This window comes from Hydrogenophaga luteola (assembly GCF_042648585.1).
Taxonomy (GTDB): domain Bacteria; phylum Pseudomonadota; class Gammaproteobacteria; order Burkholderiales; family Burkholderiaceae_C; genus Hydrogenophaga; species Hydrogenophaga luteola.
This window is the reverse complement of sequence record NZ_JBHRXX010000005.1, coordinates 56,301-111,991: the sequence shown is the minus strand read 5'-3', so window position 1 is coordinate 111,991 and position 55,691 is coordinate 56,301. Positions and strand designations below refer to the sequence as shown.

Here is a 55,691-nt window from a genome sequence, read left to right as displayed (position 1 = left end):
CGCACCGGCCGGTGCAGGGGCACGCCGGGCGCCTGCAGCCAGACCACCTCGCCGCGCACGCCTCGCACCGGCAGGTCGGGCCGTGCGCCCGTGCCGCGCACGTCGATGGCGAGGTCGAAGCGCTGTTCGCTGCCATCGTCCAGCACGATGCGGCCCGGGGCGACCGATGCCACCGTGTGCTGCCAGCGCCAGCGCACGCGCGGCGCGGCTGCGCACAGCGCGGGCAGCACCTGCAGCGGCAGGATCTGTCCCTCGCCCGGCAGCAGCCAGGCGTGCAGGCGCGGGTCGATAGCGGGCTCCAGCGCGGCCAGTGCGGCGCGGTCCAGCCGCTGCGGGGTCTGTACCACGCCGGCCAGGTCGGGCGCCTGGGCCAGCCGGGCCAGCACGCGCTGGGCTGCGCCCAGGTCGCTGCCGTGCGCCACCAGCAGGCTGCCCAGGGTGCGGAACGTGTCTGGTTGGGACAGTTCATCGGTGATCTCGCGCCACAGCACCATCGAGCGCCAGCCCAGTGCTGCGATGGCGGGGCCGCTGTTGTCCAGCTCGGCCAGCGGGCTGAGCATGCCCGCCGCGGTGAAAGCCGCCGGCCCCCGGCCGTCGCTGCGGGCCTGCGGGCCATTGGCCGGATCGAACACCGTCACCTCGTGCGTGCCCGCCAGCTGCCAGGCGAGCAGCCGGCCCAGCAGGCCAGCGCCCGCGATACCGATGCGCGCCATGGCTCAGGCCTTGTTTTTCAAGGAGTCGACGGGCACGTAGAACTCGCCGCCCACTGCCTTGAACTCTTCGCTCTTGCGTGCCATGCCGTCGGCCAGGGCCTGCTCTTCGCTCAGGCCTTTCGCCGCGGCGTAGTCGCGCACGTCCTGCGTGATCTTCATGCTGCAGAACTTCGGCCCGCACATGGAGCAGAAATGCGCCTCCTTGCTGGAGTCCTTGGGCAGGGTTTCGTCGTGGTAGGCCTCGGCGGTCTGCGGGTCCAGGCCCAGGGCGAACTGGTCGCGCCAGCGGAACTCGAAACGCGCCTTGCTCATGGCGTCGTCGCGCGCGCGCTGGCCCGGGTGGCCCTTGGCCACGTCGGCCGCGTGGGCGGCGATCTTGTAGGCAATGATCCCCTGCTTCACGTCGTCGCGGTCGGGCAGGCCCAGGTGTTCCTTGGGCGTCACGTAGCACAGCATGGCGGTGCCCATCCAGCCGATCATGGCGGCGCCGATGGCGCTGGCAATGTGGTCGTAGCCCGGCGCGATGTCGATGGTCAGCGGTCCGAGCGTGTAGAACGGCGCTTCCTGGCAGTGCTTGATCTGCTCGTCCATGTTGGCCTGAATCATGTGCATGGGCACATGGCCGGGACCTTCGATCATGGTCTGCACATCGTGCTTCCAGGCGATCTGCGTCAGCTCGCCCAGCGTGCGCAGTTCGGCAAACTGAGCTTCATCGTTCGCGTCGGCGCCCGAGCCCGGGCGAAGGCCATCGCCCAGCGAGAAGGTCACGTCGTAGGCCTTCATGATTTCGCAGATCTCTTCGAAGTGCGTGTACAGGAAGTTCTCTTTGTGGTGGGTGATGCACCACTTGGCCAGGATGGAGCCGCCGCGCGAGACGATGCCGGTGCGGCGCTTCGTGGTGAGGTGGATGAAGGGCAGGCGCACGCCGGCGTGGATGGTGAAGTAGTCGATGCCCTGCTCGGCCTGCTCGATCAGCGTGTCGCGGAAGATGTCCCAGGTCAGGTCTTCGGCCACGCCGCCCACCTTCTCCAGCGCCTGGTAGATCGGCACCGTGCCAATGGGCACGGGCGAGTTGCGCACGATCCAGTCGCGCGTGGTGTGGATGTTCTTGCCGGTGGACAGGTCCATCACCGTGTCGCCGCCCCAGCGGATGGACCACACGAGCTTTTCAACCTCTTCCTCGATCGACGAGGTCACGGCCGAGTTGCCGATGTTGGCGTTGATCTTCACCAGGAAGTTGCGGCCGATGATCATCGGCTCGACCTCGGGGTGGTTGATGTTGGCGGGAATCACCGCGCGGCCGCGTGCCACCTCGTCGCGCACGAACTCCGGCGTGATCACGTCGGGAATGCGCGCACCCATGGGGTTGCCGCGCAGGCGCGCCTCGCGCTCGGCGTCGCCCAGGTATTCGCGCATCCACTCGCGCTTGCCGTTCTCGCGGATGGCGATGTACTCCATTTCGGGGGTGACGATGCCCTGGCGTGCGTAGTGCATCTGCGTCACATTGGCGCCAGCCTTGGCGCGCAGCGGCTGGCGCTGCAGGCCGGCGGCTTCGGCGCGCAGGGCCTCGATGCGTGCATCCGCAGTCTCACCGTGCTTGCCACCATCGTCCAGTGCCACGCGGGTGCGGCCCTCATAGGCCTCGGTATCGCCGCGCGCGGCCACCCATTCGCTGCGCACGGGCGCCAGACCACGGCGGATGTTGATGTCGGCGGCAGGGTCGGTGTAAGGGCCGGACGTGTCGTAGACCGTGACGGTCTCGCCGTTGGTCAGTGCGATCTCGCGCATGGGCACCTGCACGCCGGGCTGAGCGCCGGGCACATAGACCTTGCGCGACTGGGGGAAGGGCTCGCGCGTGAGCGTGAGCAGCTGCTGGAGCTTGTCGGGGGCGTTCATCGGGCGGTCTCCTGAGTGAAAAAGCTGTTGCGGAAACGAACAGCTCCGGAGGACCGCCTGGAGGGACCATGGGTGTGGACGGATGCATCCCGTCCATGGGTCCTTCAAGGCAACGCTCTTCTTTCGCCGGTACTAGCCGGATCAAGTTCACGGGTTCGGTGTGTCACACCATCTCAGCGCCGGGCCTTGTCAGGCCCGTGCACCCCGGAGCAGGCGCGCAGTGTAGCGTGGTTCTTTGCGGGGCGCCAAATGCCCCTCGCCGGTCAGGCCTGGTTGCGCCGTCTGCGCCGTACCTGCTTGATGGTCTCGAACCAGAGCACGCTCAGCAGGCCGAGCCCGCAGGCCGCCGCGAGTTCGTGCCAGGGCAGCGGCGCGAAGCGCAGCACCTCCACGGCCCAGGGCACGTACAGCGCCGCCAGCAGCAATGCCAGGGTCAGCACCACCACCAACCAGAGCGCACGGTTGGGCGTGCCCAGCGTGGCCCAGAATGGCTCGGTGGCAGACCGGTTGGACAGGATCAGCGCCAGGTTGCCGACCACCAGGGTGGCGAAGGCGAAAGCGCGGGCCTCTTGCTCAGGCAGACGGGGAGCCGCCCAGGCAAAGGCTCCCAGCACGGCCGTCAGCACACCCAGGCCCTGCAGCAACGCCAGCCACAGGGTCACACCCCCGAACAGCGGCGCGCTGGCGTCGCGCGGCGGACGCTGCATCAGGTCGCCTTCGGCGGGTTCGTTTTCAAACGCGACCGAGCAGGCGGGGTCGATGATGAGTTCGAGCAGCGCGATGTGCATCGGGAACAGCAGCGCCGGCCAGCCGAACAGCACCGGCAGCAGCGCCGTGCCGGCGATGGGCACGTGCACCGCCAGGATGTAGGACATGGCCTTGCGAAGGTTGTCGAAGATGCGCCGCCCCAGCCGCACCGCGCGCACGATGGCCGCGAAGTCGTCGTCCACCAGCACCAGCGAGGCCGCCTCGCGCGCCACGTCGGTGCCGCGCAGCCCCATGGCCACACCCACGTGCGCGGCGCGCAGCGCGGGCGCGTCGTTCACGCCGTCGCCGGTCATGGCCACGATGTCGCCGCGCGCCTTGAGCGCCTGCACGATGCGCAGCTTCTGCTCGGGCGCGATGCGGGCGCAGACGCTCACGTTGGCCATGCGCGCGCTCAGCGCGGCGTCGCTGAGCGTGGTCATTTCGTCGCCGGACAGCACCTCGGCCTGCGGACCTGCCAGGCCGGCCTGCTGTGCGATGGCCCGCGCCGTGGCCGGGTAGTCGCCGGTGATCATCACCACGCGGATGCCGGCGGCGCGGCACTCAGCGATGGCTGCCGGCACCTGCGGGCGCACCGGGTCGGCCAGGCCCAGCAGCCCGACGAAGCTGAAGTCGAAGTCGTGTTCGCCTGCCGGCCAGTCCTGGCCCTCGAACGTGCCGCTCGCCACACCGAGCACCCGCAACCCCTCGGCGGCCAGCCTGTCCACCACGCCCGCGATGTGGGCCCTCTGCGCATCGTCCAGGTGGCACAGGTCCATCACGGCCTCGGGCGCGCCCTTGGCCGCGACTGTCTGTGCCCCGCCGTCCGATGCCGCCCACACATGCGACATCGCGCGCAGCGCCGGGCTCAGCGCATAGGTCTGCACCAGCCGCCAGTCGCGGTGCAGGTGCTCGGTGTCGGTGAGGAAGCGCTCGCCCAGTTGGTGGAACGCCTTTTCCATCGGATCGAACGGGTCCACCACGCTGGCCAGGATCGAGAACTCGACCAGCGTGTGGAAGGCCTCGGGCAGGGGGGCACCGGCCAGGGCATCCAGCGCCAGCCGGTCCGGCAGGTCGACCCCGCCCGCGGCCAGGTGCGTCACCGTCATGCGGTTGCCGGTGAGGGTGCCGGTCTTGTCGCTGCAGAGCACCGTGGTCGCGCCCAGGGTCTCGATCGCATTGATGCGCCGGGTGAGCACGCCTTCCCTGGACAGGCGGCGGGCGCCCAGCGCCGGGAACACGGTCATCACCACCGGGTACTCCTCCGGCAGCATCGCCATGGCCAGGGCGATGCCGGCCAGCACCGCCTGCAGCCAGTCGCCGCGCACCAGGCCATGCACCACCATCAGCGCCATGCTCAGCACCAGCGCCAGCAGGGCGAGGTTGCGCACCAGGCGGGTGGTCTGCTTCTGCAGCGGAGAGGTCTCGTTGTCGACCTGGCCCAGTGCGGTGCCGATGCGGCCGATCTCGCTGCGCGCGCCGGTGGCGGTGGCGCGCGCCAGGGCATGGCCTTGCACGATCAGGGTGCCCGCGTAGACCATGGGCAGGTCTTCGCCACCGGGGCGCGGGCTGCCCGGGCCCTCGGCGGTGGCCGGTGCTGCCGACAGTTCGTCCGGCAAGGCAGGGCGCTTGCTCACCGGCACCGCTTCACCGGTCAGCAGCGATTCGTCGGCATGCAACCCATCGGCCGAGACCAGCAAGGCGTCGGCCGGCACCCGGTCGCCTTCGCTGAGCTGGAGCAGGTCACCGCGCACCACCTCGCTGCCCGCGATGCGCTGCGGCGTGCCGTCCCGCACCACCAGGGCGCGCGGGCTCGTCAGGTCGCGCAAGGCTTCGATGGCGCGCTCGGTCTTGCCCTCCTGGTACAGCGTGAGGCCCAGCGTGATCACCACGAAGGCCATCAGGGTGAGGCCTTCCCGCAGGTCGCCAAACACCATGTAGAGCGAGGCCGCCGCCAGCAGGAGCAGGAACATGGGCTCGCGCGCCGTGTCCAGCGCGATGGACAGCAGGCTGCGGCGCTGACCGCCGGGCAAAACATTGGGCCCGTCGGTCGCGAGTCGCTGCGCTGCTTCTGCAGTGGTCAGCCCGGTGTCGGTGCCGTGTGCGTTGTTGTCGCTGTTCAAGGGGGGCTCGCGAGGTTCCTGGCCGGCGGCAGCGCCAGCGCAGGGAATCTTGCGCCAGTGTGCACCCGGGTCCGTGCGCTGTCGAACATACGCAGGCGCTGCTTCCGCCTATCGTCGTTGTTCCGCAGCACCGAGAACCAGGACACCACCATGTACGGCTTTTCCACCACGATCCAGGGCACTTCGTTCGGCGAAGCGCTCGCCCACACCATTGAACTGCTCAAGGAAGAGGGCTTTGGCGTGCTCAGCGACATCGACATGCAGGCCACGATGAAGGCCAAGCTGGGCGTGGACATGTTGCGCTACCGCATCCTCGGCGCCTGCAACCCGCAGCTGGCGCACAAGGCCCTGCAGGCCGAGCCCGACATCGGCCTGCTGTTGCCCTGCAATGTGATCGTGCGCGAGATCGCAGACCACGAAGTGGTGGTCGGGTTTCTCGACCCCCAGGTCATGGTCGGCCTGGTGGGGGGTGCGGGGGTGAAGGCAGTGGCTGACGAGGCCGAACAGCGGCTGCGCCGCGTCTGCACCAACCTCAGCGGTCACACGGTGTCTGTCTGACGCCTCTTGCCGGGGTGCTGTTGCGTCCCGGCCTGGTGTTCCTGGGCTTGGATCTGCGGATGGCGCTGACGGGCTCAGTGCCCCGGCGCGGGCAGCACCGCTTCGCCCCGCACCGCCCGCGCCATCAGCGGCCACACGCTCTGGTGCGACTGGCGGAACCAGTCCAGGTGGCCGAGGTGGCGCAGGCCGTGGTCGCGTGGTCGCAGGCAGTGGGCCTGCCGCGGCGCGGCCGGCAGGGTGCGCAGCAGGTCGGCCACGGTGGCGACGTTGGCGATGTCATCGTCCTCGGCGTGCAGCACGGTCACCGGTGTGCGGACCTGGGCGTGGAAGTCCCGCTCGGGGTGGTGGCGCACGGCGTTGGTGGCGTAGCCGCCACGGGCACACCAGCGCGACCACTGCAGCGCCACGCCGGCCGGCAGGTTCTCGCCCAGGCCCAGCACCGCGGTGGTGCCGTAGCCGGTCAGGCGGGTGCCCAGCGGCAACACCAGCCGCATGCCGAAGTTGGCCTTCAGGCGGAAGCCGGGGCGCATGGCCTTGAACCAGCCGGTGGAGGCCGAGATGCCCACCAGCCGGGCGACGCGGTGGTGGTTGGGCAGCAGGCCGATCATCTGCCCGCCCGCGCTGTGGCCGACGATGACGGCTTGCGCCGCCCCGGTGCGCGCGAGCAGCCAGTCCAGCGCCGCAACCTGGTCCTGCTGGCCCCAGTCGGCCAGGGTGGCGCGGCAGTCCTTCAGCCGGCCGTGCAGCGACAGGCCGATGCCCCGGTAGTCGAACACCAGCACGTCGTGGCCCTGCGCCGCCAGCCAGCGCGCAAAGCGCAGGTAGAAGTGCTGGCGCACGCCGGTGGCTGGCGAGATGAGCACCGGCAGGCCGCCATCCGGGCCGCCGCTGCGGGCCATGAAGTGGCCGTGCAGACGCTGGCCGTCGGCGCAGGTGATGTGCACGGTTTCGTCGGGGGTCGGGTGCGGGGTGTTCATGGGGCGTCGGGCTCCTGGGTGTTCTGTTGCACGTGCTGCAGCCAGCGGGCCACGGTGGCCAGTTCGTCGGGGGTGAAACCGGCGGTCAGCCGGCGGTTGATGCGCTGAATGGCCGAGCGCAACAGCGGCAGCTGATCGCGCCCGGCCGGCAGCAGCCACACGCGCTGCGTGCGTGCGTCCTGCGGGCAGGCAGCGCGCTGTACCCAGCCCAGCGCCTCGGTGCGTTGCACCAGGCCGGTGGCGGCCGAGGGCGCGAGGTCCAGCGCCTGCGCGATCTCGCCCATGGTGCGGCCGTCGCTGTCCTGCAGCACGAACAGCAGACCGCCCTGCGCGGGCGACGGGGCATGGTCCTGTTCATGGGCCAGGCGCAGCTGTTCGGCGGCCACGAGCTGCTGCAGGCGGCGCTGCGCGGCGTTGAGCAGAAAGATGAGGCGGGGCGGTCGAGCGGGTGGCATGTGGTGTTCGATTTATTTCGCATGCGAAATATATCGGCATATCGAAACCGGCGCCAGACCGCCCTGTCGCCGGAGGGCTCGTTCAGTGCTTCGGGGGGGGCGCCAGCAGCGCCTGCTTGTCCTGCCAGACTTTGCGCACAAAGGGGTCGGCGATGGTGTAGACGCCGTGGCTGGGCCGGATGATGAGCTGGGCGCCGACCATCTTGTCGACGACCTTCTGCACCTGCGAGGCGTCCACCGCGCTGCCGATGCGCTCGCTGTAGAACGCCAGCGACTCGGCGCCGAACAGGCCCGAGATGCCCTGTTCGCCACCCGAGGCGATGCGCTCAAACACCGCCTTGCCCAGTTCGCCCAGGTCGTCGAAGGCCTTGAGGTCGGCGTCGGCCGCGGCGCCGGCCAGTGTGGCGCAGATGATGTGCCAGGCGGTGTCGGGGTCGGTGCCGCCCACCTGCTGCAGCTGGCGCAGGGCCTTGAGCAGTTCCTCCGGCCGGTGGCCCAGGGTCTGGAAGCCTTCCCAGGCGGCGTCCAGGCTGGGCAGGGTGAGGCCGGGCGCCGACGCGAGGCGGTCCAGCTGCCATTGCACGAAGTCCTTGCCGAGCACCTGGTAGGACGCCGAGAGCGCGCCCGCGAAGGGCTGCGCGCGCCGGCTCGTCATCTCGGCCAGCAGCGACTTGTGCGAGCCGGTGCCGATGAACAGGAAGCGACCGGGCGTGCCGGGTTTGGCGTTGACGGCGTCGCGCGCGGCCTTGAGCGCGTGCAGCAGGGCCTGGCCCTCGTCGGTGCCCAGGGTCTGTTGCACCTCGTCGATGATCAGCACCACGTTGGTCTTGGTCTTCGCGACCAGGGCTTCGAAGGCCTGGGCCAGCGTGCTGCCGCCAGGCTCGCCGATGCGGTCCAGCTCGATGTCCAGGCTGAGCCCGGCCGCGCCCAGGCGCAGGCCCCGCAGCCGCTTGAGCAGGGCCGAGCCCGGCGTCTGCAGCTGCAGCAGCGTCTGGCGCACCGCCTCGTTCACCAGGGCCGAAGGGCTCTTGGCCGGGTCGGCCCAGAGGTCCACGTAGATCACCAGCGCGCCGCGGGCCTCCAGCGCGGGAATCAGGTCCTGGCGCAGGAAGGTGGTCTTGCCCACCCGGCGGATGCCCGAGAGGAACACGCCCGAGCGCGTGCTTTCGTCCAGCGGGCCTGGGTTGAGCAGCTGCTCGGCCATTTGGCCGGCGTAGAGGTCGCGGTGGAAGAGACTGTCGGTGCTCATTGCCGGATATTAGCTGATTCAGATAATTATCTGAAGCGGATAAAACAAGATGAAAGATGGCCAATTGGGCGCAAACACTCTGTAACAATCCACGCCGCCCGACATGGGCACTTTCAAATGAATTAAAGGGGGGAGTGATGAAGAAGCTGTTGTGGCTGGCGGGTTTGCTCGGGCTGTTCTACGGCCATGCGTGGTGGACCCTGTCCGAGCAGCGTGCGCAGCGCTGGATCGAACAGCACGAACTGGCGGTGCTGGAGCAGAAGGAAGGTGTCTGCAAGGACTTCACCTTCGACACGGAGGTGAGCGTGCGCGCCGTGCATGCCAAGGGCGAATGGCAGCTCGATGGTGGGCGGGACCATGTGTGCGGCTACATCAGGAGCTCCAACGCGTTTGTGCGCGTGCTCAAGCCGCAGCTCAGCACACAGACCGAGGTGCTCAGCTTCGAGCGCGCAGGCTTTCCGTGGATGTCCGCCACGGCCAAGGTGCAGCAGACCACCACCTTCACCCTGGTCAATGGCCTGACCATGTCCGAGCAGGGCGAGGCCACCTACGTGCTGCGGCGGGGGCTCAGCGGCCTGCAGATCGCCGGTCTCACGCTGCGCAGCGAGGGCAACTTTCCGCGCTGACGCGGACCGCCGGTGGCGGGCGTCGGCCACAATGCAGCGCCTTCCAGGGAGGAGGGTGGGGAAATCAAGATGAGAAAACTGATGTGGGCCGGCGTGCTGGCGGCCGCTTTCTACGGGCACGGCTGGTATGTGTTTTCCGAACCGGCGGTGATGGGGTGGCTGCAGACGCAGCAGCGCAAGGAGCTGAACGCCGAAGACGGCTTCTGTGACAGCTACGCGTCCAACCTGCGTGTGTCCACGAGGAGCGAGTCGCCACGCGGGGCGGAGACACTCGAAGGCGGCAAGGCGGAGATGTGCGAGTACGTCAAGGACGCCGCGGCCGTCCTGCGCGCCACCCAGAGCTCGGTCAACATCGACACCGATCTGGTGAGCGTCGAGCGCTCGGGCTTCCCTTGGCTGGGCGCCACCGTCACCGTGCGGCAGACCTCGACGATGCGCATGCCGCGCATGCCCGCGATCACCGAGGTGGGGGAGTACACCTATGAGCTGACGCGCACGCTCAACGGGCGCCAGATCGTCTCCATCGACGGCTCCAGCACCATGGGCATGGCGCAGTGACCGCATGAAGATCGCTGTGGTCGGCGCGGGCGTCGGTGGGCTGGCACTGGCCTGCCTGGCGGCGCGCCAGGGACACGAGGTGTGCCTCTGGGAACGGTTTGAACAACCGCGCCCCGTGGGCTCGGGGCTGGTGATCCAGCCGGTCGGGCTGGCGGTGCTGGACCACATCGGGGTGGGGGCGCAGGCGCGTTCGCTGGGCGCCGCCATCACGCGCATGCAGGGGCACCTGGCCTCAGGCCGGGCCGTGCTGGATGTGTCGTACCGGTCGGGTTCGCCCGGGCTGGCGATGCACCGGGCCGCGCTGTTCGGTGTGCTGTGGCAAGCGGCGCAGGCCGCGGGCGCGCAGGTCCGCACCGGTTGCGAGGTGCACGAGGCACCGCTGGCACCGTCGGGGCGGCGGCGCCTGTGTCTGGCCGGAGGCGAGGTGGCGGACGAGGCCGATCTGGTGGTGGACGCCAGCGGCGCGGGTTCGCGGCTGACGCCGCTGAAGGCCCGTGCGCTGGCCTACGGCGCCATCTGGGGCACCGTGGCCTGGCCGGACGGCTCGGCACTGCCCACCCACGAACTGCGCCAGCGCTACCAGGCGGCCAGCCGCATGGTGGGCGTGCTGCCGATCGGGCGCATGCACGAGGGCGATGTACCTCGGGCGGCGGTGTTCTGGTCGATGCCGACGGCCGATCTGGACGGTTGGACCCGGACCCCGATCGAGGCCTGGCGCGAGCAGGCGCAGCAGCTCTGGCCCGAGATGGCGCCGTTCCTGGCCCAGATCAGCGCCACCGACCAGATGACCCCCGCGCGGTACGCCCACGGCACCCTGGGCCGGCCCCATGCGCCGGGGCTGGCCTTCATCGGTGACTCGGCCCACCGCGCCAGCCCGCAGCTGGGGCAGGGCGCGAACATGGCATTGCTCGACGCCTGGGCCCTGGCCACGGCCCTGCAGGAACTTCCGCTGGTGCAGGCACTGCCGCGCTATGCGGCGCTGCGCCGCTGGCATGTGCGGCTGTACCAGGGCATGAGTGCGGCGTTCACGCCCATGTACCAGTCGGGCAGCCGGGTGCTGCCGGTGCTGCGCGACCACGTGCTGGCGCCCGCCAGCCGCTGGCCGGGCGTCCCTTGGCTGTTGAGCGCACTGGTGTCGGGGAACCTGCTGCCGCCGCTGGCTCAGCGCGGCGGTGGGCTGAACGGGCCGAGCCAGGCCCGCAGGTAGGGCAGCAGCCGGTCCCTCATCGGCTGGTGCTGGTGCAGGGCACAGAAGTGCAGCGCCAGGGTCTGCAGCACCAGGGCCTGCACGCCCTCGACCAGCAGCTCGACCGGCACGTCCTTGCGGAATTCGCCGGTCGCCAGCCAGGGACCCCAGACCTGGCCCATGCGCTCGAAGGTGGTGGCGATGGGGCCGATCTCTTCCATCGCCGCGGCGCCCGAGCGGCGCAGGATCACGTCGAACACATAGCGTTCCGACGCCATCAGTTCCAGCAGTGGCAACAGATACTGGGCGAGTTCGTCGGCGTTCTGGGGTGGCGCGGCGGCGGCCTGGCGGTCGAGCTCGGCGTTGATGCGATCGCCGATGAGCAGGTCCATCAGCTCGTCCTTGTCGGCGAAATGCGCGAAGAAGGTGCCTTTGGCGACTCCCGCGCGCAGCACGACCTCCTCGATCCTCAGCGCCCCAAATCCCTTTTCGGTGATCAGGGCCTGGGCCACGTCGGTCAGGCGGGCCCGGGTTTCCAGGGTTCTTTGCTGCACGGCTTTTCGCATGCCGGCACTGTGCCGGACGTTTTGACCACAGTCAACTTTTAATTGACTATGGTCAATTTGTATGTTTGAATTTGACCGTGGTCATTTTCAAAGGAGTCATGCCATGTCCCGCATCCTGGTTCTCGACGGTCACCCGGCCGCGTCATCCCTGTGCCGCTCGCTCGCCCAGCGCTACGCCGACGCGGCACGCGAGGCCGGCCACGAGCTGCGCCTCGTCCATCTGCACGACCTGGATTTCGACCCCGATTTCGGACTGGCGGGCTACGAATCCACCAAGCCCCTGGAGCCGGCGCTGAAGGCGTTTTTGGACGACCTGGCGTGGTGCAGCCATTTCGTGCTGGTGACGCCGATGTGGTGGGGCGGCCTGCCGGCCAAGCTCAAGGGCCTCTTCGACCGCTCGCTGCTGCCCGGACAGGCCTTCGACACGCGCAACCCGAGCTGGACCGGCATGCCTCGGCCGCTGCTGACGGGGCGCAGCGCGCGGGTGGTGGTGACCTCCGACACGCCGTCGCTGTTCCTGCGCCTGCTCTACCGCAACGCGCTAATCTGGCAGCTGCGCGGGCAGATCCTGAACTTCGTCGGTTTCCGGCCCGCGCGCTTCACCCTGTTCGCGCCGGCCAGCCATCCGAAGCCTGGCCGGGTGCAGCGCTGGCTGGCGGCGGTGGGCCAGCTGGGCGCGCGCGCCGTCTGACCCGGGGTGTTGGTCTGTGCTCAGCGCTTGCGGACATTCTGGGTCGGCCCACCACCCGCCGCCCACTGAGCCGCGCTGCCCAGCAGGTGCTCACGGAACACCTGCGCAATCGGTGACAACTGCTTGGCGCGCGGGTGCACCAGGTGCCACTGCGAGCGGATGGGAAAGCCGCTGACCGGCAGCAGCACGAGGTCGCGGCCAATCTCCTCGGCCTTGAGCGCGTGGCGCGAGACGATGCCCACGCCCAGGTGGCCGGCTACGGCCTCCTTCAGCGCTTCGTTGCTGCCCAGTTCCAGCGTGAGCGCTGGTGCGAAGCCCGCAGCGGCCAGGTGGCGGTCGGTCGCCAGCCGGGTGCCCGAGCCGCGTTCGCGCAGGATGAAGCGCTCACCCGCCAACGCTGGCAGCGCCAGACGCTGGCGCTGCGCGAGCGGGTGGCTGGCGGAGGCGATCAGGTGCAGCGGGTTGTCCAGGAAGACCTGGTCCTGCAGGTCCATGTCGGCCGGCGGCTGGGACATGACGTAGAGGTCGTCGCGGTTCTCGCGCAGGCGCTGCACCACGCCGTCGCGGTTGAGCACCTCCAGCGCAATGTCGATGCTGGGGTGCTGCTCGCAGAAGCCGCCCAGCAGCCGCGGCACGAAGTACTTGGCGGTGCTGACCACAGCCACGCTCAGGCGCCCGCGGGTCAGGCCCTTCATGGCGCTCACCTGCTGACCGAAGCGCTCCCATTCGCCGGCGATGGCGCGTGCGGTCTGGGCCAGCTCGCGGCCGGCCTCGGTGAGAAAAACCTTGCGGCCGATCACCTCGTACAGCGGCAGGCCGACGGACTCGGTGACTTCGCGCAGCTGCATGGACGCGGTCGGCTGCGTCACGTGCAGCGCGCGCGCGGCGGCGCTGACGCTGCCGGTGTCGGCCAGCGCCAGGAACAGGCGCATCTGGCGGAAGGTGATATTCATAGATATTTATCTATGTTGTGGCGCACAAAAATCGATTTTACTTAATGCATGGGCGTCGCCACAATCCGCGGCCAACGGAGGAACTCCCCATGAACCTGCACAACCTGGTCGATCCGGCCATCCTGTTTTTTGTGGTCGGCGTGCTGGCCGGCCTGGTCCGTTCGAACCTGGAAATCCCGCCGGCCATTTCCCGCTTTCTCTCGATGTACCTGCTCATGGCGCTCGGCCTCAAGGGCGGGTTCGCGCTCGCGGCCTCGGGCCTGAACGCGCAGGTGGTGGCGGGGCTGGGCATCGCCGTGGTGCTGGCGGTGGTGGTGCCGCTGATCGGCTACACGCTGCTGCGGCGCTGGGTCTCGGGCTTCGACGCCGCCGCGCTGGCCGCGACCTACGGCTCGGTCAGCGCGGTGACCTTCATCACCGCCACCGGCCACCTGGACAAGATCGGCCTGCCCTACGGCGGGCACATGGCGGCGGCCATGGCGCTGATGGAGTCGCCCGCCATCGTGCTGGCGGTGCTGATGGCCAACCGCCTGCGCCAGCAGCAGACGGCGACCGCGGGGGGCGTGCTGGGCGGCGGCGCAGCGGTGCTGGCGGGGCCCCCGGCCGGCCCGTCCACCGACTGGCGCAAGCTGCTGCACGAGTCGTTCACCGACGGCTCGCAGCTGCTGCTGATCGGTGCCATGGTGGTGGGACTGATGACCGGCGAGGCCGGGCGCGAGGCCATGCAGCCCTTCTCGGGCGACCTGTTCAAGGGCATGCTGGCCTTCTTCCTGCTCGACATGGGCCTGATGGCCGCGCGCAACCTGCCGGGTCTGCGCGGGCGTTCGCCGGTGCTGCTGGCCTACGGCGTGCTGGCGCCGCTGCTGCACGCGTCGCTGGCCTGGGCGCTGGCGCGCACCGCCGGCCTGCCCGCGGGCGACACCGCGCTGCTGATGACGCTGGCGGCCAGTGCCTCCTACATCGCGGTGCCGGCGGTGGTGCGCTATGCGATACCGGAAGCCAACCCCTCGCTGTACTTCGGCCTCTCGCTGGGCCTGACCTTCCCGCTCAACCTGCTGCTGGGCATTCCGCTGTACACGCACCTGGCGATGACGCTGCCCTGATCAAAGGGGTGTGACGGTGCGGTGCCGTGGGGCCGGGCATGGCGTGTTGTCCTACACGCGCATGCGGCGGATTCTGATGGGGCTGGAAGGGGCCAAAAACCAGAATGGCTTCACTCGGCAGGGAAGAGGACCGACCCGCCAGAGTCCTTCCAACCACGCTCCACTGGAGCTTCGAGAAAAGGAACCACCCATGAACAAGCGCAACCTCCCCCGCATGCTGCTGTTGGCCGCCACGGTCAGCCTGGCATCTGCCGCCGGTGCCCAGACTGTCGACAACTGGACCAATGGCGACGGCTCGCTCGCCTGGCGCAATGGAACGAACGAGCTGTGCTGGCGCAACAGCAACTGGACGCCGGCCACCGCCCACCCGGACTGCGACGGTGCCATCAAGCCGCCGCCCCCGCCCGCCCCGGTGGCCCAGGCGCCTGCGCCGGCACCGGTGCCCATGCCAGCACCTGCGCCCGCGCCCGCTCCTGCGCCAGCCCCGGTGCAGGCAATGACGCTGCAAGCCGAGACCCTGTTCGATTTCGACAAGGCGGTGCTCAAGCCGGCCGGCAAGGCTGCGCTGGACGGCCTGGTGGCCGATCTGTCGAAGGTGAACGTCGAGACCATCATTGCCGTGGGGCACACCGACGCCACTGGCACCGAGGCCTACAACCAGTCGCTCTCGGTGCGCCGCGTCGGCGCGGTCAAGGCCTACCTGGTCAGCAAGGGCGTGCCCAGCGAGCAGATCAAGACCGAAGGCCGCGGCGAGTCGCAGCCGGTGGCGTCCAACCAGACCCGCGAGGGCCGCGCCCAGAACCGCCGTGTGGAGATCGAGGTGGTGGGCACGCAGAAGCCCTGAGGACGTTGGCCGGGGCCTGACCGTGTGGTCAGGCCTCGGCCCGCAGGGTGAAGCAGAAGCGCGCGCCCTGGCCGGGCGCCGCCTGCACCTTGATGCGGCCGCCGTGCCGGTCCACGATGCGGCGCACCGTGGCCAGGCCCACCCCGGTGCCCTGGAACTCGCTGGGGTGGTGCAGGCGCTGGAAGGGCTCGAACAGGTGGCCGGCCTTGGCCATGTCGAAGCCGGCGCCGTTGTCGCACACACAGAAGCCGGTCAGGCCATCGACCGTGTCCCGACAGAAGCGGATGCGCGCCTGGGGCGCTTTGGCGCTGTACTTCCAGGCGTTGTCCAGCAGGTTGACCAGCAGGGCTTCGGCCAGAGCCGCGTCGCAGTCGGCCTCCAGGCCGGCTTCCACCTCCACCACCACCTGGCGCGCCGGTTCGGCCGCGGCCAGCTCGGCCAGGCGCCGCGAGGCGATGGCCGACAGGTCGACGCGGGTGCGGTCCAGCGGCTGGTTGGTGTGTTGCGAGAGGGCCAGCAGACCCTCGATGAGTTCGCCCATGCGGCGCGTGCCGTCCTGGATGCGCTGCAGGTGCCGGCGTCCCTCGTCGCCCAGCAGACCGGCAAACTCGTCCAGCAGGATCTGCACGAAGCCGTTGACGGTGCGCAGGGGCGCACGCAGGTCGTGGGTGACGGCGGCGGTGAAGGCGTCGAGTTCCCGGTTGGCCGCGCTGAGCTCGGCCGTGCGTTCGATGACGCGCTGCTCCAGCTCGGTGTTGAGGCGGCGGATTTCCTGCGCCGCACGCTCGCGCTCGGTCAGGTCCTGCACATAGGACACGCGGCGCACGGGCCGCCCGTCGGCGTCGCGCAGCACCGTGAGGTCGATCAGCACCGGGAAAATGCGGCCGTCGCGCGTGATGTGCTCGGTTTCGAAGACGATGTGGTCGTCCACATACGCCCGGTCCAGGGCGACCTTGAGGCCGGGCATCGCGCGCTCGGGGTACAGGCTTGCGACCGGCAGGCCGGTCAGCTCCCGGGCGGTGTAGCCCCGCTGCTGCGCGAAGGCCGGATTGGCCGAAATGAGGGTCTCGGTCTGCACATCGGAGATCAGCAGCCCGACTTCGCTGTGTTCAAAGGCCTCGGCCCACAGGCGCAGACCGGCCTCGGCCTTGCGGCGTTCGGTCAGGTCCTGGAACGACACGAGCATGCCGTCGGGCAGGGCAATGCCGCCCGCCTCGACGATGCGGGAGCTGCCGTCAAAGCAGCGCAGCGCGTACTCGGAGGTCGGCAGCGCCATGGGCGTCTTGCCAATGTGTGGCAACGCGTTCTCCCAGCGTTCGCGGGCCGCCTCCCGGGCGGCTCCCTCCGGGAAGGCCTGCACGAACCACTGGTCCACATGGGGCACATGGCGGATGTCGTAACCCAGCAGCTGTGTGAAACGGGTGTTGAGCAGCAGCACCTCGCCGTCCGAAGCCACAAAGGCCATGGCCACCGGTGCGTGGTCGAACAGCATCTGGAAGCGTTCGCGGCTCTCGCCCAGTGCGTTCACCAGGCGGGCCATGGAACGGGCGAACACGGCGACCTCACCGCTGCCCGCCACCTCCGGCAGGCTCACCAGCGGGCGGTTCACGTCCAGGTCGGCCACCGCCTGGCTCAGTCGCTCCATGGGGCGCAGCTTGCGGCCCATGGCCCACCAGATGACCCAGGAAAACAGCAGGGCTGACAGCAGGCCCACGGCCAGCGCGCGCAGGCCCAGGCGCCGTGCGTCGGCGAAGGCGGTCGCTTCGTCCAGCCGCACAAGCACCGTCCAGCCCAGGCCGGGGTAGGGGTGGGTGCCCAGGGCCGGCGCGGCGGCGGTGAGGTAGCGCCGCCCATCGGGCCAGGTCTCGATGGCGGTGCCCACACGGCCTGCCTTCGAACCCTTGAACACCGCGAGCGACGACAGGTTGGTCGCGGAACGGGCGGGCAGGGTGGGGCTGCCCACGATGACTTCGCCGTCCCGGTTGACCAGCAGCATCTCCAGCTCCGGTACATCCAGCTGGTCCAGCAGCTGGTGGCGCAGCTGGTAGGCCCAGTCCAGGCTGAGGTGGGTGGCGAGCACGCCGATGAAATGGCCCTCCCGGTCGAGCAGGGGCATGGAAATGTCCATCAGCCGCAGCGGCAGCTCGTCCAGCACGGGTGGGGGCAGCAGCTTGCCCAGCAGCACCGCGTCGTGGATGTCTTCCTGGTGCAGCCGCTGCCGTCCGCCGAGGAACCACGAGCGCTGCGACACATCCGCGCCGTTGATGCGCGGTTCGGTGCTGGCCATGATGCGGCCCTGCGGGTCGGTGATGCCGATCCAGGCGTAGAAGGGGTAGATGGCCTTCTTGGTCAGCAGCAGCGCCTGCTTGTCCTGCGCGGCACGTTGCGGGTCGCGCAGTCGGTCCAGGCTGGCAATGAAACGCAGTTCGGTGGTGCGCGCGTGCATGTCCTGGTCGAGTTGCGAGGCCATGCGGGTGGCCAGGATGCGCTGCAGCCGGAACTGGTCGGCTTCGATCTGCTGCTGCACCAGGCGCATGGTCAGCAGCACATAGCCCGCCGCGCTGGCCACGGCCAGTCCGCCGATGAGCAGCACCAGCTGCAGCCGAACACTGTTGCGCAAACCAGAGGACACGATGAGGCGGTGGGGGCGGGGGAACCGCCGCTGTGATCGATGGAATTTGTAACTCGGGAGGGGCCGTTGTACAAGATCCTGCCCGGACCGCCCCGCATGCCCTTGTCAGAGTTGACGTTTTCTGACGAGCGTGGTCAGCGGGGCGTGGCCGCTTCCACCAGTTTCACCACCGCCCACAACACGCGGTTGGCGGGCGTGGGCACACCCAGCGCCTCGCCGCGCCGCACGACGTATCCGTTGAGGTGGTCGATCTCGCTGGGCTTGCCGCGCATCAGGTCCTGCGCGGTGGACGAGTACTGCGAGGGCATGGTCTCGGCGATGCGGCGCACGGCCAAGTCCACGTCGCCAGGCAGGGTCACGCCGTCGGCCGCGGCCACCGCGCGGCACTCGGCCACCACGTCGCGCATGGTGTCCTTCACCCCGGGCTGCTGCACCAGTTCGCCATAGGCGATGCGGCCCACGGCCGAGAGGGCGTTGTAGGCACAGTTGAGGATGAGCTTGACCCAGAGCGCGCCGCGCACGTTGTCGCTGATTTCGGTGGACACGCCTGCGGTGGCCAGCGCCTGTGCCACCCGTTCGCTGGCGGGTGAAGGTTCGATGACCAGTTCGCCGCGGCCGTGGTGCCGCAGGTGGCCGGGGCCGGCCATCTCGGTGGCCACATAGACCACGGCCGCCGCCACCTGCACGCCCGGCAGCACGGCGCGCAGGCGTTCGGCGTTGTCCACACCGTTCTGCAGGCACAGCACCAGGGCGCCGGGTTTCAGGTGCTCGCGCATCTGCGCCCCCGCGGTTTCCGTGTCGGGCGACTTGACCGCGAACAGCACCAGGTCGGCACCGGCCACGGCCGAGGCCTCGGTGCTGGCTTGTACCTTCACCGTTTCGTCAAAGGTGAGGGTCTGCATGCGCAGGCCCTTCGCTTCGAACACCTGCACGTGTTGTGGCCGGCCGATGAGGGTGACGCAGTGGCCGGCGCGCGCCAGCATGCCGCCGTAGTAGCAGCCGACGGCACCCGCACCGAGCACGGCGACCTGGAGCGGGGTGGCCGGCGTGGTCATGGTCAGATCGCGAGCAATTTGCAAATGGCGGCGATGTGCGCGGGTGTCGGCTTTTCGGCCGGCATTTCGTCCTCGGCCGCGCTGGCGTCTTCGTGTGCCTGGATCGCGGCGACCAGCGCGTACTGGTTGTCCCAGGTCAGGGTCTTGCCCTCGGGGCACATGTCGCGCAGGGTGCCGAACCAGTAGTAGCCGTCCTTGCCGCCGAACAGCTGGTCGATGCCGGCGGCGTCGCCGGACTTGAGGCCGGCGCCGCTGAGGATGAGCTTGAGCTTGTGGTGGGAGACGGCGTAGTGCATGAAAGTGGCCAGGAAAAGGGGGAGGGCCGGGATTGTACGGAGGGCTGCCGGGTGGACGGCTGGCATCGGCCTTGCTACAACGGAAACGGGTGTCGGCAGCGGCCACCCGCCGCTGCCGCCGGTTCGCCCACCACGGGCTTTCACCACAGGACCTGTTCATGTCCGCAGACGCATCCCTGCCTTCCGGCGAGGCCCCGGCCTCGCCCCAGACGCCGCACCCTCGCCACATCCGCCTGACCTCGCACTCGGGCGGCTTCGGGGCTTTGCCCATCGTCTGGGGCGCGGCCACCGCGCGCGAGCGAGGGCCGGTGGTGGGCACCACCACCAACCGCGCGCACCGCAACGTCATCGGCACCCACAGCGGCAGCTACAGCGTCTACCGCGCGCTGGCGGTGGCGGCCGGCGCGCTCAAGCGCGAGCACAAGGCCGACCTGACCAACACCGCCCCCACCGACGTGATCGGCCCTTACCCGCAGTGGGCTGATCCGACCAAGATCGTCAGCCTGGACCCCTGGGGCGCCGAGGTGGCCGACGTCTATGCGCAGGAGCTGGCCGCGGGCTACGACATCCGCCCGACGATTGCCGTGACCAAGGCCCACGTGCTGTTGCCCGAGGTGATCGACGCGCTGCAGAAAGGCCGCCTTCAACCCGACGGCCAGCTGCTGACCGCAGGCGGCGCGGCCGTGGTGACCAAGGTGGCGGTGGAGCCGGTCTGGTACCTGCCCGGCGTGGCCAAGCGCTTCGGCTGCAGCGAGGCCGACCTGCGCCGTGTGCTGTTCGAGGAAACCGGCGGCATGTACCCGGAGCTGGTCACGCGCTCCGACCTCGAAGTCTTCCTGCCCCCCATCGGCGGGCAGACGCTCTACATCTTCGGCAACCCGCGCGACCTGGCCAACCCGGCCGTGACGCTGACCGCGCGCGTGCACGACGAGTGCAACGGCTCCGATGTGTTCGGTTCCGACATCTGCACCTGTCGGCCCTACCTCACGCACGCCATCGAGGAATGCATCCAGGGCGCGCAACGCGGCGGCGTGGGCCTGGTAGCCTATTCGCGCAAGGAAGGCCGGGCGCTGGGCGAGGTGACCAAGTTCCTGGTCTACAACGCACGCAAGCGCCAGGTGGGCGGTGATACGGCCGACCAGTATTTCGCGCGCACCGAATGCGTGGCCGGCGTGCAGGACATGCGCTTCCAGGAACTCATGCCCGACGTGCTGCACTGGCTGGGCATCACCAAGATCCACCGGCTGGTGTCGATGAGCAACATGAAGTACGACGCCATCACCGGCTCGGGCATCGAAGTGGGCGAGCGCGTGAACATCCCGGACGAACTGATCCCGGCCGACGCACGGGTGGAGATGGACGCCAAGATGGCGGCTGGCTACTTCACGCCGGGCGTGGTGCCCGATGCCGAGGAACTGAAAAAGGCCAAGGGCCGGGCGCTGGGGGCGTGACCGTGCCGGCTCCCGACCCGACCTCTCCCGCCGGCGCGGCCCGGCTGCTTCGGTCAACCACCGCCGTCCGTGCCCGTGCGCAGCAACTGCTGGCGCGGGCGCGCGCAGGCGCTTCGGAGCACTTTGTGGTGCACGACGCCGCCCTAGCTGATGCCGCGCGCACCGTGGCTCGGCTCACGCGCGAGCGCTACCCCGACGGCCGCATCCCGTACCACAGCCGCTGGCGGCATTTCGAGGCCGGTGGCGTGGACCGGCGCGCCCTGCTGGACGCCGCATTGGGCGATGTGGACGCGGCCACAAGGGCGCGCGCGCAGATCGATCTGGTGCTGGTGAGTGTGCTGCTGGACGCGGGCGCGGGCCCCGACTGGTCCTGGCTCGAAGCCGCCAGTGGCCAGCGCTTCGCGCGTTCCGAAGGCCTGGGCGTGGCCAGCTTCCACGCCTTCCTGGGCGGGCTGTTCTCCAGCGACCCGCAGCAGCCGCTGCGGGTGGACGCGGCCGGCTTGCAGCGGGTCACCGCCGGGCCTCTGGGCGGGGCCTTCCAGGTGTCGCCCGACAACCCGCTGGTGGGTCTGAAGGGTCGTGCGGCCCTGCTGCGCCGGTTGGGCGAGGTGCTGGCTGCGCAACCGGCGGTCTTCGGTCCCCTGGGCCGCCCCGGCGGTCTGTTCGACGCCCTGACCACGCAAGGCGCTGGCACGGTGGCGGCGCACGACATCCTGGTGCTGCTGCTGGACACGCTCTCGGGCATCTGGCCGGCGCAGAACACCATCGCCAGCGAGCCGCTGGGTGACTGCTGGCGCCACCCGGCCGTGGCGGGTGAGGGGCTCACGGCGGGCTGGATGCCCTTTCACAAGCTTTCGCAGTGGCTGAGCTATTCGCTGCTCGAACCCTTCGAATGGGCGGGCATTCGCGTGACCGGCCTCGACGCCCTGACGGGACTGCCCGAGTACCGCAACGGCGGCCTGCTGATCGACGCCGGCGTGCTGCGCCCGCTGCCACCGGACTGGGCCACGCGCGACTGGCAGGCGGGCGACGCCTTCATCGTCGAATGGCGCGCGCTCACCGTCGCACTGCTGGACGAACTGGCGCCGCTGGTGCGCGCCGAACTGAGGCTGGACGAAGCGCAGATGCCGCTGGCCTGCGTGCTCGAAGGCGGCACCTGGGCGGCCGGTCGCCTGCTGGCCCAGCGCGAGCGCGGCGGGCTGCCGCCGCTGAACATCGTCAGCGACGGCACGGTTTTCTGATTCTTTTCCTCACCACCACTCAAAGGCACATCATGAGCAACGTCCACGTCGTGAACCACCCGCTGGTGCAGCACAAGCTCACGCTCATGCGCAACAAGACCGCCAGCACCAACAGCTTCCGCCGCCTGCTCAATGAACTGTCCATGCTCATGACCTACGAGGTCACGCGCGACATGCCCATGCAGCCCATGGAGGTGGAAACGCCGCTGGAGACCATGACGGGCCAGGTCATCGACGGCAAGAAGCTGGTCTTCGTGTCCATCCTGCGCGCGGGCAACGGCATCCTGGACGGCATGCTCAGCGTGGTGCCGGGCGCGCGCGTGGGCCACATTGGCCTCTACCGCGACCCCAAGACCCTGACCGCGGTGGAGTACTACTTCAAGATGCCGACCGAGATGCACGAGCGCGACGCCGTCGTGGTGGACCCGATGCTGGCCACCGGCCACTCAGCCATCGCCGCCATCGACCGGCTCAAGGAATGCAACCCCAAGTCCATCAAGTTCGTCTGCCTGCTGACCTGCCCCGAAGGCCTGGCCGCGATGGAAAAAGCCCACCCCGATGTGCCCATCTACACCGCCGCCATCGACCGCCAGCTCAACGAGCACGGCTACATCCTGCCGGGTCTGGGCGATGCGGGCGACCGCATCTTCGGTACCCAGTGACCGTTCGCATTCCTGTTCCCTCATCTTCAACACCACCTCACGGAGAAAACGACATGAGCCTTTCTTACCTCTCGCGGCGTTCCCTGATGGCCCTGGCTGCCGCCCTGTCGGTGGGCGCCCCTGGCCTGGCCCTGGCGCAGGCCAAGATCAAGGTGGCCGCCATCTACACCGTGCCCTTCGAGCAGCAGTGGGTCAGCCGCATCCACAAGGCGCTCAAGGCCGCGGAGGCGCGGGGCGAGATCGAATACAAGGCCAGCGAAAACGTGTCGAACGCCGACTACGAGCGCGTGATGCGCGAGTACGCGACGGCCGGCAACCAGCTGATCGTCGGTGAGGCGTTTGCCGTCGAGGCGGCCGCGCGCAAGGTGGCCAGGGACTTCCCCAAGACCTCGTTCCTGCTCGGCTCCTCCGGCAAGCCCCAGGCGCCCAACTTCAGCGTGTTCGACAACTACATCCAGGAACCGGCCTACCTGACCGGCATGATCGCCGGCGGCATGACCAAGTCGAACAAGATCGGCATGGTCGGCGGTTTCCCGATCCCCGAGGTCAACCGCCTGATGCACGCCTTCATGGCCGGTGCGCGCGAGACCAATCCCAAGGTGGAATTCACGGTCAGCTTCATCAACAGCTGGTTCGATCCGCCCAAGGCCAAGGAGGCGGCCTTCGCCATGATCGACAAGGGCGCGGACGTGATGTATGCGGAGCGGTTCGGCGTGAGCGACGCGGCCAAGGAGCGCAAGGTGCTCGCCATCGGCAACGTGATCGACACCCAGAAGGACTACCCCGACACAGTGGTGGCCTCGGCCCTGTGGCACATGGAGCCCAGCATCGACGCGGCGCTCAAGGCGGTCAAGGCCGGCAGCTTCAAGGCCGAAGACTACGGCCCGTATTCGATGATGAAGCACCAGGGCAGCAGCCTGAGCCCGCTGGGCACGTTCGAGAAGAAGGTGCCGGCCGACCTGATGGCCAAGGTCAAGGCCCGGGAGGCAGAGATCCTCTCGGGCAAGTTCAGCGTGAAGGTGGACGACAGCCAGCCCAAGTCCGGCAAGTGACGCCCCCCGCGAACGCAACCGTCCTGCGGCTCTCGGGCATCACCAAGCGCTTCGGGGCGCTGGTGGCCAACGACGCCATTTCCCTCACGCTGCACGAGGGGGAGGTGCTGGCCCTGCTGGGCGAGAACGGCGCCGGCAAATCCACGCTGGTGTCCATCCTATTCGGCCACTACCGGGCCGACGAGGGCACCATCGAGGTGCGTGGCCAGCCCTTGCCCCCGGGGCAGCCGCGGGCGGCGCTGGACGCGGGCATCGGCATGGTGCACCAGCACTTCACCCTGGCCGACAACCTGACGGTGCTGGACAACGTGCTGATGGGCACCGAGCCCCTCTGGCGCTGGGCCACGAAACGGGGCGCCGCCCGTGAGCGCCTTCTGGCCGTGGCCGGCCGGTTCGGCCTGCCGGTGTCACCCGATGCGCGGGTGGGCAGCCTGTCGGTGGGGGAGCGCCAGCGGGTCGAGATCCTCAAGGCGCTGTACCGGGGTGCCCGCATCCTGATCCTGGACGAGCCGACGGCGGTGCTGACGCCGCAGGAAAGCGAAGCCCTGTTCGACACCCTGTCGCAGATGGTGGCCCAGGGGCTGTCGGTCATTTTCATCAGCCACAAGCTGCCCGAGGTGCTGCGCGTGTCTCACCGGGTGGCGGTGCTGCGCCAGGGTCGGCTGGTGGCCGAGGCGCCGGCAGCAGACACCTCGCCCGCCGAGCTGGCGCACTGGATGGTGGGGCATGCGGTGGAAGCGCCCGCGCGGCGGCCCGCGGCATCGGCGGGCGCCTGCGTCTGCGAGCTGCGCGAGGTGAGCACCCCGCCGGGGGTGCGGGAACGCCTGGACCACGTGTCGCTGGCCCTGCACGCTGGCGAGATCGTGGCAATCGCGGGTGTGTCGGGCAACGGGCAGGTGGCGCTGGCCGAGCTGCTGTGCGGCGTGCGCGAGGCCAGCAGTGGTCAGGTGCTGCTGCAGGGACAGCCCCTGCCGTCCGATCCGGCGCGGCTGGTGGCGCGCGGCGTGGCCCGCATCCCCGAGGACCGGCACGCGGTCGGTGTGGTCGGTGACCTGCCGGTGTGGGAGAACGCAGTGTCCGAACGGCTGCGGGGGCAAGCCTTTTCCCTCGGCCCCCTGGTGCGCCGCAGCGCCGCGCGGGCGCACGCCCGGCGCGTGATCGAGGCCTTCGATGTGCGCGGCGGCGGCCCCCAGGTGCCGGCGCGTTCGCTGTCCGGCGGGAACATGCAGAAGCTCATCCTGGGGCGGGCCCTGCTGGTGCCGGAACAGGGCGATGCGGTGGCCGCCACGCCACTGCTGATCGTGGCGCACCAGCCCACCTGGGGCCTGGACATCGGCGCGGTCGCCTACGTGCAGGAGCGACTGCTGGCCGCGCGCGATGCCGGTGCGGCGGTCCTGCTGATTTCCGACGACCTCGACGAGGTGATGGCCCTGGGCGACCGGATCGCGGTGATGCACCACGGCCACCTCACCGAGGCGCGGCCAACCGGGGCCTGGACGCGCGAGCGCATCGGTCTGGCCATGGCGGGCCATGCCCTGCAGGAGACCTCCCATGCGGCTTGAGCGACGTGCACAAACCTCGCCGGCCGCGCTGGTGCTGGCGCCGCTGGCCGCCATCGCCTTCACCCTGCTGGTCAGCAGCGCGCTGGTCTGGGGCGCCGGTGCGCCGGTGGGGCAGACCTACGGCCTGCTGGTGCAGGGGGCCTTCGGCTCGGTGTTCGCCTGGAGCGAAACCCTGACCCGCGCCGTCCCGCTCATCCTCACAGGGCTGGCGGCCACGGTGGCGTTCAAGGCCCGGCTGTTCAACATCGGCGCCGAAGGGCAGCTCTATGCCGGCTCCCTGGCGGCGGTGGCCGTGGGCGGCCTGCACGACGGCACAGGCCTGGCCTGGCCGGTGTGGATGATGTTCCCGCTGATGCTGCTGGCCGCAGCACTGGCGGGCGCGCTGCTGCTGCTCGGTCCGGCGCTGATGAAGCAGCGGCTCGGGGTGGACGAGGTGGTCACCACGCTGCTGCTGAATTTCATCGTGCTGCTGCTGGTGTCGGCCCTGCTCGACGGGGTGATGAAGGACCCGCTCGCCATGGGCTGGCCGCAGAGCGTGGCCCTGAACCCAGAACTGGAACTCTCGCGGCTGGTGGAGGGCACGCGGCTGCACACCGGCCTGCTCGGGGCAGTGGGCCTGGCGTTGCTGGTGGGGGCGCTGTTCCGCCACACCGTGCTGGGGTTCGACATCCGAGCGACGGGGGCCAATCCCCGGGCTGCCGCGTTCGCGGGCGTGCCGGTGACGCGTACGGTGGTGCTGGTGGCCCTGCTTTCGGGGGCGCTGGCGGGCCTGGCGGGGGCCATCGAAGTCGCGGGCCGCGCCAGCTACGTGACGCTGGACATGTCACCGGGCTATGGCTACACCGGCATCGTGATCGCCATGCTCGCCGGCCTGAACCCGCTCGGGGTGGTGGCGGCCGCGGTGTTCGTGGCCGGCGTGCTGGTGGGGGCGGACAGCATGAGCCGCGCCATCGGGGTGCCCACCTACCTGGCCGACGTGATCGTGGCCGTGTCCCTGCTGGCCGTGCTGGTGGCGACATGGATGACGCAGTACCGCGTGCGCAGGGCCTGAGCATGGGTGAACTCGTCGACATCCTGCTCAATCCGGCGTTCTGGGTGGCGGTGCTGCGCATCGCGACACCGCTGATCCTGGGCACCCTGGGGGTGCTGTGGTGCGAGCGCGCCGGTGTGCTCAACCTGGGCATCGAAGGCATCATGGTGGCGGGTGCGTTCGGCGGCTGGCTGGCGGTATACCAGGGCCTGCCGCTGTGGGGCGGCGTCGCCGTGGCCGCGCTCACCGGCGCCGCCTTCGGCCTGTTGCACGCGCTGCTCACGGTCGGGCTGGCGCTGTCTCAGCACGTGGCCGGCCTGGGCATCACGCTGCTGGCCACATCTCTGTCGTACTACGGCTACCGCGTCGCATTCCCCAAGGTGAACACGCCGCCGACCATCGATCCCTTCGCGCCCATGGACTGGCTGGGCCTGCCCGTGCTGGCGCAGCAGACGCCGCTGACCCTCCTGGCGGTGGCGCTGGTGCCGCTGTCGGCCTGGGTGCTGATGCGCACGCCGCTGGGCCTGGCGGTGCGCATGGTGGGCGAGAACCCGCAGGCGGCCGAAGGGCAGGGCGTGTCGGTGGTGGCGCTGCGCACGGGGGCCATCGTGGCCGGTTCGGCGCTGATGGGCGTGGCCGGAAGCTTCCTCACGCTCTCGGCCTTCAACGCGTTCTTCTTCAACATGGTCAACGGCCGTGGCTGGATCTGTGTGGCCCTGGTGGTGTTCGCCTCGTGGCGACCGGGCAAGGCCCTGCTGGGCGCCCTGCTGTTTGCATTCTTCGATGCCCTGCAACTGCGCCTGCAACAGGCCGGGGCGAGTGCCATTCCGTATCAGGTGTACCTCATGCTGCCCTACGCCCTGTCCATCCTTGCGCTGGTGCTGGTGGCGCGCAAGGCGGCGTATCCTCAGGCGCTGATGAAGCCCTACCGCAAAGGAGAGCGCTGACATGCCCACCGTTCAGACCCTGCTGATGTTCGCCACCGCTTCGCTTGCGCTGGCGGTGATTCCCGGACCGACCATGCTGCTGGCCCTGTCCAATGGCATGGGCGGCGGCCTGCGGCGCGCGGCCTGGGGCATCGGTGGAGCCACGCTGGGCAGCGCGGCGGTGATCGCGGTGGTCGCCATCGGCCTGGGTTCGCTGATGCTGGCCTCGGCATGGCTGTTTGAGTTGGTGCGATGGGTGGGCGTGGGCTACCTGCTCTGGCTGGCCTGGCAGCTCTGGCGCAGCCCGGTGACCGACGTGCAGGCCACGCTGGCCCAGGTGCCGGGGCGCGAGGTGCAGGGGCGCGCAGCCTTCTCGCGCAGTCTCACGGTGGCCCTGTCCAACCCCAAGGCGCTGCTGTTTTTTTCTGCCTTCCTGCCGCAGTTCGTGGACCCGGTGACGCCCCTGGCACCGCAGTACGCGCTGCTTGGTGTTCTCTTCGTGAGCATCGACGCGCTGGTGATGGTGGCTTACGCGCTGGCGGGGCGGCAGGCGGTGCGCTGGCTGTCGTCGGCCGGGCTGCGCTGGCTCAACCGGGTCTGCGGCGCTGGCATGGGCATGCTCGCTCTGGTGCTGGCCCGCGTCCACCGCCAGACGGCCTGACGGAGGCACCACATGCTCGACCTGCTGATCACGAACGCATCGCTGCCCGACGGCCGAACCGACATGGCGGTGGCCGTGCAGGACGGCCGTATCGTGGAAGTGACCCAAGGCCTGCAGGCGCCCGCGCACGAGACGGTGGACGCCGAAGGCCAGCTGCTGAGCCCGCCGTTCTGCGACCCGCACTTCCACATGGACGCGACGCTCAGCTACGGTCTGCCGCGCGTGAACCAGAGCGGCACCCTGCTCGAAGGCATCGCACTCTGGGGTGAGCTCAAGCCGCTGCTGACCGAGGAGGCACTGGTCGAACGCGCGCTGACCTACTGCGACTGGGCGGTGGCCAAGGGCCTGCTGGCCATCCGCAGCCATGTGGACACCAGCGACCCCAGCCTGTTGCCGGTGCGGGCGATGCTCGAGGTCAAGAAATGCGTCGCGCCCTACCTCGACCTGCAGCTGGTCGCTTTCCCGCAGGACGGCGTGCTGCGTACGAAGGGTGGGCTGGACCACCTGAAACGCGCGCTCGACCTGGGGGTGGACGTGGTCGGCGGCATCCCGCACTTCGAGCGCACCATGGCCGACGGCGCGGCCAGCGTGAAGCTGCTCTGCGAGTTGGCGGCCGAACGCGGCCTGCCGGTGGACATGCACTGCGACGAAAGCGACGACCCGCTCTCGCGCCACATCGAGACGCTGGCCTTCGAGACGCAGCGCCTGGGCCTGCAGGGCCGGGTCAACGGCTCGCACCTCACCTCCATGCACAGCATGGACAACTACTACGTGAGCAAGCTGATCCCGCTGATCGCCGAGGCTGGCGTGAGCGCCGTGGCCAACCCGCTGATCAACATCACGCTGCAGGGCCGGCACGACACCTACCCCAAGCGGCGCGGCATGACGCGTGTGCCCGAGTTGATGGCTGCGGGTGTGACGGTGGCCTTCGGCCACGACTGCGTGATGGACCCCTGGTACTCGCTGGGCAGCAGCGACATGCTAGAGGTCGCCCACATGGGCCTGCATGTGGCGCAGATGACCAGCCAGGCCGGCATGCGCCAGTGCTTCGACGCCGTGACGGTGAACGCGGCCAAGGTGATGGGGCTGGCGGGTTACGGCATCGAAGCCGGCAAGGACGCGAGCTTTGTGCTGCTGCAGGCGCGCGACCCGGTGGAGGCGATCCGCCTGCGCGCCACGCGGCTGAAGGTGTGGCGTCGGGGGGTGCTGCTGGCGCAGACCGCACCGGCGCAGGCCGTGCTCTCGCTGCCCGGCCGGCCCGCCGGCACGGCCTTCATGCCGGTGCGAGCAGCCGGCGGCTGAGTTCCGCGTCGTCCACACCCGCGACCTCCACCCGCTTGGTGCGGCCGGAGGCGCCGAGCTCGATGCTGATGGCCGACTTGGGCACATCGAACACCTCGGACAGAAAACCGATCAGCGCCTTGTTGGCCGCGCCATCGACCGGCGGGGCCTTGAGCTGGATCTTGGGTTTGCCGTCGTGCAGGCCGACGCACTGCGTCTGCTTGGCACCCGGCTGGCAGTAAACGACGATCTTGCCCACGGGAAAGAAGCTCAGCTCTTCTTCACGAACTCGGACTTGAGCTGCATGGCGCCGAAGCCCTCGATCTTGCAGTCGATGTCGTGGTCGCCGTCGATCAGGCGGATGTTTTTCACCTTGGTGCCGACCTTGATGACGGCCGACGAACCCTTGAGCTTGAGGTCCTTGACCAGGGTCACGCTGTCGCCGTCGGTCAGCACATTGCCAAACGCGTCTTTCCAGACCTTGGCCGCTTCGGCGGGTTCATCGCCGCCGGCCTTGCCCCACTCGTGGGCACATTCGGGGCAGATGTAGAGATCACCGTCTTCGTAGGTGAACTCGGACTGGCATTTCGGGCAGCGGGGCAGGGTCATGGGGCTTCGGGATCGGGCACACGCGGTGCGAAGGCCGACACTGTACCCCTCACGGTTTCCGTGCCCGGCAGTGACTCGGCGCTTCAGGCCTCCTGGATGCGCCACTCGGTCTGCCGGTCGGCCGTGTCCTGCTCGCGGAACTGGCGCGGCGACTGGCCGGTGGTGCGCTTGAACACCTTGGAGAAACCGAAGGCGTCCTGGTAGCCCACGGCCTGTGCCACCTGCTCCAGCGTCTGGCGCGTCTCGGCCAGCAGCTGCATGGCCTTCTGCATGCGCAGGGTGCGCAGGTGGTTCAGCGGCGTGTCGCCCATGGCGCTGCGAAAACGCTCGGCCAGCGCCGAGCGCGACAGGCCCACTTGCTGGCCCAGTTCGTCCAGCGTCCAACCGTGGCCCAGGTTGCCGTGCATCAGGGTCAGCACCTGGCGGATCGGCCGGTCGGCGATGGCGTGGTGCCAGCCCGGCACACCAGGGTTCTCGCGTGCGGCGATTTCGCGCAGCGCAAAGGCGAACAGGGCGTCCAGCAGGCCGTGCGTGGCCGAGGTCGCGCCAAGCGCCTGGTCGCCCAGCTCGCGGTCCAGCAGGCCCAGTGTGAGCGGCACGGCCGACAGCTGCGGCAGGCTGTGGCCGCGCACCACAAACCACGGGGGCAGGCTGCGCAGGAAGGGGTGCAGCGGGGCGTGCCAGAGCTGGTAGGCGGCACTGATCACCTGCGCGGGCGCGGCCGGGTCGCTGGCGGGCGCAGGGTCCGGCGTGTGATGCGTTGCTGTGTCGGCCAGGTCGCTGCCCACGAAGCGCGCGATCGGCACCGTGGTGCTGCGCGCGGGCGGCTCGCGGTCCAGCGAGAGCAAGTGCACGCAGCCGCGCGCCATCAGCACCAGGTCGCCGGCCTGCAGCTCCAGCGGCTCGTCGAGGTTGGGAGCGTGTACGAAGGCGCGGCCACGCGTCACCGCGTGCAGACCGAAGCTGCGTTCGCAGGGAAAACGCAGCGCCGCCTCGGGTGTGAGCGCATGCAGGTCGAGCAGGCGCCGCCGCAACCCGGCGACATGAAGGATGTCTGAGAGTATGTCCATAGGGCGAGATTTTATGGACGATCAGACATGAATGGTGGAATTTCATGCATTCCAGTTCCGATTCATCGGAAACACACTGGAGGCCTTCGCAACACACACAGGAGATTCCAGATGACCACCACTCTCGTGACCGGCGCCAGCGGCCAGATCGGTTCCACCCTTGTTGACCTGCTGTCGGCCCAGGGCCAGACCGTGCGCCGTGCCACCAGCCGCACGCCCTCGAAACCCGGCGAGGTCCAGGTCAACCTCGCCACCGGCGAAGGCCTGGCGGCCGCGCTGGCCGGCGTCGACCAGCTGTTCCTGATGGCGCCTCCCGGCTTCGCCAACCAGCACGAGCTGCTGATCCCGGCCATCGACGCGGCCAAGGCCGCTGGTGTGCGCAAGGTCCTGCTGCTGTCTGCCATGGGCGCCAACGCCGACGAGAACATCCCGCTGCGCCGCGCCGAGCTGCACCTGGAGCGCTCGGGCCTGGCCTGGAATGTGATCCGTCCCAACTGGTTCATGCAGAACTTCCACACCTTCTGGCTGCACGGCATCCAGACCCAGGGCCAGATCTTGCTGCCGGTGGGCGACGCCAAGGGCAGTTTCATCGACACGCGCGACATCGCGGCCGTGGCCGCGAAGCTGCTGTCGTCCGACGATTTCGTCAATGCCGCGCACGACCTGACCGGCAGCGAAGCGCTGGACCACCACCAGGTGGCGGCCATCCTGTCGAAGGCGGCGGGCCGGACCATCGGCTACACCGACATCCCCGAGGACGCGATGCGCCAGGGCCTGCTGGGCGCCGGCCTGCCGGCGGACTACACCGAGTTCCTGCTGGTGATTCTGGGCGCGTTCAAGGCCGGTTTCGCCGAGCGCACCACCGACGGCGTGCAGCGCATCACCGGCAAGGCGCCGATCCGCCTGGAGCAGTACGCGCAGGACTTCAAGGCGCACTGGGCCTGAACGCCGCGGGGCGGGGTCGGAAATCCGTTCGTCGGCCGCGGAGGGCGTTCGGATTTCCGTTTGCGCCACGGGCCAAATCGCCGGTTTCGGGGTGAAAAACCGGTCCACAAGGGGGTGGTCTACGGGTTAACACCGACTGGCACGCCCCTTGCGCCATGGGCGGCACACTGCGCCCATGAAACCCCTTCGCCTCCTCCCCTTCCTGCTGTTGCTGCCCCTGGCGTTGTCCGCCCGGGCCGAGTCGTCGGGCCTGCCGACGCTGGAGAAGATTTCGCGCACGGCCACCATCAACCTGGGCCACCGCGAGTCTTCGGTGCCGTTCTCGTATTACGACAGCAAGCGCCAGGTGGTCGGCTACTCGCACGACCTGATGCTGGCGGTGGTCGAGCGTATCCGCCGCGAACTCAAACTGCCCGCGCTGGCGGTCAAGCTGGTGCCGGTCACCTCGCAGAACCGGATTCCGCTGGTGCAGAACGGCTCGGTCGACCTGGAGTGCGGTTCCACCACCCACAACCGCGAACGGGCGCGCCAGGTGGCGTTCTCGGTGTCCATCTTCCAGACCAGCTCGCGCCTGCTCACCCGGCAGGGATCGGGCATCCAGGAACTGGCCGACCTCAAGGGCCGCCGCGTGGCGGTGACCGCGGGCACCACCAGCGAACGCTCTCTGTTGCTGCACAGCGAGTCGACCGGCATCCGGTTCGACATCCTGACCGTCAAGGACCACGGCGACGGCTTTAGCCGCGTGCAGGAAGGCCGTGCCGAGGCCTTCCTGATGGACGAGGCCATGCTCTACGGCCTGCGCGCCAAGGCCGACCAACCCGGCGAGTGGCGGGTGGTCGGCCAGCCGATGGCGGCCGAGGTCTACGCCTGCATGCTGCGCAAGGACGATCCGCGCTTCAAGGCGCTGGTGGACCGCAGCCTGACCGAGCTGATGCAGTCGGGTGAGGCGCTGAAGATCTATCGCCGCTGGTTCCAGTCGCCGATCCCGCCCAAGGGGCTCAACCTCAACTGGCCCGCGCCCGAGGCGCTGCTGGAGCTGTACCGGTCGCCCAACGACCGGCCGCTGGGCTGAGCCGTCCATTTCTCCTCCCTCCCACGGACACCGCCATGCCACACCTCCGGTCCCTCGCCCGTTGTGCGCTCGCCCTGCTGACCGCCGCGCTGGTCCAGCCGTCGATGGCCGGATCGGTGCTGGACCGCATCAAGTCCAGCGGCACCGTGGTGATCGCACACCGCGAGTCCTCGGTGCCGTTTTCCTTCGTGGACCCGGACGGCAAGCCGGTGGGCTACGCGGTTGACCTGTGCCTGAAGCTGGTGGAAGCAATGCGCCGCCAGCTCGCGGTGCCCGAGCTGAAGACCCGCTTCGTCATGGTGACGCCAGCCAACCGCATCGCCCTGATCGAAGAAGGCAAGGCCGACATGGAGTGCGGCTCGACCACCAACAACGCCGAACGCCGCCAGAAGGTGGCCTTCACCGTGCCGCACTACATCGCCGGGGCGCGCTACCTGGTGCGGGCCGACAGCACGGTCGATGTGATCCGCGATTTCAAGGGCCGCACCGTGGTCTCGACCAAGGGCACCACGCCGCTCAAGGCGTTGACGCAGGCCAACAACGAGTACCAGCTCGGCATCCGCGTGGCGGAAGCGCCCGACCACGCGCGCGCGGTCGACATGGTGGCCGCCGGCGAGGCCGACGGCTTCGTGATGGACGATGTGCTGCTCTACGGCCTGGTGGCCGGGCGGCCCGATCCGGGCAAGTTCAAGGTGGTGGGCAAGTTCCTGACCATCGAACCGCTGGCCATCATGTTCTCGCGCGAAGACGCCGAGTTCAAGAAGCTGGTCGACGACGAGATGAAGCGCCTGATCCAGACGCGCGAGGCCCACACGGTCTACGAGCGCTGGTTCCAGAAGCCCATCCCGCCGGCCAACCGCAGCCTCAACCTGCCCATGAACTACCTGCTCAAGGACTTCTGGAAGTACCCCACCGACCAAGTGCCGGGCTGACTTCCAGCCGCGATTTCCGTTTTCCCCCAACCACTCGAAGGAGTCAACATGAAGAAAACCCTACTGGCCGTGGCCGCCGTGCTCGCCGCCTCCACCGCGATGGCCCAGGCCACCGACACGCTCAAGAAGATCAAGGACAGCGGCAGCATCACCCTGGGTGTGCGCGAGTCCTCCGGCCTGTCCTACACCATCGGCAATGGCAAGTTCGTGGGTTTCCACACCGAGATGGCCGAGCGGGTGATCGCCGACCTGCAGAAGCAGCTGGGCCTGGCCAAGCTGGAAGTGAAGTACCAGCCGGTGACTTCGCAGAACCGCATTCCGCTGGTGCAGAACGGCACCGTCGACCTCGAGTGCGGCTCCACCACCAACAACGCGGCCCGCCAGAAGGATGTCTCCTTCGCCGTGACCACCTACGTGGAAGAAGTGCGCATCGCCGTCAAGGCGAACTCGGGCATCAACTCCATCGCCCAGCTCAACGGCAAGAAGGTCGCCACCACCACCGGCACCACCTCGGTCCAGACCCTGCGCAAGCACGAGCGTGCGACCAACGTGAACTTTGAGGAAGTGTTCGGTAAGGACCACGCCGACAGCTTCCTGCTGCTCGAGTCCGGTCGTGCCGACGCATTCGTGATGGACGGCTCCATCCTGGCCGCCAACATCGCCAAGTCCAAGAACCCGGCCGACTACAAGATCGTCGGCGAAGTGCTGTCGGTCGAGCCGATCGCCTGCATGCTGCGCAAGGACGACGCCGCCTTCAAGAAGGCCGTGGACGACTCCATCAAGAACCAGATCAAGGACGGCTCGCTGGCCAAGCTGTACGACAAGTGGTTCATGCAGCCGATCCCGCCGGCCAACGCCAAGATCGGTCTGCCGCTGTCCGAAGCCACCAAGGCGGCCTGGGCGGCCCCGAACGACAAGCCGATGGAAGACTATTCCGTCAAGAAGTGATCTCCTGACGGGAGACTGAAGTGGCCGCCCGACTGCACACGGGCGGCCTTCTCTGTTGAATTTTGGGGAATCACCATGGCTTCATGGGATTGGCAGGTGTTCTGCAAGGACACCATCGACGGTGAGGTGCGTCCGCGCTGCTTTGGCGACGGTGGCGACATCACCTACCTGGACTGGCTGCTCTCGGCCTGGGGTTGGACGCTCTCGGTCGCCCTGCTGGCGCTGGTCGTTGCGCTCGTGGTCGGTGCGGTCATGGGCATCTTCCGCACCACGCCCAGCAAGGCGCTGGTGGCCATCGGCAACGCCTGGACCGAGCTGTTCCGCAACATCCCGCTGCTGGTGCAGGTCTTCCTCTGGTACCACGTGCTGCCCGCGCTGGTCCCCGCGCTCAAGGACTTTCCCAGCTTCATCCTGGTGGTCTTCGCCCTGGGCTTCTTCACCTCGGCGCGCATCGCCGAGCAGGTGCGCGCCGGCATCCAGAGCCTGCCCAAGGGCCAGCGCTATGCCGGCCTGGCCATGGGCCTGACGCTGACGCAGACCTACCGCTACGTGCTGCTGCCGATGGCGTTTCGAATCGTCATCCCGCCGCTGACCAGCGAGAGCATGAACATCATCAAGAACTCGTCGGTGGCCTTCGCGGTGTCCATTGCCGAGCTGACCATGTTCGCCATGCAGGCGCAGGAAGAAACCTCGCGCGGCATCGAGGTCTACCTGGCCGTCACTGGCCTGTACTTCATCTCCGCTTTCATCATCAACCGCATCGCCCTGTTCATCGAACACCGAGTGCAGGTGCCCGGCATGATCGGAGGCCACTGACATGAACCTCGATTTTTCGTTCCTGAACTGGGATGTGCTCACGGGCTTCGTGCTCAAGGGCCTGGTCTTCTCGGTGCAGCTGACCCTGGTGGCCATGATCGGCGGCATCGCGCTGGGCACCGTGCTGGCGCTGATGCGCCTGTCGGGCAAGAAGTGGCTGGTGCTGCCGGCCGCCTTCTACGTCAACACCCTGCGCTCCATCCCGCTGGTGATGGTGATCCTGTGGTTCTTCCTGCTGATCCCGCTGATGATCGGTCAACCCATGGGCGCCGAGCTGTCTGCCATCATCACCTTCACCGTGTTCGAGGCGGCCTACTACTCCGAGATCATGCGCGCGGGCATCCAGAGCGTGCCCAAGGGTCAGGTCAACGCCAGCTACGCGGTGGGCATGACCTACGGCCAGACCATGCAGCTGATCGTGCTGCCGCAGGCCTTCCGCAACATGCTGCCGGTGCTCATGACACAGACCATCATCCTGTTCCAGGACACCAGTCTGGTCTACGCCATTGGTGCCTACGACCTGCTCAAGGGCTTCGAGGTGGCGGGCAAGAACTTCAACCGCCCGGTCGAGACGTATCTCGTCGCCGCCGTCGTCTATTTCGTCATTTGTTTCTCGCTGTCGATGCTGGTGCGTCGCCTGCAGAAGAAGATCGCCATCATTCGCTGAGCGGCTGGAGAAGAACCATGATCGACATCAAGAACGTTTCCAAGTGGTACGGCAGCTTCCAGGTGCTGACCGACTGCACCACCTCCATCCAGAAGGGTGAGGTGGTGGTGGTCTGCGGTCCCTCGGGCTCTGGCAAGTCCACGCTGATCAAGACCGTCAACGCGCTGGAGCCCTTCCAGAAGGGCGACATCATCGTGGACGGCACCAGCATCGCCGACCCGAAGACCAATCTGCCCAAGCTGCGCAGCCGCGTGGGCATGGTGTTCCAGCACTTCGAGCTGTTCCCGCACCTGTCGGTGACCGAGAACCTGACGATCGCGCAGATCAAGGTGCTGGGCCGCAATGCAGACGAAGCCAAGACGCGCGGACTGAAGATGCTCGACCGGGTGGGCCTGATGGCGCACAAGGACAAGTTCCCCGGCCAGCTCTCGGGCGGGCAGCAGCAGCGTGTGGCGATCGCCCGCGCGTTGTCGATGGATCCCATCGTGATGCTGTTCGACGAACCCACCTCGGCGCTGGACCCCGAGATGGTCGGTGAGGTGCTGGACGTGATGGTGCAGCTGGCCAACGAGGGCATGACCATGATGTGCGTGACGCACGAGATGGGCTTTGCCAAGAAGGTCAGCCACCGCGTGATCTTCATGGACGCGGGCAAAATCGTGGAGGACTGCAAGAAGGACGAGTTCTTCAGCAATCCCGACGCCCGTTCGCCGCGCGCCAAGGACTTCCTCTCCAAGATCCTCCAGCATTGAACCCCGCCCAGGCCGAGCCACCTCCACTGCCCGCCAACGCGCCCGCTGGCGCAGGCGCGGCTGTGCGCCCGGCCTCCGAACGGTTGGGCTGGCTGGCGCGGCGGCTGCTGCTGTTGCTGTTGGGCGCGGCACTGGTGGCGCTCACCGGCGCTGGCGTCTACCAGCACAGTTACGACCAGGGTGAACACAGCCTCAAGGCCGCCACCAACAGTCGGCTGGACCTGTTCGCCACCGTGGTCGAGGCGCGGGTGCGGCGCCTGGAGCCGGTGCCGGCCACCATCCAGCTCAACCCGGCGGTGCTGGCGCTGCTGCGCGCACCCGACCCGGCCCGCGAGCGCGCTGCCAACGATTACCTCTCGCGCCTGAACGCCCACCTGGGCAGCGTCGCGGTCTATGTGCTCGATGTGCGCGGCGTCGTGCTGGCGTCTAGCAACGTGGCCGAGCGCGACGACAGTCTTCTGGGCGAGGACGTGTCCTACCGTCCCTACTACCTGGAGGCGCTGGCCGGTCGTTCGACGCGCCACTTCGCCATCGGCAGCGGGGGTCAGGCGGGCTACTTCGCCTCGCACCCCATCTACGACGGTCCGCGCGTGCTCGGCGTGGCGGCCATCAAGATCGGCCTGGACGCGCTGGAGCAGACCTGGCCCATGCTGGCGGCGCCCGCCCTGGTGGCCGACGCCAACCAGGTGGTGATCCTCTCCTCGCAGCCGGCCTGGCGCTATACCTCGATGGCGCCGCTGCCGCCCGAGCGGCGGGTCGACCTGCAGCTGACGCAGACCTACGGCGCGCTGCGGCTGCCGCAGTTCCCCATCGACGTGCGGCTCTCGGTCGATGAAGACACGCAGGAGGTGCAGGGCTTCGTCTCGGGCGAGGAGGCGCGGTACCGCGAAGCGCTGGGCGCCGGCAGCAACCGGGCCGGGCACCTGGTGCTGGGCCGTTCGCTCGACGGCATGGACTGGCGCGTGCTGATCTTCACCAGCCTCTCGGAGGTGCGCGACCAGGCCCTGGCCGATGGCGTGGGCGGCGCGATGACCGCGGCCTTCCTGATCCTGCTGGCGCTCTACTGGAGCCAGCGCCGCCGCATCGAACGCCAGAAGCTCGCCGCCAAGCGGCTGCTGGAGCAGGTCAACGCCGACCTGGAGCGCCAGGTGGGGCTGCGCACCCAGGAACTCACCGACACCAACGAGCAGCTGCGCCGCGAGGTGGCCGAGCGCCAGCAGACCGAACAGACCCTGCGGTCGGCGCAGGACGAGCTGGTGCACGCCGGCAAGATGGCCGTGCTGGGCCAACTGGCAGCGAGCATTACCCACGAACTGACCCAGCCGCTGGGCGGCATCCGCACGCTGGCGGGCAACGCGGCCGAGTTCATGCGCCGCGGCAACCACGCCGCCGCGCAGGAGAACCTGTCCATCGTCGCGCGGCTGGTCGAGCAGATGGCGCGCATCATCGACCCGCTCAAGAGTTTCTCGCGCAAGTCCAGCGCCTCGCCCGGCGCCACCGACGTGGGCCGGGTGGTCGAGCAGGCGCTGTTCCTCTACCAGTTGCGCGTGCGGCACGACCAGGTGCGGGTGGACAACCGCTGCGCGCCCGGACAGTGGTCCGCCTGGTGCGATGCCAACCGGCTGGAGCAGGTGCTGGTGAACCTGGTGGGCAATGCGCTGGACGCGATGCGCGATGCCGACCCTCGGGTGCTGACCCTGAGCGCCGAACGCCGCGAGGTGGCCGGGGTGCCGATGGTGGCGCTGGAGGTGCGCGACAGCGGCAAGGGCCTGAGCGAGACCGACCAGCAGCGCCTGTTCGAACCCTTCTACACCACCAAACCCAGCGGCGCCGGCCTGGGCCTGGGCCTGGCGATCTGCCGCGACCTTGCAGCAGAATTCGGGGGCGACCTGCAGGCCCACAACCACCCCGCGGGCGGCGCCTGCTTCGTGCTCACCGTCCCGGTGGGCCCCGCCCCCGACACCGCGAAAGACACCCCATCCCGATGAACCGCAACCTCACCGTGTTTCTGGTCGAGGACGACACGGACCTGCAGCTGGGCTGCGTGCAGGCCCTGCAGCTGGCCGACATCGCCGTGCGCGCCTTCGATTCGGTCGAGGCTGTGCTGCCGCACCTGAGCCCGGGCATGGCCGGCGTGGTCGTGACCGACATGCGCCTGCCCGGCTCCGACGGCCTGTCGCTGATCGCCGAGGCGCACGATCTCGACCCCGACCTGCCGGTCATCATGATCACCGGCCACGGCGACGTGAACCTGGCGGTGCAGGCCATGCGCAGCGGCGCCTACGACTTCATCCCCAAACCCTTCTCGCCCGAGCAGCTGGTCGAGGTGGTGCAGCGCGCGCTGGACAAGCGCCGCCTGACGCTGGAGGTGGCCAACCTGCGGCGCGCGCTCACGCTCAGCGAAGGGCTGGAGGGCAAGCTGGTGGGCCACGCGCCCGCCATCGCCCGCGTGCGCCAGCTGATCACCGAGATCGCCGACTCGCCGGTGGATGTGCTGATCCGCGGCGAGACCGGCACCGGCAAGGAGGTGGTGGCGCGCGCGCTGCACGACCACTCGCGCCGCCGCAACGCGCCCTATGTTGCGCTCAACTGCGGCGGCCTGCCCGACAGCCTGCTCGACAGCGAACTCTTCGGCCACGAGCCCGGCGCCTTCACCGGCGCGCAGAAGCGCCGCATCGGCCGCATCGAGCACGCCAACGGCGGCACCCTGTTCCTCGACGAACTCGAAAGCATGCCCATGGGGGTGCAGGTCAAGCTGCTGCGCGTGCTGCAGGAGCGCTGCATCGAGCGCCTGGGCTCCAACCAGAGCATCCCGGTGGACGTGCGCGTGGTCGCCGCCACCAAGGACGACCTGCTGGCGCGCGCCCAGCAGGGGAGCTTCCGCGCCGACCTGGTCTACCGGCTCAACGTCGTGAACATCGAGCTGCCCGCGCTGCGCGAGCGGCGCGAGGACATTCCGATGTTGCTGGAGCATTTCATGCTGCTGGCGGCCAGCCGCTACGGGCGCCCCGAACCGCGCCTGCCCGCTGCCCAGTTGCGCCAGCTGATGGCGCGCGACTGGCCGGGCAACGTGCGCGAACTGCGCAATGTGGCCGATGCACTGGTGCTGGGCGTGGGGCCGCAGTGGGTGTCGCCACACGCGGCGCCGTCCGGCGAGGCGGGCGTAGACGGGGAGCCCGGTCTGGCGGAGACGGTGGATCAGTTCGAGCGCAGCCTGATCGCCGACGCGCTGGAGCGCCACAGCGGCAACGTGGGCCAGACCGCCAAGGCCCTGCGCCTGCCCAAGACCACGCTGGTCGACAAGATCCGCAAGCATGGCCTGCGGTAGCAGGCTCACTCCAGGGCGCGCAGAACTTCCTCCGCTGTCGCTGGCGCGTTCATGGCCTCAGGCCGCCCACCGGCCTGGGCCACCGCGTCGCGCAGCGCCTCGAACACGCTGATTGCCAGCATGAAGGGCGGCTCGCCCACGGCCTTGCTGCCGTGCACGTTGTCCTCGCGGTTGGCTTCGGGCCAGAGATCGACCCGGAAGTGTGTGGGGATGTCACCTGTGGCCGGGATCTTGTAGGTGCTGGGCGCGTGGGTCTGGAGCAGACCTTTGCCGTTCCACACCAACTGTTCGGTGGTCAACCAGCCCATGCCCTGAACAAAGCCACCCTCGATCTGGCCGATGTCGATGGCCGGGTTGATGCTGCGGCCCACGTCGTGCAGGATGTCCACTTTCAGCACGCGGCTTTCGCCGGTCAGCGTGTCGATGGCGACCTCGGTCACCGCCGCACCGTAGGCAAAGTAGTAGAACGGCCGGCCCAGCATGGTGACCTTGTCGTAGTGGATCTTGGGCGTGCGGTAGAAGCCATCGCTCCAGAGCTGGATGCGGTTGGCATACGCCGCACCGACCACCGACTCCCAGGTCCGGGTCTGCTTCTCGGTGATGACCTGGCCGCCTTCGAAACGCACCGCGCCTGCGCCGACGCCGTCGAGACCCGCGACAAAAGCCGCGAGGTTCTGGCGCACCTGGCGCGCGGCGAACTGCGCCGCGCGGCCATTCAGGTCGGTGCCGCTGCTGGCTGCGGTGGCACTGGCGTTGGGCACCTTGCTGGTGTCGCTGGCAGTCGAGAGCACGCGCTCGAAGGGCACGCCCAGCTCGTCGGCCACGATGGCTGCGACCTTGGTGTTCAGGCCCTGGCCCATTTCCGTTCCGCCGTGGTTCACCTGCACGCTGCCGTCGGTGTAGACGTGCACCAGCGCACCGGCCTGGTTGAACAGCGTGGCGGTGAAGCTGATGCCGAACTTGACCGGCGTGAGCGCGATGCCGCGTTTGATGACCGGGCTGCTCGCGTTCCAGTGCGCGATCTGCTCGGCGCGTTCGCGGTAGCCGCAGGTGAGCGCGAGCTGCGTCATGAGCGGTTCGAGGATGTTGTCCTCCACCGCCATCTGGTAATGCGTGACGTTGCGATCCTCGATGCCGTACAGGTTGGCCAGCCGCACGTCGAGCGCGTCCACGCCGAGGTGGCGCGCGATGTCGCCCATGATGCGTTCGATGACGATCACGCCCTGAGGGCCGCCAAAACCGCGGTAGGCGGTGTGGCTCTGCGTGTTCGTCTTGCAGCGGTAGGAGTGGATCGCGACGTCTTCGAGGAAGTAGGCGTTGTCGGCGTGGAAGACGGCGCGGTCGGCCACCGGGCCCGACAGGTCCGCACTGAAACCGCAGTTGGCCAGCATGTCCAGCTCCAGCCCGCACAGGCGCCCGCGATTGTCGAAACCGACGCGGTAGCTGTAGGCGAACGGGTGACGCTTGCCGGTGATCATGAAATCGTCGTCGCGGTCCAGCCGCAGCTTGACCGGCCGGCGCAGCTTGTTGGCCGCGATGGCGGCCCAGACGGCCAGATGGCCTGCCTGCGTCTCCTTGCCGCCGAAGCCTCCCCCCATGCGCCGGCATTCCACCGTGACCGCGTGGTTGGCCAGGCCCAGCGCGTGCGAGACCCAGTGCTGCACCTCGCCCGGGTGTTGCGTGCTGCTGTAGACCCACCACTGCTGCTGCTCCAGCGGCAGCACGTAGGCGATCTGGCCTTCCAGGTAGAAGTGCTCCTGTCCGCCAACCTCGAACGCACCGGCCAGCGTGTGCGGAGCGCGCTGCAGCGCGGCCGCCGCATCACCGCGGGTCACGTGCACCGGCGGCAGCACATAGCGTTGCTTTGCATGCGCTTGCTGCGGCGTGAGCACCGGCTCCAGCGGCTCGATGTCCCACTTGACCAGCCGGGCCGCGCGGCGCGCGGTCATCACGTCGTCGGCGACGATCAGGCCGCCGACCTGACCCAGGAACTGCACCGTGCCTTCGGCGAACACGGGTTCGTCGTGCGCGAAGGCGGCGAGTACGCGGTCGCCGGGGATGTCGTCGGGCCCGATGAAGGCATGCACGCCGGGCACGGCCAGGGCGGCGGAGGCGTCGATGCCTCGGAGCACCCCGTGCGCCACCGGCGAGCAGACCGGCGCGGCGTGCAGGGTGCCGCGCACCTCGGGGATGTCGTCGATGTACGTGGCGGCGCCGGCCACCTGGGCCTTCGCACTCTCATGGAAACGAGAAACGCCTGCTGCGGTGGTGGCAGGCGTGTTGTCCACCACGAGCTTGAGATCCGGTGCGTTCATGACAGGGCCTCCAGGGTCTTGAGGCTTTCGAGGTTGATGGCCTGTTGCCCCTGGCTTTCCAGCCAGAAGCGGCGCAGCAGGTTGCCCAGCACCGTCTGGCGGTAGGCGGCGCTGGCGCGCATGTCGCTGATGGGCTGGAATTCGGTGCGCAGGGTGTCCATCGCGTGCATCACGGTGTCCTCGGTCCAAGGCTGGCCGAGCAAGGCCGCTTCGGTCTGGCGCGCGCGGGCGGGGGTGGCGGCCACGCCGCCGGCGCCGATGGAGACCTGCTGCACCACACCAGCCTTTACCGTCATCTGGATGGCGAGACACACCGCAGAGATGTCGTCGTCGAAGCGCTTGCTGATCTTGTAGACCTTTTCCAGCGCGTGCCCGGTGGGCCTGGGCACCTTGATCCAGCACAGCAGTTCGTCGGGCCGCATCACGTTGGACCTGTAGCCGGTGTAGAGGTCTTCCAGGCGCAGTTCGCGGTGGGCGATCTCACCGCCGGCCTTCGTCTTCTTCCAGCGCATCAGCACCACGCTGGCACCGAGCGCGATCAGCAGCGGCATGGAATCGCCGATGGGCGAGCCGTTGGCCACGTTGCCGCCCAGCGTGCCCGAGTTGCGCACCGGCAGACCGGCGAAGCGCTGGCTGAAGCTCAGCAGCTGGGGCCGTTCCTTCACCAGGGCGGCAAAGGCATCGGTCAGCGTCACCGCCGCGCCGATGGCGATGTGGTGCGGATAGCTTTCTACCCGCTGCAGCTCGCGTGCGGCGGTCACGTCCAGCACCTGCGGGAAACGCTTGTGCATCTTGGTGATCCACAGCCCCACGTCGGTGGTTCCGGCCACGACCTGGGCCTGCGGATGCGCGGCACGGGCCTGCAGCAGTTCGGACAGCGTGGTGGGGCGCAGGTAGGGCCCGTCCGCTGCGGGCTTCTTCTTGAGCGCCCGCAGCGCGGCCACGGTCGCCGCCTCGTCCACGGCGCAGCCGGCGGGCAGGGGGAGCTGGCCCATCTGCTGCGCGGCGTCCAGGATCGGCCGGTAGCCCGTGCAGCGGCAGAGGTTGCCTGAAAGGTCGGCTTGCGCTTGCTCCCGCGAAAGCTTCTGCGCACCCTTCGTGTTCTGGTACATGCCGAACAGGCTCATGACAAAGCCCGGCGTGCAGAAGCCGCATTGCGAACCATGGCACCGGACCATGGCCTCCTGGGCGGGATGCAGCTCGCCGGAGGGTGCGGTGATGTCTTCCGCCGTGTACACCGCTATGCCGTCCACCGAGTGCGCCAGCCGGATGCAGCTGTTGATGGCCTTGTAGGTGAGCCGGCCGTCCACCGTTTCGCCCAGCACCACGGTGCAGGCGCCACAGTCGCCTTCGCCGCAGCCTTCTTTGGTGGCTGTCAGATGCAGGTCTTCGCGCAGCAGGTCCAGCAGGGTGCGGTCGGGCGCCACATCGTGGACCGTCACGGCTTCGCCGCGGCGCAGGAATCTCAGGGTTTGCCCGGGTTTTTTTGCGTTCATGCGGGCCAGCATAGCGCCGGGGGCCGTGGCACAACATATGCTCAGGCGTATGGCGAGAATGCCGGAACCTCCATCCGCGCGCATGAGCTCCGGGTATGAAATACGTTTCCATGTTCGACAAGATTGACCTGCACCTGATCCGCGTGCTGCACACCGTCCTCACGGAACGCAGCGTGTCGCGGGCAGCGCTGCGGCTGGGCATGTACCAGCCGGCGGTCAGCGCCTCGCTCAAGCGCCTGCGCGAACTGGCGGGGGACCCCCTTCTGGTGCGCTCGGGCGCCAGCATGGTGCCCACGGTGGCGGGACTGCGCATGATCGAACCGGCGGCCGAGATCCTGCGCAGCGCCGAGATGCTGTTCTCCGACGCCCGTGCCTTCGACCCGGCCACCGCGCGCCAGACCTTCAGCCTGGCCGCGAGCGACTACCTGGACCCGCTGTTCCTGCCCCAGCTGGTGACGCAGGTCAAGACCACGGCGCCGAACTGCGGCATCGACATCCATCCCCTGTCGGCCGACGCCGACTACCGCGCCCACCTGGCCCAGGGCCACTACGACGTGGTGATTGGCAACTGGCCCAAACCGCCGCAGGAGCTGCACCTGGGCCGGCTGTTCGGCGACGAGGTGGTCTGCCTCGTGGCCAGCCACCACCCGGCCGTGCGCCGCGGCTGGGACACCGAGGCCTGGCTGGCGGCCGAACACATCGCCCCCACGCCCACCCACCCGGGCGCGCGCGGCTTTGTGGATGAGCACCTGGCCAGCCAGGGCCTGGTGCGCAACATCACCGCGCGCTGCCCGCACTTCGGCCTCATCCCGGCCATGGTGGCGGGCACCCTGCTGGTGCTGACCACCGGCCGCCAGTACGCCGAGCGCTATGTCGGTGCATTGCCGGTCAAAGTGCTGCCGTGCCCAGTGGAGTTCCCGCGAATGATGTACTACCAGCTCTGGCACGAGCGCACCCACGCTTCCAGTGCGGGCCGCTGGCTGCGTGAGCAGATCAAGACCGTGGCGGCCTCGCTGCGCCGCGCCGAGCCCGAGGCCGCCGCGGCCTGAGCCCCCACCACAATCAGAAGGAGATCGCCTTGACGACCCCAAGACTGCAGCTGACCGGCATCACCAAGCGCTATCCCGGCGTGGTGGCCAACAGCAACGTGTCGCTCTCCGTCGCCCCCGGCGAGGTGCACGCCGTGCTCGGCGAGAACGGTGCTGGCAAATCCACGCTGATGAAAATCATCTACGGATCGGTCAAGCCCGACGAAGGCTCGGTGATGTTCAATGGCAAGCCGGTGCATATCCGCAACCCTCAGGAAGCGCGGGCGCTGGGCATCAGCATGGTGTTCCAGCACTTCAGCCTGTTCGACACCATCACCGTGGCCGAGAACGTCTGGCTCGGGCTGGACAAGTCGCTCACCCTCAACGAAGTCACCGCCAGCATCGACGCCACCGCCGCCGAATACGGGCTGGACATCGACCCCAAGCGCCCGGTGCACACGCTGAGCGTGGGCGAGATGCAGCGGGTCGAGATCATCCGCGCCCTGCTGACCAGCCCGCAGCTGCTGATCCTGGACGAACCGACCTCGGTGCTGACGCCGCAGGCGGTGGAAAAGCTGTTCGTGGTGCTCAAGAAGCTGGCGTCCGAAGGCTGCTCCATCCTCTATATCAGCCACAAGCTGCACGAGATCCGCGAACTCTGCACCGCCTGCACCGTGCTGCGTGGCGGCCAGGTCACGGGCGTGTGCAACCCGCAGAACGAAAGCAACGCGTCCCTGTCGCGCCTGATGATCGGTGCAGAGCCGCCGGCACTGGAGTCGCGGGAGCTGAACGCGGGTGCCGCGGTGCTTCAGGTGCAGAACCTCACGCTGGCCAGCGACGATCCGTTCGGCACCGACCTTGCGAACATTGCGCTGACGGTGCGGTCTGGCGAGGTGGTGGGCATCGCCGGCGTGTCGGGCAACGGCCAGGGCGAACTGCTCCACGCGCTGTCGGGCGAGGACCGGCGCGCGCCGGCTGGCAGCATCAGCGTGCTGGGGCAGGACGCCTCACGCCTGCCGCCGGGCCGTCGCAGGGCCCTGGGCCTGCACTTCGTGCCCGAGGAACGCCTGGGCCGCGGTGCGGTGCCCACGCTCTCGCTGGCGCAGAACCTGCTGCTCTCGCGGCGCGATGCGGTGGGCGCGGGCGGCTGGCTCAAGCTCGGCGCGCTCAAGGCGCAGGCCGAAGACATCATCGCCCGCTACAAGGTCAAGGCCAACGGGCCGGGAGCGGCGGCCAAGTCGCTGTCGGGCGGCAACCTGCAGAAGTTCATCGTCGGCCGCGAGATCGAGGCCCAACCGAAGCTGCTGATCGTCAGCCAGCCCACCTGGGGTGTGGACGTGGGCGCCTCGGCGCAGATCCGCGGCGAGATCCTCAGGCTGCGCGACGCGGGCTGCGCGGTGCTGGTGGTCAGCGAGGAGCTGGACGAGCTGTTCGAGATCAGCGACCGCCTGCACGTGATCGCCAAGGGGCGGCTGTCGCCCAGCATCGACCGCGCCGACGCCACGGTCGAACGCATCGGCGAATGGATGTCGGGCCTGTGGGACGACGCCGCACACCACCACAAGAACAAGGAGACCGCCCATGCTGCGGCTTGAAGTCCGTCCCCAGCCCTCAGCGCGCTGGGGCTATGCCTCGCCGCTGCTGGCGCTGGCCATCACCGTGGTCATCGGGGTCATCCTGTTCGTCGCCCTGGGCAAGGACCCGGTGCGCGGCCTGCAGGTCTTCTTCTGGGAGCCGGTCAAAAGCACCTACGCGCTGTCCGAGCTGATGGTCAAGGCCACGCCGCTGATGATCATCGCGCTCGGGCTGGCGGTGTGCTTCCGTTCCAACGTCTGGAACATCGGCGCCGAAGGCCAGTACCTGATCGGCGCCATCTTCGCGGCCGGCGTGGCGCTGACGGCGGACAAGACCACCGGCGGCTGGATCGTGCCGGCCATCATCGTGGCGGGTGTCGTGGGCGGCATGTTGTGGGCCGGCATCACGGCCCTGCTGCGCGACCGCTTCAACGCCAACGAGATCCTGGTCAGCCTGATGCTGGTCTATGTGGCCATCCAGGTGCTCAACTACCTGGTCTACGGCCCGTGGAAGGATCCCATGGGCTACAACTTCCCGCAGACCAAGACCTTCGAGTCGGTCACGCAGATTCCCAAGCTCATGCAGGGCTCGCGGGTGAACGTGGGCCTGCTGCTGGCGCTGGCCGGTGTGGCGGCGGTGTGGGTGTTCCTGTTCCGCACCTACTCGGGCTTTGCCCAGCAGGTGGGCGGTCTGGCGCCGGCCGCGGCGCGCTACGCCGGCTTCTCCTCGCGCAAGGCGCTGTGGATCGCGCTGCTCACCTCCGGCGGCATGGCCGGCATGGCCGGTGCGCTGGAGGTGGCCGGTCCCATCGGCCAGCTCACACCCTATGTGCCGGCGGGCTACGGCTTCGCGGCCATCATCGTCGCCTTCGTCGGCCGCCTGCACCCGGTGGGCATCGTGTTCTCGGCCATCCTGATGAGCATGTTCTACATCGGCGGCGAACTCGCGCAGTCGCGCCTGGGCCTGCCCAAGTCCATCACCGGCGTGTTCCAGGGTCTGCTGCTGTTCGCGCTGCTGGCCTGCGATACGCTGATCGCGTACCGCGTGGTCTGGAAGAAATAAGGAGTCGCTGACATGGAATCCACCGCACTCCTCATCGCCGCCTCGCTGAACGCCGGCACTGTGCTGGCCATCGCCTCGCTGGGCCTGCTGATCAACGAGAAAGCCGGCATCGTCAATCTGGGGGCCGAGGGCATGATGCTCTGCGCCGCCCTGGCGGGTTTTGCCACCGTGGTGCACACCGGCAGCACCGTGGCCGGCTTCGCCGCCGGGATGGCCGCCGGGGCGCTGCTGGCGGCCATCTTTGGCGGGCTGGTGATCTGGCTCAACACCAACCAGTACGCCACCGGTCTCGCGCTGTCGCTGTTCGGCGGAGGGTTCTCGGCCTTCGCCGGCACGTCCTATGTGCAGGCCAAGCTGCCCGAACAATCGACCTTCGCCATTCCGCTGCTGGCCGATATTCCCTTCATCGGCAATGCCCTGTTCCGCCACCACCCCATGGTCTACGTCTGTGTGGGGCTGGTGTTCGGGCTGATCTGGTTCCTGTTCCGCACGCGCGCCGGCCTGGTGCTGCGCAGCGTGGGCGAGAGCCCCGAATCGGCGCACGCCCTGGGTTACCCGGTGCGCCGCATCCGCCTGCTGGCCGTGATGGCCGGCGGCGCGCTGTGCGGTCTGGCCGGCGCCTACGTGTCCACGGTCTACACCCCGCTCTGGGTGGAGGGCATGATCGCCGGCAAGGGCTGGATCGCGCTGGCCCTGACGACGTTCGCCACCTGGCGCCCGGCACGCGTATTGCTCGGTGCCTATCTGTTCGGTGGCGTGACCATGCTGCAGTTCCACCTGCAGGGCATGGGCGTCAACGTGCCGAGCCAGTTCCTGACCATGATGCCCTACCTCGCCACCATCGTCGTGCTGGTGTTGATCTCGCGCAACCCGACCTGGATCCGCGTGAACATGCCCGCCTCCATCGGCAAGCCGTTCTACCCGGGTTCATAATCTTTCGTTGTTCTGTTTTCTCCACTCCCAACCCCCCAAGAGGTTTCCATGACCGACCTGAACAAGCGTTCCCTGATCAAGCTGGCGGCCCTGACGGCTGTGGCCAGCGCGGCCCTGATCGGCTGCGGCAAGAAGGAAGAGGCGGCCGCGCCGGCGGCTGCGCCCGCACCGGCACCCGCCGCTGCCGAAGCGCCCAAGCCCGAGCCGCTGAAGGTCGCCTTCGCCTACGTCGGCCCCGTCGGTGACGGTGGCTGGACCTTCGCCCATGACAACGGTCGCAAGGCGGTCGAGGCCGAGTTCGGCGACAAGGTCGTCACCAGCTTCGTGGAAAACGTGCCCGAGAGCGCCGACGCCGAACGCGTGCTGCGCGACTTGGCCGGCCAGGGCAACAAGCTGATCTTCGGCACCACCTTTGGCTACATGGAGCCCATGCTCAAGGTCGCGCCCGACTTCAAGGACGTGAAGTTCGAGCACGCCACCGGCTACAAGACGGCCGAGAACATGCGCACCTACGACAGCCGCACCTACGAGGGCGCCTACATGGCCGGTGTGATCGCCGGTTCCATGACCAAGACCAACACCCTGGGTGTGGTGGCCTCGATCCCAATTCCCGAAGTGATCCGCAACATCAACAGCTTCACCCTGGGCGCGCAGTCGGTGAACCCCAAGGTCAAGACCAAGGTGGTCTGGGTCAACGGCTGGTTCGATCCGCCGAAGGAAACCGAAGCCGCCACCTCGCTGATCAACGGTGGCGCCGACGTTCTGATGCAGAACACCGACTCCTCGGCTGTGCTGCAGACCGCCGAGAAGATGGGCAAGCGCGCCTTCGGCTGGGATTCCGACATGACCGCCTACGGTCCCAAGGCCCACCTGGGTTCGGCCGTCATCAATTGGGGGCCGTACTACATCAAGGCCGTCAAGGACGCGCTGGAGGGCACCTGGGCCACCGGTGGCGTGTGGTGGGGCCACAAGGAAGGCGCGATCGACATGGTCTCCATCGCCGAAGACGTGCCGGCCGAGACCAAGGCCAAGATCGACACCATCAAGGCCGGTCTGAAGGACGGTTCCTTCTCCATCTGGAAGGGCCCGATCGTGGGTCAGGATGGCAAGGAAGTGCTGGCCAAGGACGCCGTCGCCGATGACAAGTTCCTGGGCGGCATCAAGTTCTACGTCAAGGGCGTTGAGGGGAAGCTTCCGAACTGAGTCCGGAACTTTGCTGACAGCCCGAACAAAGGCCGCCTTCGGGCGGCCTTTTCTGTTTCAAGGAAGCACATGATCGAAACACAACTCTGGCACCCGGTCATCGCAGGCATGCACCTGCGGGACGCGCCGGTGGCCGTGTCGCTGCTGGGGCAGGACATGGTGCTGTGGCGCGAGCATGGCCACGAGGGCCAGCCCGGCGTGGTGCACGCCTGGGCCGACCGCTGCCCGCACCGGGGCGCCCGGCTGTCGCTGGGGCGGGTGCTCACGAACCTGCATGGCGCGCGGTTGGAGTGTCCCTACCACGGCTGGCAGTTCGCGGGCGATGGTGCCGCGGCGCAGGGCCACCACGGTGCGCCGGTGTCCGTGGGGCGCTGCGTGCACGTGCCGGCAGCGCCGGCTTTCGAGCCGCCTGCCGCACACTGCGCCCGGGTGTTCGAGGCGCAGGAGCGCCATGGCCTGGTATGGGTGCGACTGGAACGTCCCGACCGGTCAGAACTCCCCGCCTCCCTATCGTCTCCGCCCGCGTTTGAGCCCTGGGACGACCCGCTGTGGCGCCAGGTGATCTGCGGCCCTTACGCCGTGGAGACCAGCGCGCCGCGGCTGGTGGAGAACTTCCTGGACCTGAGCCACTTCGGTTTCGTGCATGAAGGCTGGCTGGGCGCGCGCAGCCACGCCCAGGTGGACACCGGCCGGGTGGACGAGGATGCCGACGGTGTGCACGCGCGCGAATGCAAGGCCTGGCAGCCCAAGGGCTATGCGGGGGCGGAGGAGGGCGGCTGGGTGGCCTACCGCTACGAAGTGCCGCACCCGTTCGCGGCCATCCTGCGCAAGGATGCGGCCGAGGGCGACACCGTGAGCAACGCGATCGCGCTGTTCATCCGCCCCGACGGCCCCGAAGCCTGCACCGCCTGGTTCGCCATGGCCACGCTGGGCGACCTGAGCGACGACGAGGAACTGCGTGCCTTCCAGGACGCGGTATTCGCTCAGGACAAACCCATCGTCGAATCGCAACAGCCCCGGCGCCTGCCCATTGGCAAGGACGGCGCGATACCGGAAGTGCACGGCCCTGCCGATCGCATGTCCAGCGCCTACCGCCGTTACCTGGCCCGCACCGGCATCGCGCTCGGGGTGTGCTGAAAAACAAGACCACAAGGAGTTTTCATGAACGCCATCGAACTCGCCCGCGCCATCCCCAAGGCCGAACTGCACATCCATATCGAAGGTTCGCTCGAACCCGAGCTGATCTTTGAACTGGCGCAGCGCAACGGTGTGGTGCTGGCCTACCCCAGCGTGGAGGCGCTGCGCGCGGCCTACGCCTTCACCGACCTGCAGAGCTTCCTGGACATTTACTACGCCGGTGCCAGCGTGCTGCTCCAGCCGCAGGACTTCCACGACATGGCCTGGGCCTACTTTCTGCGCGCCAAGGCCGACAACGTCATCCACACCGAACTCTTTTTCGACCCGCAGACCCATACCGCGCGCGGCGTGCCCATGGCGACGGTGATCGAAGGACTGTCCGGCGCCTGCAAGCGGGCGGAATCCGAGCTGGGCATCAGCTCGGCGCTGATCCTGTGTTTCCTACGCCACCTCAGCGAGGAGGACGCGTTCGCCACGCTGGAGGCGGCGCTGCCGTACCGCGGGCACTTCATCGGCGTGGGGCTGGATTCGAGCGAAGTCGGCCACCCGCCTGAGAAATTCGAGCGTGTGTTCGCGCGCTGCCGCGAACTGGGCCTGAAGCTCGTGGCCCACGCGGGCGAGGAGGGCCCGCCTGACTACATGTGGCAGGCCATCGACCTGCTCAAGGTGCAACGCATCGACCACGGCGTGGCCGCGCTGCAGGACCCGCTGCTGATGGCCGAGCTGGCCCACACCCGGATGCCGCTGACGGTGTGCCCGCTTTCCAACCTCAAGCTCTGCGTGGTGGACGACCTGCGCGACCACCCGCTGAAGAAGATGTTGGACGCCGGCCTGTGCGCGACGGTCAATTCGGACGATCCGGCCTATTTCGGCGGCTACATGAACGCCAACTTCGAACAGACGGTGCTGGCCCTGGACCTCAGCCGCGAGGACGTGGTCCAGCTGGCGCGCAACAGCTTCGAGGCCAGCTTTGTCTCGGAGCAGCGCCGGCTCGAGATGTTCGACCGCATCGCCGTGTGCGCCGCGGGCTGAGGCCGTCTTAAGCGTTTCCAAAGTGTCACGACCCACAATTTCGCCCATTCGTTTGGCGAAGGAGTGGGGTGGTGACGACTCGCAAGACGGGGCTGCCGTGGCAATGGCTGCCTGTGTTGATCGTGCTGGCCTGGGCCCTGTTCCTCAGGCTGGACTACTTTGCGCCCGGGCGCTCCCTCTGGCTCGACGAGGCGATGCTGGGGGTGAACATCCAGCGCCAGAGCCTGCTCGGTCTGGTGCAGCCGCTGCTGTACGACCAGGCCGCACCACTCGGATTCCTCCTGCTCCAGTGGCTGATCCACCACCTGCTGGGTGGCTCCGACGACCTGTTGCGGGTGGTCCCTCTCCTGGCCGGTCTGGCTCTGCTGCCGATGGTGTTCCTGCTGGCGCGCCAGGATGGCACCAGGCCTTTCGCCTGGCTGGCCCTGGCGCTGGTGGCGCTGGCGCCCGAGCATGTGCGCTACAGCAGCGAGCTCAAGCAGTACTCGCTGGATGCGCTGGTGGCGGCATACCTGATGTGGTGTTTCGGTGAGGTCCTGAAGCAGTCGGCCGATTCGCGGGCTCGCACACGGCTGGCCATGTCCGGTGCGCTGGCCGTGTGGTGTTCCCATCCGTCGGTGTTTGTGTTGGCCGGGTTGGGCGGCGCGGTGGTGTTGCTGCACTGGCGCGAGCTGCGCGCCCCGTCCTTTCTCCGCTCCTGGGGCGGCGTGGCCGCTGCCTGGGTGCTCAGCTTCGCATTGCTGTACCTGCTGCACCTTCGGCACGTGGCGGCAAACCCATCCCTCACCGACTTCTGGCGCCGCAGTTTTGCCCCGCTGCCGCCCTGGTCGCACTGGGGCTGGTACCGCGCCAGCCTGTCGGGCGTTCTGAACCATCTGTTCTCCATGCATGCGGGCGTGCTCCCGTCGGTGCTTTTGCTGCTCGGGATTGCGTCGCTCTGGGTGCGCCGACGGCCCCTGGCCCTGGCCATGGTGCTCACGCTGGTGGCCACGCTGGTCGCCTCGGCACTGTCGCGCTACCCGTTCCACGGGCGGTTCCTGCTGTTCATGATGCCCGCCGCCGCCCTGGCGCTGGCCGAAGGGGCGGAGCGCTGCCGTCAATGGCTGCGCGACGGGCACCCGGTGCTGGCAGGCAGCGTGTACCTCGGACTGGCCAGCCTGCTGCTGTTCCATGCCGTGGACCTTGACCGGCAGCATCTGCGGGACCACCCGGTGATGGAAGAAATCAAGCCACTCATGAAGGAGGTGGCTGACCACCGGCGCGCTGGGGACCAGATTTATGTGTACTACGGCGCAGTGCCTGCGTTCTCCTTCTACGCAGCGCGGTACGGGTTCGGCCCCGGCGAGTTTGTTGAAGGAACTTTTCACCGCTGGCAGCCCGAGCTCTACCTGAGCGAGATTGATCGTGCGCTGGGCGCCGGCCGCACCTGGTTCGTCTTCAGCCACAACTGCAACCACTGCCGGCCGCGCGTCAGGGTCAACGAGCAGCGTTTCATCCTCGACCACGCGGACCGCCGGGGAGTGCTGATCGAACAACTGGACGGCCCCGGCACCACGGCCTACCTGTACGACCTCGGACCGCCACTGTCCGACCCTGGGCTGGCAGCAGACCGGTAAAATCACGCTCCAGCGAGCCGGTGCTTCCCCGGCTCGCTTCTTTTTTGTCTCACGGAAGCCATGTAGAGGACCACCATGTACAAAAACCTCGCTGCCGCGCTCGCGGCCGCCTGTTTTTTCTCCCCCGCTTTCTCCCAATCCACGCCGCCGGTGAAGGCCGCGTTCGTCTACGTCGCACCACTGACCGATGCCGGTTGGGTGCGCCAGCACGACCAGGGCCGCCTGGCCGTGGAGGCAGCGCTGCCCAGTCAGGTCAAGACCAGCTACGTCGAAAACGTGGCCGAGGGTCCGGACGCCGAACGCGTGATCCGCGACCTGGCGATGCAGGGGAACCAGATCATCTTCACCCCCAGCTTCGGCTACATGGAGCCCACGCTGAAGGTCGCGCGCGAGTTCCCGAACGTGAAGTTCGAGTCGGTCACCGGCTACAAGACCGCGCCCAATGTGGCCACATCGAACGCGCGCTACTACGAAGGCCGGTACCTGGCCGGCATCGCCGCCGGGCGCATGGCCACGCAGGCCGGCTACGTGGCGGGCTTCCCCATTCCCGAGGTGCTGCAGGGCATCAACGCTTTCACCTTGGGCATGCGTTCGGTCAATCCCCAGGCCACGGTGCGTGTCGTGTTCCTCGGTGAGTGGTTCAACCCGCCGCGCGAGCGCGACGCGGCCATGACGCTGATGAACCAGGGTGCCGAGGTGCTGGCCTTCCACACCGGGTCGAATGCGGTGATGGTGGCCGCGCAGGAGCGCGGCAAGCTGGCTGTGGCCTACCACTCCGACATGCGCAAGGTCGCGCCCGACGCGCAGGTGGCTGCCGTCACCCACCAGTGGGGCGACTACTACACCCGCCGCGTCAAGGCGGTGCTGGATGGCAGCTGGAAGAGCGCACAGGTCTGGGGTGGTGTGCGTGAGGGCATGATCCGCGTCGACAGCTTTGGCAGCAAGGTGCCGGCCGCCGTGCAGAGCGAGGTGATGGCGCGTCAGAAGGACATGGCGGCGGGCCAGCTGGCCGTGTTCAGCGGCGGCAAGGCTGGCGTGAAGGACAACGAGGGCAAGACTGTGATCGCCGCCGGACAGGCGCTGGACGATGGCGCCATCCTGGGCATGAAGTGGCTGGTCGAGGGCGTGGCGACGAAACTGCCACGCTGAACACATGGTGTGCATTCGTTTGGCGGTATGTCGCCGCGCGCGCTTGCGGCTAAGCTGTCGGCTTCATGAAAGCCTACCGCGCCGCCCTTCTTCGATTTGATGACCATGGCCAGCCGCTGTACGACCGCGACGGCCTGCTGGTGGTCGGCCCCGACGCCAGCGGCCGCCGCGTGGTGCGCGCCTCCGGCAGCCATGGCGCGCTGATTGACCGCTTCGCCGGTGTGGCCGTCGAAGACCTGCGTGGTCACCTGATCGCGCCGGGCTTCATCGACCTGCACGTGCACTACCCGCAGACCGACGTGATCGGCGCGCCGGCCGCCGGCCTGCTGCCATGGCTGGAGAACTACACCTTCCCCCACGAAAGCCGTTTTGCCGACAAGGCCTACGCCCGCTGCGTGGCCGACTTCTTCTTCGACGAGCTGGCCCGCCACGGCGTGACCACCGCGCTGACCTTCGCTACCTCGCACTCCGCGTCGGTGGACGCTGCCTTCGAAGCCGCGCAGGCGCGGGGTCTGCGCTTTATCACCGGCAAGGTGCTGCAGGACCGCCACAGCCCCGACGGTGTGCGCGATGAGACCGAGCAGAGCCTCGTTGACACCGAAGCACTGATCCGGCGCTGGCACGGCGTGGACCGGCTGGGCTACGCCATCACCCCGCGCTTTGCGCCCACCAGCACCGACGCCCAGCTGCGCGGCGCCGGCGAGCTGGCCGCGAAATACGCGGAGGTGTGGATCCAGTCCCACGTGGCGGAGAACCGAGACGAGGTGCGCTGGGTGGCCGAGCTCTACCCACAGGCGCGCAGCTATCTGGGGGTGTACGGCGACTTCGGCCTGCTGCGCGAGCGTGCGGTCTACGCCCACTGCATCCACCTGGACACGCACGACCGCATTCTGATGCGCGAGACCGGCGCCGCTG

51 protein-coding genes and 1 riboswitch (2 of these 52 cut by a window edge) are annotated in these 55,691 nt (G+C 68.5%); of the genes, 35 read left to right on the top strand and 16 right to left on the bottom strand.

Annotation, left to right across the window (positions count from 1 at the left end; translation table 11 throughout):
• The 3 genes from ACFOPI_RS10585 to ACFOPI_RS10575 all read right to left on the bottom strand — a co-directional run.
• Nucleotides 1-713, bottom strand: partial view of an FAD-dependent oxidoreductase gene (locus ACFOPI_RS10585; protein WP_382173649.1) — the 5' portion only. Its footprint begins 448 nt before the window's first position; the window shows 713 of its 1,161 coding nt (coding positions 1-713); it begins with the start codon at nt 711-713; its stop codon lies off the left edge, out of view.
• A gap of 3 nt (nt 714-716) precedes the next feature.
• Entirely contained in the window at nt 717-2,609 is a 1,893-nt protein-coding gene (thiC, locus tag ACFOPI_RS10580) for a phosphomethylpyrimidine synthase ThiC (protein WP_382173648.1), read from the bottom strand.
• A gap of 101 nt (nt 2,610-2,710) precedes the next feature.
• Nucleotides 2,711-2,826: riboswitch (TPP riboswitch) on the bottom strand.
• A 46-nt stretch (nt 2,827-2,872) separates the two neighbouring features.
• Complete coding sequence (locus tag ACFOPI_RS10575) at nt 2,873-5,476, bottom strand: cation-translocating P-type ATPase (protein WP_382173647.1); 2,604 nt, start codon at nt 5,474-5,476, stop codon at nt 2,873-2,875.
• A 150-nt stretch (nt 5,477-5,626) separates the two neighbouring features.
• Here ACFOPI_RS10575 and ACFOPI_RS10570 point away from each other — a divergent pair, with 150 nt between their 5' ends.
• On the top strand, nt 5,627-6,034 hold the full coding sequence (locus ACFOPI_RS10570) for a DUF302 domain-containing protein (RefSeq protein ID WP_382173645.1): 408 nt from the start codon (nt 5,627-5,629) through the stop codon (nt 6,032-6,034).
• A gap of 74 nt (nt 6,035-6,108) precedes the next feature.
• Here ACFOPI_RS10570 and ACFOPI_RS10565 read toward each other — a convergent pair whose 3' ends face one another.
• The 3 genes from ACFOPI_RS10565 to ACFOPI_RS10555 all read right to left on the bottom strand — a co-directional run bounded on the left by ACFOPI_RS10565 (nt 6,109) and on the right by ACFOPI_RS10555 (nt 8,715).
• The gene (locus tag ACFOPI_RS10565) at nt 6,109-7,011 is read right to left on the bottom strand and encodes an alpha/beta hydrolase family protein (RefSeq protein ID WP_382173644.1); all 903 of its coding nucleotides are present in this window, start codon (nt 7,009-7,011) and stop codon (nt 6,109-6,111) included.
• The gene (locus ACFOPI_RS10560) at nt 7,008-7,466 is read right to left on the bottom strand and encodes a MarR family winged helix-turn-helix transcriptional regulator (RefSeq protein ID WP_382173642.1); all 459 of its coding nucleotides are present in this window, start codon (nt 7,464-7,466) and stop codon (nt 7,008-7,010) included. Before ACFOPI_RS10560 ends, ACFOPI_RS10565 begins: the two co-directional genes overlap by 4 nt.
• A gap of 82 nt (nt 7,467-7,548) precedes the next feature.
• The gene (locus ACFOPI_RS10555; RefSeq protein ID WP_382173640.1) at nt 7,549-8,715 is read right to left on the bottom strand and encodes an ATP-binding protein; all 1,167 of its coding nucleotides are present in this window, start codon (nt 8,713-8,715) and stop codon (nt 7,549-7,551) included.
• Between the two features lie 137 nt (nt 8,716-8,852).
• Between ACFOPI_RS10555 and ACFOPI_RS10550 the strand changes: the two genes are divergently transcribed.
• From ACFOPI_RS10550 to ACFOPI_RS10540, 3 genes are all read left to right on the top strand, one after another.
• Nucleotides 8,853-9,341, top strand: a complete 489-nt coding sequence (locus ACFOPI_RS10550; RefSeq protein WP_382173639.1) for a hypothetical protein — start codon at nt 8,853-8,855, stop codon at nt 9,339-9,341.
• Between the two features lie 69 nt (nt 9,342-9,410).
• A complete protein-coding gene (locus ACFOPI_RS10545) occupies nt 9,411-9,899 on the top strand; it encodes a hypothetical protein (protein ID WP_382173637.1) in 489 nt (162 codons plus the stop codon).
• 4 nt (nt 9,900-9,903) lie between these two features.
• The gene (locus ACFOPI_RS10540; RefSeq protein WP_382173635.1) at nt 9,904-11,106 is read left to right on the top strand and encodes an FAD-dependent oxidoreductase; all 1,203 of its coding nucleotides are present in this window, start codon (nt 9,904-9,906) and stop codon (nt 11,104-11,106) included.
• Here ACFOPI_RS10540 and ACFOPI_RS10535 read toward each other — a convergent pair.
• Nucleotides 11,061-11,651, bottom strand: coding sequence for a TetR/AcrR family transcriptional regulator (locus tag ACFOPI_RS10535; protein ID WP_382173633.1), 591 nt, complete (start codon nt 11,649-11,651; stop codon nt 11,061-11,063). The two genes, ACFOPI_RS10540 and ACFOPI_RS10535, sit on opposite strands and share 46 nt — an antisense overlap.
• A gap of 103 nt (nt 11,652-11,754) precedes the next feature.
• Here ACFOPI_RS10535 and ACFOPI_RS10530 point away from each other — a divergent pair, with 103 nt between their 5' ends.
• Complete coding sequence (locus tag ACFOPI_RS10530) at nt 11,755-12,342, top strand: NAD(P)H-dependent oxidoreductase (RefSeq protein WP_382173631.1); 588 nt, start codon at nt 11,755-11,757, stop codon at nt 12,340-12,342.
• A gap of 20 nt (nt 12,343-12,362) precedes the next feature.
• On the opposite strand, the gene ACFOPI_RS10525 is transcribed toward ACFOPI_RS10530, so the two are convergent.
• The gene (locus ACFOPI_RS10525; RefSeq protein WP_382173629.1) at nt 12,363-13,295 is read right to left on the bottom strand and encodes a LysR family transcriptional regulator; all 933 of its coding nucleotides are present in this window, start codon (nt 13,293-13,295) and stop codon (nt 12,363-12,365) included.
• Nucleotides 13,296-13,390: 95 nt separating this feature from the next.
• Here ACFOPI_RS10525 and ACFOPI_RS10520 point away from each other — a divergent pair, with 95 nt between their 5' ends.
• The gene (locus ACFOPI_RS10520; protein ID WP_382174912.1) at nt 13,391-14,398 is read left to right on the top strand and encodes a sodium-dependent bicarbonate transport family permease; all 1,008 of its coding nucleotides are present in this window, start codon (nt 13,391-13,393) and stop codon (nt 14,396-14,398) included.
• Between the two features lie 190 nt (nt 14,399-14,588).
• Nucleotides 14,589-15,242 (top strand): outer membrane protein OmpA, encoded by a 654-nt coding sequence (gene ompA, locus ACFOPI_RS10515; RefSeq protein WP_382173627.1) that lies wholly within the window; start codon nt 14,589-14,591, stop codon nt 15,240-15,242.
• 28 nt (nt 15,243-15,270) lie between these two features.
• On the opposite strand, the gene ACFOPI_RS10510 is transcribed toward ompA, so the two are convergent.
• The 3 genes from ACFOPI_RS10510 to ACFOPI_RS10500 form a co-directional block, all read right to left on the bottom strand.
• Complete coding sequence (locus tag ACFOPI_RS10510) at nt 15,271-17,874, bottom strand: sensor histidine kinase (RefSeq protein WP_382173625.1); 2,604 nt, start codon at nt 17,872-17,874, stop codon at nt 15,271-15,273.
• Nucleotides 17,875-18,008: 134 nt separating this feature from the next.
• On the bottom strand, nt 18,009-18,929 hold the full coding sequence (locus tag ACFOPI_RS10505; protein ID WP_382173623.1) for a ketopantoate reductase family protein: 921 nt from the start codon (nt 18,927-18,929) through the stop codon (nt 18,009-18,011).
• 2 nt (nt 18,930-18,931) lie between these two features.
• Nucleotides 18,932-19,225 carry a hypothetical protein gene (locus ACFOPI_RS10500; protein ID WP_382173621.1) on the bottom strand — a complete coding sequence of 98 codons (294 nt, stop codon included), beginning with the start codon at nt 19,223-19,225 and terminating at the stop codon, nt 18,932-18,934.
• Nucleotides 19,226-19,383: 158 nt separating this feature from the next.
• Here ACFOPI_RS10500 and ACFOPI_RS10495 point away from each other — a divergent pair, with 158 nt between their 5' ends.
• Genes ACFOPI_RS10495 through ACFOPI_RS10455 form a run of 9 tightly spaced genes read left to right on the top strand, consistent with a single transcriptional unit; the run spans nt 19,384 to nt 29,112 of the window.
• On the top strand, nt 19,384-20,676 hold the full coding sequence (locus tag ACFOPI_RS10495) for a GTP cyclohydrolase II (RefSeq protein WP_382173619.1): 1,293 nt from the start codon (nt 19,384-19,386) through the stop codon (nt 20,674-20,676).
• Nucleotides 20,673-21,917 carry a URC4/urg3 family protein gene (locus ACFOPI_RS10490; RefSeq protein WP_382173617.1) on the top strand — a complete coding sequence of 415 codons (1,245 nt, stop codon included), beginning with the start codon at nt 20,673-20,675 and terminating at the stop codon, nt 21,915-21,917. The genes ACFOPI_RS10495 and ACFOPI_RS10490 overlap by 4 nt, the downstream gene beginning before the upstream one ends.
• Before the next feature lie 32 nt (nt 21,918-21,949).
• Nucleotides 21,950-22,579: a uracil phosphoribosyltransferase gene (gene upp, locus ACFOPI_RS10485; RefSeq protein WP_382173616.1), complete on the top strand. Its 630-nt coding sequence runs from the start codon at nt 21,950-21,952 to the stop codon at nt 22,577-22,579.
• A 53-nt stretch (nt 22,580-22,632) separates the two neighbouring features.
• The gene (locus tag ACFOPI_RS10480; protein WP_382173614.1) at nt 22,633-23,631 is read left to right on the top strand and encodes a BMP family protein; all 999 of its coding nucleotides are present in this window, start codon (nt 22,633-22,635) and stop codon (nt 23,629-23,631) included.
• A complete protein-coding gene (locus ACFOPI_RS10475; RefSeq protein WP_382173612.1) occupies nt 23,628-25,193 on the top strand; it encodes an ABC transporter ATP-binding protein in 1,566 nt (521 codons plus the stop codon). Before ACFOPI_RS10480 ends, ACFOPI_RS10475 begins: the two co-directional genes overlap by 4 nt.
• Nucleotides 25,183-26,244 carry an ABC transporter permease gene (locus tag ACFOPI_RS10470; RefSeq protein ID WP_382173610.1) on the top strand — a complete coding sequence of 354 codons (1,062 nt, stop codon included), beginning with the start codon at nt 25,183-25,185 and terminating at the stop codon, nt 26,242-26,244. The genes ACFOPI_RS10475 and ACFOPI_RS10470 overlap by 11 nt, the downstream gene beginning before the upstream one ends.
• Before the next feature lie 2 nt (nt 26,245-26,246).
• Nucleotides 26,247-27,170 carry an ABC transporter permease gene (locus tag ACFOPI_RS10465; protein ID WP_382174909.1) on the top strand — a complete coding sequence of 308 codons (924 nt, stop codon included), beginning with the start codon at nt 26,247-26,249 and terminating at the stop codon, nt 27,168-27,170.
• 1 nt (nt 27,171) lies between these two features.
• A complete protein-coding gene (locus ACFOPI_RS10460) occupies nt 27,172-27,810 on the top strand; it encodes a LysE family translocator (RefSeq protein ID WP_382173608.1) in 639 nt (212 codons plus the stop codon).
• Between the two features lie 12 nt (nt 27,811-27,822).
• Complete coding sequence (locus ACFOPI_RS10455; protein WP_382173606.1) at nt 27,823-29,112, top strand: amidohydrolase family protein; 1,290 nt, start codon at nt 27,823-27,825, stop codon at nt 29,110-29,112.
• On the opposite strand, the gene ACFOPI_RS10450 is transcribed toward ACFOPI_RS10455, so the two are convergent.
• The 3 genes from ACFOPI_RS10450 to ACFOPI_RS10440 form a co-directional block, all read right to left on the bottom strand.
• Nucleotides 29,084-29,350 carry a DUF167 domain-containing protein gene (locus ACFOPI_RS10450; protein ID WP_382173604.1) on the bottom strand — a complete coding sequence of 89 codons (267 nt, stop codon included), beginning with the start codon at nt 29,348-29,350 and terminating at the stop codon, nt 29,084-29,086. The genes ACFOPI_RS10455 and ACFOPI_RS10450 overlap by 29 nt on opposite strands.
• Before the next feature lie 11 nt (nt 29,351-29,361).
• A complete protein-coding gene (locus ACFOPI_RS10445; RefSeq protein ID WP_382173602.1) occupies nt 29,362-29,700 on the bottom strand; it encodes a zinc ribbon domain-containing protein YjdM in 339 nt (112 codons plus the stop codon).
• Nucleotides 29,701-29,783: 83 nt separating this feature from the next.
• Nucleotides 29,784-30,770, bottom strand: coding sequence for a helix-turn-helix transcriptional regulator (locus tag ACFOPI_RS10440; RefSeq protein WP_382173600.1), 987 nt, complete (start codon nt 30,768-30,770; stop codon nt 29,784-29,786).
• Nucleotides 30,771-30,881: 111 nt separating this feature from the next.
• Between ACFOPI_RS10440 and ACFOPI_RS10435 the strand changes: the two genes are divergently transcribed.
• From ACFOPI_RS10435 to ACFOPI_RS10395, 9 genes are all read left to right on the top strand, one after another.
• Entirely contained in the window at nt 30,882-31,715 is an 834-nt protein-coding gene (locus ACFOPI_RS10435) for an SDR family oxidoreductase (protein WP_382173598.1), read from the top strand.
• Between the two features lie 175 nt (nt 31,716-31,890).
• Nucleotides 31,891-32,787 carry a transporter substrate-binding domain-containing protein gene (locus ACFOPI_RS10430; RefSeq protein ID WP_382173596.1) on the top strand — a complete coding sequence of 299 codons (897 nt, stop codon included), beginning with the start codon at nt 31,891-31,893 and terminating at the stop codon, nt 32,785-32,787.
• Between the two features lie 104 nt (nt 32,788-32,891).
• Nucleotides 32,892-33,719 (top strand): amino acid ABC transporter substrate-binding protein, encoded by an 828-nt coding sequence (locus ACFOPI_RS10425; RefSeq protein ID WP_382174906.1) that lies wholly within the window; start codon nt 32,892-32,894, stop codon nt 33,717-33,719.
• 48 nt (nt 33,720-33,767) lie between these two features.
• On the top strand, nt 33,768-34,667 hold the full coding sequence (locus tag ACFOPI_RS10420) for an amino acid ABC transporter substrate-binding protein (RefSeq protein ID WP_382173595.1): 900 nt from the start codon (nt 33,768-33,770) through the stop codon (nt 34,665-34,667).
• A gap of 75 nt (nt 34,668-34,742) precedes the next feature.
• Entirely contained in the window at nt 34,743-35,483 is a 741-nt protein-coding gene (locus ACFOPI_RS10415) for an amino acid ABC transporter permease (RefSeq protein WP_382173593.1), read from the top strand.
• A 1-nt stretch (nt 35,484) separates the two neighbouring features.
• Nucleotides 35,485-36,150 carry an amino acid ABC transporter permease gene (locus ACFOPI_RS10410; RefSeq protein WP_382173591.1) on the top strand — a complete coding sequence of 222 codons (666 nt, stop codon included), beginning with the start codon at nt 35,485-35,487 and terminating at the stop codon, nt 36,148-36,150.
• Between the two features lie 17 nt (nt 36,151-36,167).
• The gene (locus tag ACFOPI_RS10405; protein WP_382173589.1) at nt 36,168-36,902 is read left to right on the top strand and encodes an amino acid ABC transporter ATP-binding protein; all 735 of its coding nucleotides are present in this window, start codon (nt 36,168-36,170) and stop codon (nt 36,900-36,902) included.
• Nucleotides 36,899-38,890, top strand: coding sequence for an ATP-binding protein (locus tag ACFOPI_RS10400; RefSeq protein WP_382173587.1), 1,992 nt, complete (start codon nt 36,899-36,901; stop codon nt 38,888-38,890). The genes ACFOPI_RS10405 and ACFOPI_RS10400 overlap by 4 nt, the downstream gene beginning before the upstream one ends.
• Complete coding sequence (locus ACFOPI_RS10395) at nt 38,887-40,230, top strand: sigma-54-dependent transcriptional regulator (protein ID WP_382173585.1); 1,344 nt, start codon at nt 38,887-38,889, stop codon at nt 40,228-40,230. Before ACFOPI_RS10400 ends, ACFOPI_RS10395 begins: the two co-directional genes overlap by 4 nt.
• Before the next feature lie 5 nt (nt 40,231-40,235).
• On the opposite strand, the gene xdhB is transcribed toward ACFOPI_RS10395, so the two are convergent.
• Nucleotides 40,236-42,545 (bottom strand): xanthine dehydrogenase molybdopterin binding subunit, encoded by a 2,310-nt coding sequence (xdhB, locus tag ACFOPI_RS10390; protein ID WP_382173584.1) that lies wholly within the window; start codon nt 42,543-42,545, stop codon nt 40,236-40,238.
• Entirely contained in the window at nt 42,542-44,041 is a 1,500-nt protein-coding gene (gene xdhA, locus ACFOPI_RS10385) for a xanthine dehydrogenase small subunit (RefSeq protein ID WP_382173582.1), read from the bottom strand. Before xdhA ends, xdhB begins: the two co-directional genes overlap by 4 nt.
• Nucleotides 44,042-44,136: 95 nt before the next feature.
• On the opposite strand from xdhA, the gene ACFOPI_RS10380 reads away from it, so the two are divergent.
• From ACFOPI_RS10380 to guaD, 10 genes are all read left to right on the top strand, one after another.
• Nucleotides 44,137-45,090: a LysR family transcriptional regulator gene (locus ACFOPI_RS10380; RefSeq protein WP_382173580.1), complete on the top strand. Its 954-nt coding sequence runs from the start codon at nt 44,137-44,139 to the stop codon at nt 45,088-45,090.
• A gap of 29 nt (nt 45,091-45,119) precedes the next feature.
• Nucleotides 45,120-46,664 carry an ABC transporter ATP-binding protein gene (locus ACFOPI_RS10375; RefSeq protein WP_382173578.1) on the top strand — a complete coding sequence of 515 codons (1,545 nt, stop codon included), beginning with the start codon at nt 45,120-45,122 and terminating at the stop codon, nt 46,662-46,664.
• Complete coding sequence (locus tag ACFOPI_RS10370) at nt 46,651-47,706, top strand: ABC transporter permease (protein ID WP_382173576.1); 1,056 nt, start codon at nt 46,651-46,653, stop codon at nt 47,704-47,706. Before ACFOPI_RS10375 ends, ACFOPI_RS10370 begins: the two co-directional genes overlap by 14 nt.
• Before the next feature lie 12 nt (nt 47,707-47,718).
• On the top strand, nt 47,719-48,639 hold the full coding sequence (locus tag ACFOPI_RS10365) for an ABC transporter permease (protein WP_382173575.1): 921 nt from the start codon (nt 47,719-47,721) through the stop codon (nt 48,637-48,639).
• Nucleotides 48,640-48,687: 48 nt separating this feature from the next.
• Nucleotides 48,688-49,842 carry a BMP family ABC transporter substrate-binding protein gene (locus ACFOPI_RS10360; protein ID WP_382173574.1) on the top strand — a complete coding sequence of 385 codons (1,155 nt, stop codon included), beginning with the start codon at nt 48,688-48,690 and terminating at the stop codon, nt 49,840-49,842.
• A 69-nt stretch (nt 49,843-49,911) separates the two neighbouring features.
• Nucleotides 49,912-50,979, top strand: coding sequence for a Rieske 2Fe-2S domain-containing protein (locus ACFOPI_RS10355; protein WP_382173572.1), 1,068 nt, complete (start codon nt 49,912-49,914; stop codon nt 50,977-50,979).
• 24 nt (nt 50,980-51,003) lie between these two features.
• Nucleotides 51,004-52,011: an adenosine deaminase gene (locus ACFOPI_RS10350; protein ID WP_382173570.1), complete on the top strand. Its 1,008-nt coding sequence runs from the start codon at nt 51,004-51,006 to the stop codon at nt 52,009-52,011.
• Nucleotides 52,012-52,082: 71 nt separating this feature from the next.
• Nucleotides 52,083-53,627, top strand: a complete 1,545-nt coding sequence (locus ACFOPI_RS10345) for a hypothetical protein (RefSeq protein WP_382173568.1) — start codon at nt 52,083-52,085, stop codon at nt 53,625-53,627.
• A 75-nt stretch (nt 53,628-53,702) separates the two neighbouring features.
• Nucleotides 53,703-54,776: a BMP family ABC transporter substrate-binding protein gene (locus ACFOPI_RS10340; RefSeq protein ID WP_382173566.1), complete on the top strand. Its 1,074-nt coding sequence runs from the start codon at nt 53,703-53,705 to the stop codon at nt 54,774-54,776.
• 65 nt (nt 54,777-54,841) lie between these two features.
• Nucleotides 54,842-55,691, top strand: the 5' portion of a protein-coding gene (guaD, locus tag ACFOPI_RS10335; RefSeq protein ID WP_382173565.1) for a guanine deaminase. Its footprint extends 425 nt past the window's final position; the window shows 850 of its 1,275 coding nt (coding positions 1-850); the start codon lies at nt 54,842-54,844; its stop codon lies off the right edge, out of view.

Bases quoted from the DNA above. Each gene is read 5' to 3' on its own strand.
- thiC (WP_382173648.1), bottom strand. From the start codon at position 2,609: ATGAACGCCCCCGACAAGCTCCAGCAGCTGCTCACGCTCACGCGCGAG.
- ACFOPI_RS10570 (WP_382173645.1), top strand. From the start codon at position 5,627: ATGTACGGCTTTTCCACCACGATCCAGGGCACTTCGTTCGGCGAAGCG.
- ACFOPI_RS10565 (WP_382173644.1), bottom strand. From the start codon at position 7,011: ATGAACACCCCGCACCCGACCCCCGACGAAACCGTGCACATCACCTGC.
- ACFOPI_RS10560 (WP_382173642.1), bottom strand. From the start codon at position 7,466: ATGCCACCCGCTCGACCGCCCCGCCTCATCTTTCTGCTCAACGCCGCG.
- ACFOPI_RS10555 (WP_382173640.1), bottom strand. From the start codon at position 8,715: ATGAGCACCGACAGTCTCTTCCACCGCGACCTCTACGCCGGCCAAATG.
- ACFOPI_RS10550 (WP_382173639.1), top strand. From the start codon at position 8,853: ATGAAGAAGCTGTTGTGGCTGGCGGGTTTGCTCGGGCTGTTCTACGGC.
- ACFOPI_RS10545 (WP_382173637.1), top strand. From the start codon at position 9,411: ATGAGAAAACTGATGTGGGCCGGCGTGCTGGCGGCCGCTTTCTACGGG.
- ACFOPI_RS10540 (WP_382173635.1), top strand. From the start codon at position 9,904: ATGAAGATCGCTGTGGTCGGCGCGGGCGTCGGTGGGCTGGCACTGGCC.
- ACFOPI_RS10535 (WP_382173633.1), bottom strand. From the start codon at position 11,651: ATGCGAAAAGCCGTGCAGCAAAGAACCCTGGAAACCCGGGCCCGCCTG.
- ACFOPI_RS10530 (WP_382173631.1), top strand. From the start codon at position 11,755: ATGTCCCGCATCCTGGTTCTCGACGGTCACCCGGCCGCGTCATCCCTG.
- ACFOPI_RS10525 (WP_382173629.1), bottom strand. From the start codon at position 13,295: ATGAATATCACCTTCCGCCAGATGCGCCTGTTCCTGGCGCTGGCCGAC.
- ompA (WP_382173627.1), top strand. From the start codon at position 14,589: ATGAACAAGCGCAACCTCCCCCGCATGCTGCTGTTGGCCGCCACGGTC.
- ACFOPI_RS10505 (WP_382173623.1), bottom strand. From the start codon at position 18,929: ATGACCACGCCGGCCACCCCGCTCCAGGTCGCCGTGCTCGGTGCGGGT.
- ACFOPI_RS10500 (WP_382173621.1), bottom strand. From the start codon at position 19,225: ATGCACTACGCCGTCTCCCACCACAAGCTCAAGCTCATCCTCAGCGGC.
- ACFOPI_RS10495 (WP_382173619.1), top strand. From the start codon at position 19,384: ATGTCCGCAGACGCATCCCTGCCTTCCGGCGAGGCCCCGGCCTCGCCC.
- upp (WP_382173616.1), top strand. From the start codon at position 21,950: ATGAGCAACGTCCACGTCGTGAACCACCCGCTGGTGCAGCACAAGCTC.
- ACFOPI_RS10480 (WP_382173614.1), top strand. From the start codon at position 22,633: ATGAGCCTTTCTTACCTCTCGCGGCGTTCCCTGATGGCCCTGGCTGCC.
- ACFOPI_RS10470 (WP_382173610.1), top strand. From the start codon at position 25,183: ATGCGGCTTGAGCGACGTGCACAAACCTCGCCGGCCGCGCTGGTGCTG.
- ACFOPI_RS10465 (WP_382174909.1), top strand. From the start codon at position 26,247: ATGGGTGAACTCGTCGACATCCTGCTCAATCCGGCGTTCTGGGTGGCG.
- ACFOPI_RS10460 (WP_382173608.1), top strand. From the start codon at position 27,172: ATGCCCACCGTTCAGACCCTGCTGATGTTCGCCACCGCTTCGCTTGCG.
- ACFOPI_RS10455 (WP_382173606.1), top strand. From the start codon at position 27,823: ATGCTCGACCTGCTGATCACGAACGCATCGCTGCCCGACGGCCGAACC.
- ACFOPI_RS10445 (WP_382173602.1), bottom strand. From the start codon at position 29,700: ATGACCCTGCCCCGCTGCCCGAAATGCCAGTCCGAGTTCACCTACGAA.
- ACFOPI_RS10440 (WP_382173600.1), bottom strand. From the start codon at position 30,770: ATGGACATACTCTCAGACATCCTTCATGTCGCCGGGTTGCGGCGGCGC.
- ACFOPI_RS10435 (WP_382173598.1), top strand. From the start codon at position 30,882: ATGACCACCACTCTCGTGACCGGCGCCAGCGGCCAGATCGGTTCCACC.
- ACFOPI_RS10430 (WP_382173596.1), top strand. From the start codon at position 31,891: ATGAAACCCCTTCGCCTCCTCCCCTTCCTGCTGTTGCTGCCCCTGGCG.
- ACFOPI_RS10425 (WP_382174906.1), top strand. From the start codon at position 32,892: ATGGCCGGATCGGTGCTGGACCGCATCAAGTCCAGCGGCACCGTGGTG.
- ACFOPI_RS10420 (WP_382173595.1), top strand. From the start codon at position 33,768: ATGAAGAAAACCCTACTGGCCGTGGCCGCCGTGCTCGCCGCCTCCACC.
- ACFOPI_RS10415 (WP_382173593.1), top strand. From the start codon at position 34,743: ATGGCTTCATGGGATTGGCAGGTGTTCTGCAAGGACACCATCGACGGT.
- ACFOPI_RS10410 (WP_382173591.1), top strand. From the start codon at position 35,485: ATGAACCTCGATTTTTCGTTCCTGAACTGGGATGTGCTCACGGGCTTC.
- ACFOPI_RS10405 (WP_382173589.1), top strand. From the start codon at position 36,168: ATGATCGACATCAAGAACGTTTCCAAGTGGTACGGCAGCTTCCAGGTG.
- ACFOPI_RS10395 (WP_382173585.1), top strand. From the start codon at position 38,887: ATGAACCGCAACCTCACCGTGTTTCTGGTCGAGGACGACACGGACCTG.
- xdhB (WP_382173584.1), bottom strand. From the start codon at position 42,545: ATGAACGCACCGGATCTCAAGCTCGTGGTGGACAACACGCCTGCCACC.
- xdhA (WP_382173582.1), bottom strand. From the start codon at position 44,041: ATGAACGCAAAAAAACCCGGGCAAACCCTGAGATTCCTGCGCCGCGGC.
- ACFOPI_RS10380 (WP_382173580.1), top strand. From the start codon at position 44,137: ATGAAATACGTTTCCATGTTCGACAAGATTGACCTGCACCTGATCCGC.
- ACFOPI_RS10370 (WP_382173576.1), top strand. From the start codon at position 46,651: ATGCTGCGGCTTGAAGTCCGTCCCCAGCCCTCAGCGCGCTGGGGCTAT.
- ACFOPI_RS10365 (WP_382173575.1), top strand. From the start codon at position 47,719: ATGGAATCCACCGCACTCCTCATCGCCGCCTCGCTGAACGCCGGCACT.
- ACFOPI_RS10360 (WP_382173574.1), top strand. From the start codon at position 48,688: ATGACCGACCTGAACAAGCGTTCCCTGATCAAGCTGGCGGCCCTGACG.
- ACFOPI_RS10355 (WP_382173572.1), top strand. From the start codon at position 49,912: ATGATCGAAACACAACTCTGGCACCCGGTCATCGCAGGCATGCACCTG.
- ACFOPI_RS10350 (WP_382173570.1), top strand. From the start codon at position 51,004: ATGAACGCCATCGAACTCGCCCGCGCCATCCCCAAGGCCGAACTGCAC.
- ACFOPI_RS10340 (WP_382173566.1), top strand. From the start codon at position 53,703: ATGTACAAAAACCTCGCTGCCGCGCTCGCGGCCGCCTGTTTTTTCTCC.